Below are 46,732 nucleotides of genomic sequence, written 5' to 3'. Positions count from 1 at the left end.
TGGAATATTAATGTCCGAGAAAAAAGTGTGCTGAAAAAGGTTGACAATCCAACTTATTCATTCTGATAATAAAATATAAAGATCCTATAAAACTGTAGTTCAGAAGACAAAACTCTTCTAACTACAGCTTTTTATGTTTTGTAACAAAACTTAAATTTTGTGATTAATTTTATAAACCTGAAAATGAATTCCCATTATAAGTAAAGAACTTTTACTAAATTCAAAATAAATACTACTAAAAATAAATTAGTAATGATATAATATAATTAACGGAGAAACTAAACGAGGTGATGTTTTGGATGCATTAAATCAGCCACATGATAAGTATTTCAGGGCAACTTTTGGTGAAGTAAGCTTTACTACTGATTTTTTAAATAATTATCTACCTAAAGATTTATTAGATATTATGGATATGGATACATTACAACCACAAAAGGGAAGTTATTTAGATAAAGAACTAAAAGAGCAGTTTACGGATTTGCTTTTTAGGGTAAATATAAACAATAAGCAAGGGTATGTTTATTTCTTATTTGAGCATAAGTCCTATAAAGATAGAATGGTAATATTTCAAGTACTAAAATATATGGTAGAAATTTGGGAAGGTAAAATAAAAGAAGACAAGGAAAAGAGAAAAGAAGCTGGACTACCCGATACTGGAGAAATAGAAATACCTATAATACTACCATTAGTAGTTTATCACGATAAAGGAAAGTGGAGTATAAAAAGAACATTAGGAGAAATGATACATGACTATGATGATCTTCCAGATAGTTTGAAAAAACATATACCGAATTTTGAATATTTACTATTTGACTTATCCCAATGGCAGAAAAAAGATATAAGATTACAAGCGGAAAACATGATAGCTATTAAAGCATTAAGTAAATCAAGACACGCATCAAAAGAAGAGGCAATAGAAATACTAATAGAAGCAATCGAACTAATAAATAGAACTGAAGAAAAAGATATAGTAACATATTATGTGTCAGAATGCATAAAATATATGCTAAGTATAAGAGATGATATAAGTGAAAAAGAAATGGAGAAAATAGCAGAAAAAATATCAATAGAAGGTGGTGAGCTAGTTATGTCAGTAGCTGAAAGATTAAGAAAAGAAGGCGAAGAAAGAGGAATAGAGATTGGGGAAGAAAGAGGAGCTAAAAAAGAAAGGATAAAGCTTGCTAAAGATATGATTGAAAATAGTGAGCCCTTAGAAAAAATAATACAATATACAAAATTAGATATAAAAGAAATAGAAATAATAAAATTACAAATGGATAATTAAGGGTGCTTGTCACCTAACTTACTAAAAACCTGTAGCTAGAAGATTAAATTCTAACTGCAGGTTTTCTATGTTTTAAGCGTAGATCTGGTATGCTTTGTTAAAGATTATAAAAGTGATAAGTTTAATTTAATGGATTATATAAATGAAGATAGATATTTTATAAGTGAAAAGACATACAAGGGAAGAAAATTAAAAGCATTAGAACATCTTGTACTTTACTTTAGAATACCTTATTGGTGGAAGTTCCTATTTCTACATTTAACCCAGTTAAGACTGTGAATGATTTGAATTGACACAATATTTCACAATTTAATAATAAAATATGATATAATATGGATAATGTTGTTATATTTTATATTTTTATAAAGGAGTAGTTTGTTTATGGAAGTAGATTTTTTAAGTAATATATATAATTTTTTGAAGAATAATTCAGTAATATATGATAATAGCTTAATAGTTGCTATTATAGCTATTAATATGACGGTTATAGGTCTTACCTCTTTAGCAGAATCTAAAACTATAATAGGTATAGATTATGGAAAGTTTCTTGTAAAAAAATATAAGGTGTTTGGGATAATTAGAATGTATTATCTCTTAATAATATTTGCAATAATAAAGCTACGACAAAGCTACGGTGCCAGTCACTTAACTTATTAACTTATTCATCCTGATAATTAAACACGATTATACTATAAACCTGTAGCTAGAAGATTAAATTCTAACTACAGGTTTTATATTTATGGATTTGAAGTTTGTGAATTATAAATATTGAAAAAATTCATGCATTCTTTTAATATAAAATCAGGGGTGTTTTTAATTGAGTAGAAAGCCTAGATTTGAATATCCTGGAGGAGTTTATCATCTTATACAAAAAGGAAATAATAAAGAATTTATTTTCAGAGAAATGGAAGATAAGGAATATTTTTTAGATTAATCAAAGAATATAGAGAAATTATGGAATTTGAGTTATATGGATATGTAATAATGAAAAATCACAATTTTTTAACCCTGTAAATTTAATATATTTTGTTCAAGTTTTCAATTTTTATGCTTACCTTACAAGTATTTACGGAATGATATAAATATATTTTTAAAAATATATTTATATTGTTCCTTTAATATGATATTATATATTTCAAAGAAGGTGATAAATTTGAAATATATGAGTGTTAAGCAAGCGGCTAAACTTTGGAATATAAGTGATAGAAGGGTAAGGGTTTTATGCTCTGAAGGTAAAATTCCTGGAATAATAAAAGAAGGGCGTGCATATAAGATTCCAATAGGTGCATTAAAGCCTGTAGATGAGAGAACTTTTAAAGGAAAGAATATACCTGCTGAGTATGAGGATTTATTTAAACGTATAGATTCAAAAAAGGCAGAGTTAGAAAAAAGAAGACCGCTTACTAAAGGAGAACTAGAAAGATTAAGAGATGAGTTTTTAATTGAATTTACCTATAATTCAAATGCAATAGAGGGAAGTACATTAACACTTAGGGAAACTGCAATGGTTTTAGAAGGCTTAACAATTGATAAAAAACCTTTAAAGGAACATTTAGAAGCAGTTGGTCATAAAGATGCTTTTGAATATATTCAGGAATTAGTTTCTGAAAGAGTAGTTCTATCTGAAAAAATCATAAAAGATATTCATTCCTTGGTACTCATAGATAGACCACAAGATAGGGGAGTTTATAGAAGGTTACCTGTTAGAATAGTAGGTGCAAAAGTAGATCCTCCACAACCTTATTTAGTAGAATCTAAAATCGAAGAATTAGTAAAAAGATATAATAGCCTAGATAATAAAGCTCATATAATAGAAAAAGTGGCTAGATTTCATCTGGATTTTGAAGGAATACATACTTTTATAGATGGCAATGGAAGAACTGGAAGGCTAATATTAAATTTAGAAATAATGAAATATGGATACCCACCTATTAGTGTTAAGTTTACCGATAGAAAAAAATATTATGACTGTTTCCATGAGTACTCAGAAAAGTGTAATGCAAGTAAAATGATCTTAATGGTAGCTAAGTATATAGAAGAAGAAATAGATAGATATATGTTAATGTTATCATAAAAAAGGCACTCTAGTGGGTCCTTTTTTGTGCTAACATAGAATCTAAAGTTATGTTATAATGACATTTATGATCAAATAACAATTTATAATCTTAAAAAAGAAAGAGGAATAAAAATATATATGAATATAATAAATAAAATAGTGAATAACAGTTACTTGTCCAAAATGTAAAATGACTATGATTAAAAAGACATAAAATGAAGAATGTTATAATATAATAGATTATCTAGTGAAATTGAACCTTTTAATGGTTTAAGACTAATAATATAAAATTTAGCAGATGAGGAATATTTCTAACTTTTGCTAGATTTATTTTATGAAAAGAGGAATGAGTTACTATGAAAGAAAGCTACTTAAAAACAGAGTTATATAATTTGGTCAATAATGATACCAGTATTTTTGAATTTATACAATCAGGTTCTCTGGATGGAATTTGGTATTGGGATTTAGAAAATCCTGAGAATGAATGGATGAGTTCTAAGTTTTGGGAAATATTAGGCTATAATCCGGATAAAAAAAACACCTTGTAAGTGAATGGCAAGACATTATTTTTCAAAGAAATTTAAAAGTAGCTATGGAAAATTTTGAAAAACATTGTATAGATCCTAGTTATCCATATGATCAAATTGTAAGATATAGACATAAGGATGGTTCTACTGTGTGGATAAGATGTAGGGGCTTATCTATAAGAGATGAGAATGGAAAAGCAATACGTATGTTGGGAGCACATACTGATATAACGGATTTAAAGGAAACAGAAAAGGAAATTTTAAGGTTAACTAAAGAATATGAAAAAGTGTTTAATGGCACCCAAGATGCTATGTTTCTAATAAAAGTTTTAGAAACAAGTAAATTTCGTTATGTTCGAAATAATATTGCTCATCAGAATAAAACAGGAATTACTCTTGAAAAAATAATTAACAAATCTCCACAAGAATTGCTTGGCAAGGAAATGGGAGATTTTGTTACAGGAAACTATAGAAAATGTGTTATAGGCAAAAAAAGCATCACTTATGAAGAAAGATTAAGCTTGCCGGGTGGAAACTGTATTTGGTCAACAACATTAACACCTATTGTTGAAGGCGATTACGTATCTCATATTGTAGGTTCAGCAACAGATATTACTGAACGAAAAAAATTAGAGTTAGAATTAGAGAAGCATGCCAATCATGATAAGTTAACGGGATTACCTAATAGAAGATTGTTTTTTGAAGTATTAGATAGGATGATATTAGAAAATGAAAGAGATAAAACGAAATTCGCACTACTTTTTCTTGATTTAGATGGCTTTAAAGATATCAATGATAATTATGGTCATAAGGTTGGAGATGAAGTTTTAATTATAGTTGGAAGGCGATTGTTAAACTGTATTCGCAAGTCAGATACTGTTGCACGAATGGGTGGAGATGAATTCACGATTGTACTTCGTAATATTAAAGACGACACAGTTATAGATAATATTGTTAGAAAAATTCATACTGCTTTACAAGAAGTTATGTATATAGATTCTTATGAGGGCAGGGTTAATTCATCTATTGGTGTGGCCATATATCCTGACAATGGTAGAGATAGCGAAACACTATTAAAAAATGCAGATTCATCGATGTATGAAATAAAGAAAAATGGAAAAGGTGGATTTGCAAAAAGCTAAAGCTAAAAAAGCTAAAGCTACGGTGCCAGGCACTTAACTTATTAACTTATTCATTATAAATAGGAATCATTTACTAGATTCAAAATAAAAACAACTACTACTAAAAATAAATTAGTGATTATATAATTAAGTAATAGAGAAACTAAAAGAGGTGAACTAATGAACTCAGAAATAATCATGTATCAGACAGAAGATGGTCTGACAAAAATCGAAACTACATTTGACAATGATACCGTTTGGCTTTCAATAGACCAAATGGCAGAGTTGTTCCAACGAGATAGAAGTGTAATTGGTAAGCATATAAGGAATATTTTTAAAGAAGGTGAACTTGAGAAAGATTCAGTATGGGCAAAATTTGCCTACACTGCTTCAGATGGGAAAGACTATCAAGTGGACTATTATAACCTTGATGTAATTATTTCGGTAGGATATCGAGTGAAATCATTGAGAGGTACACAATTTAGGATTTGGGCAAATAGTGTTTTGAAAGAGTATCTTAAAAAAGGCTTTGCAATGAATGATGATTTACTTAAAAATGCAGGTGGTGGCAACTATTTTAAAGAGCTTCTTGAGCGTATAAGAGATATTCGTTCAAGTGAGAAAGTTTTTTACAGGCAAATACTTGATATTTATGCAACAAGCATTGATTATGACCCAAAAGCATCTGAGTCCAATAAGTTTTTTAAGATAATACAGAATAAAATGTGCTGAAAAAGGTTGACAATCCAAAAAGAAGAGGCAATAGAAATACTAATAGAAGCAATTGAACTAATAAATAGAACTGAAGAAAAAGATATAGTAACATATTATGTGTCAGAATGCATAAAATATATGCTAAGTATAAGAGATGATATAAGTGAAAAAGAAATGGAGAAAATAGCAGAAAAAATATCAATAGAAGGTGGTGAGCTAGTTATGTCAGTAGCTGAAAGATTAAGAAAAGAAGGCGAAGAAAGAGGAATAGAACAAGAAAAAAGAAAGTCAGCAAAAATAGATATAATAAAAGGTTACAGCACAGAAATAATAATGGAGATGACAGGCTTAACAGAGAAAGAAATAGAAGAATTAAGAAAAGAAATGCTTAAAAATTAAATTATAAAGGTAGTGTAAAATAATCTGTGCTTAAGTGAAATTAAAAGCTCTTTTCTGGCAAGAATTTAAGATAAGAATTCAAACCAGAAAGGAGTTCTTTATCTCAAAAGATAGAAGAATAGAGACGTTACTAAATTTGTCTTGTGTGAAGTAAATTCAAGTTATCAAAAAGATACTATGAGTAAATTAAAATAGTAATTTATCCTTTAATTTTCTATATAAGTATTAAAAGGAAAATTAGAGGATTTTTTTATTTAAAATAATAATTTTAAATAAAAAGGTATCAAATGGTACGAAAACCATTGAAAAAAATGTTTTAATAAGATATAATAGGGTTATACTATAGATAAGGAGTGTATTATTTGAGTGAAAATAACCCAACATCTCAAAAACTTTTAAATTATACACCAGATGATATTAAATCATATTTAAATAAATTTAGAAAATGTATAATTGAAAAACGATATTCAATTGCTAAAAAGGTAAATAGAAAAGAGAATATGGATTTTATTGAAGATTATAAAATTGATACTAAAAAAGAGCAAGAAATCTTATTAGCATTACAATTTGATGATTTTTGTTATGCTGTAAAAAATAATAATAGGGATTTTCCTCATGAGGTTCTTTATATATTTTGTAAACAGCATGAACTAGACTTTTGGGGAACCTTAGAGAACGTTGATATATATTAAAGTAAACATGATTGAAACTAAAAGTGGAGACTTACATTCAATTGTTGTTTCTTTTCACAAAAAAAATTATGATATAAATTATTTATTTAGATAATGTATAACCATTAAGCTGACAAAGAAAGGGAGGAGACCTTTATGAAAGGTTTTTGTGAGAAATGCCGTGACATGGTAGATTTCAGCATAAAAATGGAAAATAAAAATAAAATTATTAAAGGAAAAAAGATTGAATATATTGCTAAAGTAGCTTACTGTTGTGAGTGTAACGAAGAAATATTTGTACATGATATTAGAGATTATAATTTAAAGGAAATTGATAATGAATACAGAAGATCTGAGCATTTAATTACAGTTTATGAGATTGAGCAGATTCTTAATAAGTATAACATTGGAAAAAGGCCTATTTCAATGTTACTTGGATGGGGAGAAGGGACAGTGACTAGGTATGTTGATGGAGACATACCATCTAAGACCTATTCAGATATATTAAAAAGAATATTAGAAGATAAACAACATTATAAAGACATACTAGAGGAGAATAAAGAAAACATATCTGATTTAGCTTATAGAAAAAGTATTGCTTCTATTGAATCTAAAAAAAATTCTGAAAGTGTTAAAACTGATAAATTTGAATCAGCCATTAAATATATATTAATGCATTCATCTGAAATCACACCGCTTGCTCTCCAGAAATTGCTTTATTTTGCTCAGGGCTTTAAAAAAGCTTTTACTAATGAATATATGTTTGATGAAGATTGTGAGGCTTGGGTTCATGGACCGGTTTATAGAAATATCTATGAGAGGTATAGCAGCTATGGCTGTAAACCAATTGAAGAAGATTTATGTTTTAATAACTCTAATCTTGAAAAAAATGAGAAAGAGCTTCTTGATTATATTATTCATTATTTTGGTTGTTACAGTGGCAAAGTACTTGAAAATATGACTCATGCAGAAGAACCTTGGAGAGTCACTAGAAGGGGGTTAAAAAACTCAGAAAGTTCGGATAGAGCAATAGATAAGAAAATAATAGAAGAATATTTTAATGATGTTAAAGAAAAATATAAAATGCTTAATTTCACAGATATTAAAGATTATTCAACAGATTTATTTAATAAGCTGTGTTTGTAGTAGGATTTTAGAATTGGTCACTTAGTAAATTAGTTTTAATTTATTAAGTGACCTTTTTATTTAATTTACATGAAGGTATTTTTACTATTTAGGGGATAAAATTTAGGAGGTACAATAAAAAATAGTTTAACGCAAAAAAATTAGTAAAAGGAGCTGATTTTATGCCTAATCTAAGATCTATAATAGATCTTATATATACAACTGAAATTTCAAAGTTATGTCATGAAACAAATGAACCCATCTTTATTACTAAAAATGGTTATGGAGATATGGTTGTTATGAGTATAGATACTTATGAAAAAACTTTAGGTAAATTAGAATTATATTCTAAACTTATTGAAGCTGAAGAACAAATTAAAAATTGGGAAGAGATTTTAGATGGAGAATCAGTTTTTGAAAAGCTCAGAAATAAATATGGAGACAAATAAATATAATATAAAAATTACTTCTGAAAACCTTAGTAATAATGAAACGGTTGCAAGGTTAATGGATAAAATTGAAAATAGTATTATGAGATTAAAAGAATTTCCTTCTTCTTGTAGTTTATTAGAAGATGAACTTCTTAGAAAGAAAGGTTATAGGAAATTAATTATTAATAATTATATCGCCTACTATTTATTAGCTAATAATAAAAAACAAGTTATTATTATGCGTGTATTATATAATAAGCAAGATTACCAAAATTTAACATAAAGAAATTAAATATCCTGACAATTAAACACAATTAAACTATAAAGCTGTAGCTAGAAGATTAAATTCTAACCACAGCTTTTTTATTTACCTTAATTCCCACTCTCCCTATAATACTTTCTAAACTTCAAAGGGATTATAGATTCTTTCTTTTTAAAAAGGCGGATGAAATTACTTTGACTATTAAAGCCAGAATTTAATGGAATATTAGTAATATGATTATCAGTACAATAAAGTTCATCTTTTGCACATGTAATTCTCTTTAAAAATATATATTGTTTTTAATCCTTTAGTCTATGAAACTAGAAGTATAAGATCTGTAGTTGATATTGTAGGTGCAGAAAAGGTTTTATTTGTTTCAGATTTTCCTTTGTTAATATATCCTAGGAAGTGTAGAAAAAAAGAATTTGAATTATTTATCACAGATATTCGTCAAAATGCTGGTTTAAATGAAGAAGAATGGACTAAGGTTATGTATGATAATGCGAATAAGTTACTTTCTCAAGCAAAAAGGAAATGATGTTAACATAGAATTATAAGTTGTGTTATAATAAAACTCATGATGAAATAACAACTTATAATTTTAGAAAAGAAAGAGGAATAAAAACATATATGAATATAATAAACAAGATAGCTGGTAAAACTTTATATGGAATTGCTAGATTAATCTCTATAGTACTTGATACAATCATAGCTCTTGTTGAAACCATGGTTATGATTATATCCAGTATTGCAAGGGGATTTGTTGTACTTATAGGAATGGGAGGTTGTTTGTTCCTTTTACTATTTGCAGGTCCTCTTGGAGTTGCATTACTTTTAAACCCTACTGTACTTTTGACAATAGCATTTTTCATCATAGCTCCAATACTTGGGACTAAATTTATATCCTATCTAAAATATATAAGATATGTCACAACTGAATATCTATTTGATCGTGCAAGTTACCTTATAGATGGTAAAAGTTATCAATTTGAAACCTTTGATGAATACAAGAAAAAATATAAAAGGATGCAAGATGAAAAAAGAAGGAAAAGACAAGAAGAAAATAGGGCTAGGCAAGAAAGGAAATGGGAAGAAAGGTTCAGGCAATGGAATACCCATCAAAATTCCCAAAGAAGTAATTGGGGTTATGGAAGCGAGCAAGCTTATGTAAATCCAACAAATGAGTTTAAGACAAAATATGAAAAGAGTTGTAATCTCTTGGAAGTTGGATATAGTGAAGATCAATATCAAATAAAGTTAGCATATAGGAAAAAGGCAAAGCGATATCATCCAGACATAAATAAATCTCCAGATGCTACAGAGAAGTTTCAGCAGGTTAATGAGGCATACGAATTTTTAAGTGATGGAAATATAGAGAGATATAAGAGTATCGTATAGTAAGGATATCAATACTAGAAGGAGATGAAGTCGGTATGAATTGGATTAAGAAGTTTATGATAGGAAGGTATGGACCAGACCAACTATCTACAGCCTTACTAGTACTTTATATAATTTTTTCTGGAATCTTTCACAGCACTTTGTTAAACATATTAAGTATGGTTTTATTAATTATTATTTTCTATAGGATGTTTTCTAAAGACATAGGCAAAAGGTATGAAGAAAACAATAAGTTTTTGAAATACTGGCATCCTATAAAAAACAAGGCAAGGAAAAAGATGAATAGAATGAAAAGCAGAAAAGATTATAGGTACTATGAATGTCTAAATTGTAAACAGAAACTTCGAGTACCCAGAGGAAAAGGTAAGATAACAGTTACCTGTCCAAAGTGTAAAATAACTATGATTAAAAAGACATGATAAGACACCTGTGCCAGTCACTTAACTTATTAACTTATTTATTAAGTACAGAAATATGATGCTACTTACCTATCTTTTTTGACTTATATCTGTTAACCCATTTATTAACTAGGCCTTGACTTTTCTGTTTAATATCTTCTATATCTTCATTAAATAACAAATCTAAAATATGATAGGAAGATTTTCCACCTTTTCTCATAGAATATACACATTCCTGGCAGTAACTTATGATATCTTGGGTATTAGCTTCTCCAGCTCTTCTCCTTATATGTCTATCAGCAATATCTTTTTGAGCCATTGAAACCATCGCTCCTGCACCACAACAAAGAGTTTTCTCCTTATTATAGGTCATCTCTTCTGTAACAAGACCTAAATCATCTATTATTTTTCTTGCTGATGCATGAATATTTTTTTCATTTCTAGTAGGGCAAGGATCATGTATGGTGAACTTTCTATCTAAATTTAAATACTTGACTTTCTTAGCATCTGGAATTCCGGCACTTGCTATCTCCTCCCATAGGGAAGTTACTTCTAAATCGCTACTATTTTCCCTAATAGTCATAAAGCAATTTTGGCATCCTGTAATTACTTTTTTTACTCCCTTTAATCTAAATTCTTTTTCAAGGATTGAATAATATTCATTGAATTTATCTTCCTTTCCAGTGTATTTAGTTGGCTTTCCACAACACTTTGTATATATTCCTATCCCTTCTATATTCTCCCTAAGATAATAATATGTATTTTCCACTATTTTAGGGCTATATGAAAGAAGTGCACAACCTGGAAAGAAGACAGTGTCAGACTGTAAGTTTTGGATATCAGAAGTAAATATATTAGAAAAACTAAGATTTTGATGTAAATCAATGCCGCTAGTATTTAAATCTTTTGGTAAGCTACCATCATAGTTTTTTACAGTATCTCTTCTTAGCTCCAAAAATATTCCTTTTAAATCTACTGATTTTGGGCAAAGCTCATTACAATATCCACATTGCATACAGGAAAAAGGCAGGGAATATTGAAATTCTTTGGTATCTTTTAGATCCTTTAATAAAGTTTTAGGGGAATTACAATATTTATCTAGCATAGGACAGCCCTTCATACACTGCTTACATCCTATACATTCTTCTTCTGATTTGATTATCTTTTCTATATTACTTTCAGTTATTTTCATTCTTTACCCTTCTATTGTTTTGATTTTTTAGCTTTTTTATTTTTATCCATCCAAATCATTCTAACGGTATATACGAGTGCACTTAGTCCAAATAAGAGTAATAAGCCAGTTACAAATGTTGATGGATTAGAGAATTTTGCTGCAGCATAGGAATAAACTAGAGTAGCAGGTATTTGACCTAATCCAGTAGCTACAAAAATTGTATTCTTACCATATTTTTCAAAGAAAATCTCTATTTCTTCAAGAGATAATTTGCTTGCAAACTTTTCAGCTACACCTCTGCCATAAACTCTAGAAATACCAAAACATATGGCTGCACCAATCATAGCACCACTCCATGAAATCATAGCACCTTGCCACCATCCCCAAATCCCAGCATTTGCAAAGGTAATAAAAAATGCTGGGATAGGTGCTACTATAGATTGAACTATCATCATAGAAATAGAGATTGCAATTGCCCATCCACCGAATGATCTAATATATTGCCTTACAGATTCAACATCCCTAAATGAATCAATCATATTTCTTAGTCCTTGGTTTAATGGTTCAACAAAAATAAATAACAATACTGTTACCAATAAAACTATAGCTTTTATTATTGTTGTTTTTTTAATCATCTTCATCTACATTCTCCCACCTCCCACCTATTATTCTACTTCATTATGAAAGCACCATGTGTTATATGATCCATCATAATTTTTAGCTACCTCATAATCTAATATTTCCATTACAAGCTGGGTATAAGCAGATCTGATTCCAGATGTACAATAAGCAACAATCTTATCATCTTTACTTATATTAGCTTCTTCAAACATAGAATCAATTTCTTCATTTGATTTTAAGTAACCATCTTCATCAAATAAATCTAAAAATTTCATTTGAATAGCTCCCGGTATGTGTCCACCTTTTTCCTCTCCATAATAAGTTCCACCTTCATATTCTCTATCCTCACGAACATCAAGAATTACATACTCATCAAATGATTCTTCTAGTTCTTTTGTATTTATAACACGTTCATAATCCATAGAATCTATCTCTACTTCTACAGGATTTAACTTTTTAATTTCTTTTGATTCTTCCAATCCCGAAGCTATAAGAGCTTTTAATCCTCCATCTACCATTTTTATATTTTCATATCCAGCACTTTTTAAGGTCCATAGAATCCTAGCATCTTCTCCCCATCCTTCAGGTCCTTCAGCAAATAAAATTATTTCCTTATCCTTGGATAGACCTAAATCACCCAGCCTTTGAGATAATACTTCTGGCTCTAGAATTAATCCCCAATCATAATCTCCTTTTTCTATTTCAACATTTGATAAATTTTGCCATGAAGTTGAAACTGCACCTTTTATAGTACCTTTTTTCGCCAATTTTTCTCCTCTTGCATCTAGTAATATAGCATTATCATTTTCTAATTGTTCTTTCGCATAGTTGGCATCTACAATATATTCGCCTTTAAATGCAGATTCTTTTAAGTCCGATTCATCATTATTACTACAAGCAGCTCCTACTATTGAAATCATTAATATCAAAGCTATAAATAATACTTTCCTCATTTTCATTTAAATCTACCCCTTTTTATTAATTTTAACACATTATATTCTACTAAAGTACAATATAAGTTATTAAAAGCTATTTTACAATTTAAATAGATAAAATCAATACTTCCTCACTTTAAGGCTCAATAAAATCAATTATGTATTTATTTCTTTTTATAGTCTAATAGAATTTTCTATAGCTTATAAACGATTATAAGAAATATTTATACAAAAGATTCTACTATTATTAAAGAGATATTTATTAAGGCTATAATTAAGAAATAAGTATTAATAATATCAATTGGAGTTATGATAATTGTTATGTTACACTTGTTTATGAAGAAATTATATGTGTCGAGAGTACCTATTTATACGTTTGCAAATGAAATGCTAAAGATGCAATATATCTGGCATTTTAAAATATTTTTATATTAAGTAATAACTTGTTATAATTATTTATCTAAACTTTAACAACGTTAGGAGGGCTAAAATGTATCAATTTGTAGATTATAAATGCAAACCAGGAGCTGATTTAGGTGGCTTAGAAAATGAAGTAGTAAAGATGGTAAATCTGGATTTCCCTGAGGGATACACTACGTCCCATGGATTGTTTAAAATATCTAAAGCTAGTAAGGAATATAAAGAAATGACAATGTGTTTATTACCTTTTTGTCATACAGTGGAAGCAGAAAATTATGGTGGAGATATAAATCTTGGCACAGCAAAAATCGGACCAAGATGTAAAGGATATGTATATGAAAATATTCAAGACCTATTAAGTCTTCCTGATTTAGACTTCAAAAAAGGTAGATTAAAAGAAGTAATTAAAGCAATAAAGAATCTAAAATCAGCTGGAGAAAATGTAGTTGTAAATATAACTGGACCGATCACAATTTTAAATAACCTAATAGATCCAAGTAAGATTTTTAAAACTTGGAGGAAGGATCCTGATGTCATTACAACCGTTATTGAAAAATTAAGGGTGCAAATTCTTCTGTATATGGAAAAAGCAATAGAATCAGGAGCAGATGTTTTAGCTTTTGAAGACCCTGTTGGAGCATTAAATATTCTTGGTCCAAATTATTTTGAAATGCAGGGTAGAAATTTTTCTTATCCTTTTGTGATTGATGCCATTAAAATGATTGGCAATAGAGCTGTATTACATATATGTCCTAAAACTACACTCCAATTAATATCTTTGGAGTTTGCCTACTGGGATGAAATTCAGATTGATGAAGTTATGACTTATGAAGAAGCATATATAAAGTTAAAAGATAAGATATCAGCAACTGGGAATATCTGTATTCACAATAGAGATATTCCATTAAAAAATAAGAAACTCAAAATTCTAAAGTTAAATTAGGAGGTTAAACACATGCATAAGGAGGATCAAATGACGCCAAATGAAAGGTTACAGGCTTTTATGACTGGGGAAGAAATGGATAGGATATTAGCCATGCCTATACTAGTATCTGTAGCCCATAGAGTATATGGAATCACTCATAAAAAAAGAGGAATTCTGCACTCTATCAAGCAGAAGCACAAATTGCATGTTATGAAAGATTTGGCAATGATATGATGATTATAGAATATGGGTTACATGGATTGGGTACTGCACTTGGCACTGAAATGACGGATCCGGAGGATAGTGTACCAGCCATTAGTAATCACATACTTAAAGATTTGTCTGATATAAATTCATTAGATTTTTCTAAGGCAAGTAAAGAAAATGATCCATGGCTTAAATCCAACTTAGAAGCTGTTAATATTTGTATAGATAGAATTGGTAATGAAGTTCCAACTGGTGTCCTAATATCTGGTCCATTTACTGCAGCTGCTAGTATATATCCAGTAGAATTAATCTTGAGGGCCACTAAGAAAAACCCTGAAGGGGTACATAAACTCTTAAAATTATGTACGGACAAATTGAAAGAAATATACACAGAATTTATTAAAACAGGTGCTATAATCATCCAATGTGATCCAATTGCATCTGGAACTCTACTTCGACAAAAGCAATATCAGGAATTTGTGAAGCCTTATGCTACAGAATTAAATGAAGCTATTCAAGAGGCAGGAGGTATAAATACTTACCATATTTGTGGAAATAGTACAAAAATAACAGTAGATATGGTAGATACTGGATGCAATATGCTGAGTGTAGACAATATTGTGGATTTGGAAGAAGTGAAGAATACTGTAGGACATAGGGTGCCTATACTTGGGAATATTGACCCCGTAGGAGTATTGCTTCATGGAAATAGAGAAAAAATACATCGAGCAGTAAAGATAGCAATTAAAAAGACCTATGATAGCCCAAAGGGGTATATCCTGGCATCAGGTTGTGATATGACACAGAATGTTCCACTAGAAAACATAGAATATTTAATGGAAGCTGCTAGAAAATATGGCAAGTATCCATTAGATAAAAACTTACTAGAAATTAAATAGGAGGTATTAAAATGGCAAGAATAAAAGAAGAATTGTTAAAATTATTATCAGATTATGTATATGAAATGGAAGATGAAGAAATAGGAGAAATTGCAGAGGAATATATAGAGGCAGGCTATGATCCTCTTCAAGGTATTTTAGAAGGACTAGTAGATGGTATGAATAGAGCTGGGAAAATGTATGAAGAGGAAGAATACTTCGTAACTGACTTATTAATCTGCTCAGATGCTATGTACAATGGATTGGAAATTTTGAGACCCCATTTACCTAAAAAATCAGCTAACAGTGAAAAGGTTAATAAATGTGTTATAGGTGTTGTAGAAGGAGATACTCATGATATAGGAAAAAACCTTGTTAGAATAATGCTAGAAACAGCTGGTTTTGAAATGTATGATTTAGGACGAGATGTACCTCTTAGAAATTTCATAGATAAAGCTAAGGAAGTAGATGCAGATATTATTTGTCTTTCTACACTGATGACAACTACTATGCCTGGCATGAAAGATGTAGTAGATATGTTAAAGGAAGAGAATCTTAGCACGAAGGTAAATGTAATGATGGGAGGAGGGCCTATATCTCAAATATATTGTGATAAAATAGGTGCCGACGGGTATTCAGCGAATGCTATAGGTGCAGTAAAGCTAGCAAAGACCCTAGTAGAACTGTCAGTTTAGAGGAGGTATTAACATTGAATACTAGAGAAAGATTGTTAGGGGCATTAAAGGGCATCCAATTAGATAGGGTACCTTGTATATGTCCTGGTGGAATGATGAATATGATTGTTACTGAATTGATGCACAAGACTAATGTTATGTGGCCTGATGCTCACACTGATGCAAATAAAATGAGTAAATTAGCAGCAGCGGTACATGAATATGGTATGTTTGAAAACTATGGGGTACCATTTTGCATGACTATAGAAGCTGAGGGCATGGGTGCAGAAGTAAACTTAGGAAATACTAAGTTTGAGCCTCGTATTGTAAGCTATATATTGGAGACTGTATCTGATTATAATAAATTAAAAAAACTTGATGTAAAAGCAGGTAGAGCTAAGGTGAGCACAGATGTAATAGTAAGATTAAAGTTTAGTAATGAAGGAGTGCCTATAATAAGTAATCTTTCAGGTCCAATTAGCGTAGCTTCTTCTCTTATGGAGCCTGTTGTATTTTATAAGGAGCTTAGAAGAAAAAATGAAGATGCTCATAAACTTATGGACTATGTCACAAATCAGATTTTAGCTTTTGGAAAAGCACAAATAGAAGCAGGAGCTGATGTTATCACTATATCTGATCCAAGCGGTACAGGGGAAATATTAGGACCAAAATATTTTGATGAATATGCAGTAAAGTATATAAATAAATTGATATACGGGTTACGTGAAGTAAATAAAGAAATACCTATAATAGTTCATATATGTGGACAGATGCATAGAGTTTACCACGAACTAAATAAGATTGAGGCAGATGCTCTTAGCTTTGACGCCCTAGTAAATATTAAAGAAGTAAAGGAACAAATACCAGATAGAATCATAATGGGCAATTTAAGCACGTATGCATTGGAATTTTCCAATAAAGAAAAAATAAGAACAATGACTAAAGGTGTCCTAAATAGTGGTGTAAATATAATATCACCTGCCTGTGGCTTAGGTACTCAATCATCCCTTGAAAATATCCAAGCAATGTTGGCCACTGTAAAGGAAGAAACTCATGATTAATATCAATATACCTAGAAAGAACAAAACAATAACTACTGAAACTGGAGATAAGCTCCTAAAAATATTAATAGATAATGGTGAATTTGTAGAAGGACCATGTGGAGGAAGAGGAAGCTGTGGTAGGTGTAAGATAAAACATATTTCAGGCTATTTGCCCTTAATTACAGAAGATGAGAAAAGATTTCTTTCTGAGAAAGAAATAAATAACGGAATTAGACTTGCATGCCATATAAGTCCTACATCAGATATCCAAATCGACATAATTAATCAGGAAAAAAATCATAAGGTTCTTACAGGTGGTTTCATACCAGAGTTTAATATAAACCCATCTATATGGAAAAAAACTATTAGTATAGATAAACCGACACTTGGAGTCTCAACTACCTATGAAGATATATTTACAAAAACATTGGATTTAGAAGAATTGGATTTTAATGTGCTCAAAAGCATAAAAATGCGATCAGGTCAATTCACAACAGTTTATGATGAGGACAAGCTCATAGATTTAGAATATGGCAATACTACTGATGAAATATATGGTGTAGCAGTAGATATAGGAACGACTACTGTAGTAGTTTCAGTAATAAATCTAAATACTGGTGAGGAAATTGACAGTGAAGCAGAAATAAATTCACAGAAAAACTTCGGTCAAGATGTATTGACTAGGATTACTTATGTAGTAGAAAACGGAGAACAAGGAACTCTAGAATTACAGAAATCAATAGTAGACTCATTAAATAAAATGTTGAATAGAATTTGTGAAAGACAAAATCTAAGTAAAGACAGAATATATGAAATGGCTATAGCTGCAAATAGTACTATGATACATATGTTATTAGGAATAGAATCCATATCCTTAGGAAAATCCCCTTATGCCCAAATATTTTCTAATGCCAAGAATATAAGGGCTCGAGAAATAGGTTTAGATTCTATTTCATCATTTGCGAGAATTAATACACTGCCATCCGTATCCTCATATATAGGTGCAGATATCGTAGCGGGTGCTTTTGTAGCAGGTTTGCACAAGACTGATAAAAGGGTATTGTTCATAGATATTGGGACAAATGGAGAGATTGTACTTTCTGATAGGGGGAAGCTAGCTGCCTGTTCATGTGCAGCTGGACCTGCATTAGAAGGCATGAATATTAGCTCAGGTATGAGAGCTTCAGATGGTGCTATTGAAGAAATGAAAATTAGTGAAAATGAAATCACTCTTGAAGTTATTGGAAACACAAAGCCGATAGGTCTTTGTGGCAGTGGTATTTTGGCAGCAGTAAGGGAAATGCTAGCCTGTGGTTTAGTAAATGAAAGAGGAAATATAGTTAAGCCTGACTCGTTGGAATCAGATGATTTCAGACAGAAGTATTTAATTGTAGAGAATAAAAAAAGGTCTATAAAAATTAATAAAGATATTAGAATTACTCAAGGGGATATAAGGCAAGTACAATTAGCTAAGAGTGCAATATTATCAGGATTTGTAGCATTAGTCAAGTATGTAGGACTTGAACTATCAGATTTAGATGAAGTAATAGTTGCAGGTCAATTTGGTGCACATTTACCCGTAGAAAGTCTTGTTGGTACAGGTATATTACCTAAAGATGTAGAGAAAAAAATACGATATATTGGGAACTCTTCTAAAACGGGAGCTTACTTATATTTAATGTCCTTAGATTCTAGAAAAGAAATGGACTCTTTGTCTAGACAAATTGATTATATGGAATTAAGTGTATCCAAAGGTTATGAGAAATTATTCGTAAAATCTTCTAGATTTAAAGTTTAGAGAATTCAGGTAGGGAAAGTTTATGAAAAAATATAATATTTATAAATGTAGTTTACAGCATATGTCTACCGAACTTCCTATGGCTATAGAAAAGTACAATATAGACTATAATATAGCTAATAGAAATGGTGTGAAAATGGGTGTGCTGGCAGAGAAGATATATTTTGAATCTAAATCTAAATCGGCTAATATTCCATTTTGTCATACTATGGAGGGTCAAGCTTTCGGGTCAAAGGTTGAATTGGATTATATTAATGGCAATAGGATTGTAGAGTTTCCCATAGAAAAATTAGTCGACATAGATAAAATGTCTGTTGGTGATTTACAAAATGATACGATTAATGTAGTCTTTGAAGCAATAGAATACTTAAAAAACAAGAGTATTCCAGTGACTGTGAATGTAGTAGGTCCAGTCACTCTAGCTACATCTATTTTACCTATAGAAGAAGTTTATAAGGGGATGGCAAAGTCAACAAATGATACAAAAAATCTATTTCAATTAATAGAAGACTTCTTGGTAGAATATATAAATAAGATAATAGATTTAGATGTAGATTTATTATCTTATGCAGACCCTACAGGTACTTTAGATATACTAGGTGCTAAGCTTTACAAGAAGGTTGCTGGGCCATCCTTTTTAAGAGTTTTAGAAAGAATAAATTTTAAGAGTGATATGAAGATTCACATTTGCCCAAAAACATCTACTTCATTATTGGCAGTAGATTTGATTGAAGAGGACGAAAATGGACGTTTTTTTGGTGGAAGCTGTATATCAAGTGATAGGAGTATTAGTGGAAGTAGGTATAGTGTGAAGTGGAAAGAAGATATTAAATGTTCATTCCATTAGAGTGGATCCATTCTTGTTCCCAGGACTTAGTAAAATATTGCCAGGCTGTGCTATAGCACTTAAATTTTCTTTTGTTATGCTAAGAGTTGCTGAGATGTTTGGTGCTACTTCTGGAATGGGCTATTTTGTACAGTATTACTCTGATTTTGCTAGATTTGATCTAGTAATTGTTGGATTTATATTTATAGCTATAGTTTTAGTTAATATAATGAATGTTTTTGATTTAATGAACCGTAAAGTACTTCATTGGACAATAAATGATTAATTATTAATTCTAAGAAAAAATAAGATTATGGGAGGCTACAGACATGTTGAAAACTGATCAAATGACCCCTGCTGAACGAGTAAATGCGATTAGCAAAGGCTTAGAAGTAGATAGATTACCTTGCAATCCTAACATTGCGAATGGTACTGCTAGAATTTATGGGTGTAAGGTTTCTGATTTCAATCACAATCCAAAGATAATTTCCGAAGCACAATTTGCTACATATAAAAAATTTGGTAGTGACAGTTTAAGAATTTTTACAGATTTATTTACTTGGGCAGAAGCAATGGGAGCAAGTGTAAAAAAACCACTCGATGATACTGTTGATTTGGAAAGTCCTGCAGTTTTTAAAATACAAGATATAGATACATTAACGCCTGCAAATCCATATAAAGATGGACGATTACCAATTCACTTAGAGGCAATGAAATATTTAAAGGAACTAGCTAAGGATGAAATTAATTGTTCTGCAGGAGTAGTTGGCCCTTTTACTAATGCATTTTTTCTATTTGGTGTAAACGAGACATTAAAATTTGTTCATAAAAATCCAGAAGCTATACACAAACTATGTAAAGTTTCACTTGAAACTTGCAAAGCTTATGTAAAGGCATCGATGGATATTGGTCTAGCTCCAACGATCTCAGAACCAATGTCGTCCTGTACAGTTATTAGCCCTAAGCAATTTAGAGAATTATCATTGCCTTACTTAAAGGAATTAATTGAATATATAAAACAAAATGGTCATAACCCTGTAGTTCATATCTGTGGACAAACAAATAAGATATGGAAGGATGTAGCGGATATAGGTATTGGTGGAATGAGTATAGACAATATTGCAAACTTAGAAGATTGTAAAAAAACAATTGGGCATAAGACAAAAATAATGGGTAATGTAGACCCCGGTGGAATAATGTATTCTGGAACACCAAATGATGTTAAAGTCAGTACTCTAAAAGGAATTTTAGAGGGATATGACTCTCCTAAAGGATATGTATGTCAGGATGTAGCTTACCAATAGATACTCCAATTGAGAACATAGAAGCGATGATGGATATAGTACGAGAAGTTGGTTATCCAGTCGACCCAGATAAAATAATTTACTTGATAAACTATTATAGTAAATGATTTTATTCAACTCAATTTAAAATAATGGATGAGTTCAGCAAAAAAATGAGGTATAGAAATTTGCGAAAATCTTTATAGTAATGAGGAGAAAGGGTTTTGCTATAGTCTACACGACCAGCTTGGTTGGTGTGACAATACGGACAGAAGTTTATAAGGAAATGTTAAAGTCCACAGAGGATATAAATTTGATAGATTTACTGAGAATATAAAATAGAAAGGTGATATATATTGACTACAAAAATTGATATAATCTCTGGCTTTCTTGGTGCGGGGAAAACTACTATGATAAACAAACTACTGGAAGAAGATGCCTTAGGGGAAGGCATTGCTATTATTGAAAATGAATATGGGGATATTAATATAGATTCAAAAAGAATTGGACAATCTGAAATAGAGATAAAATCTATTACATCAGGATGTATTTGCTGTTCTTTGCAAGGTGAGTTTCAGACAGCAATGAAGGAGCTCATAGATGGATTTAAACCTAATAGAATAATAATTGAACCTACAGGCATTGGTAAATTATCTGACATTATAAGCCTTGTAAATAAGCTTAAGAATGAAAGAGATGTAATTTTAAATATGGCAATAGCCATTGTAGATGCTGTAGATTTTGAGGATTTTATTGATGTTTTTGGGGAATTCTTTAAAGATCAAATTCAATACGCTACTACGGTTGCATTGAGCAAGACTCAATTAGTAAAAGAAAAAAAGGTTGATGAAATAATAAATTGTATTAGAAATCTTAATCCTAAGGGCAATATTATAGCAACATCTTGGGACAAATTATCTTCTCAAAATATTTTAGAATTAGCAGAGCAAAACAAAAGTCAAAGAGATGACTATTTAGAGAATAACCATCATCACCACACCGATCATCAAAATGATGAATTTCAGTATTGGACTATGGAAACTGCAAAGAAATATGATAACAATAGACTTAAAGAAATTCTAAATAGATTGAAAGAAAATAAATATGGAAAGATACTTCGGGCTAAGGGAGTATTGTCAGATGAAGAATCTAATTGGATGGACTTTGACTTCCTACCAAATAATATAGAGGTTAAATATATTAAGCCTCAAGCAATTGGGAAAATTGTTTTAATAGGAAAAGAACTAAATAAAGAAAATATAGATAAGCTATTTTGTACAAAACTTAGGTAATCAAGTATTAGATAGGTTACACTTAATTATACAATAAAAACTCGGACATGATATAATAAATAAAGGTAAATTGGATGTCTATCATGTCTAAAAGATATAATTATGAGTTTAAAAAGCAAATAGTAACTTTGGTTAATAATGGTAAAAGGCCTAATGAAATAGTAAAAGAATATAAGGAATTTTTATGGAAGAATTACAATCATTGATGAATAAAGAGAATATACAGTTAGAAAGCTTTGATATCCCTGAGAAATATAAGGAAGGTTACGGACAGGAAACGCTATATCAATTTAATGAATTTATTGAAAGCATAATGTTAGATAGGGATTAATATATCTCAATTGTTTACTCATCTATATTAAGGGTAAAAAATTATTAGATGAGAAATAATTGAGAAAGGGTGATGAAAATGGCTGTTATAAAAGTTGTAGAAATATTAGCAGATTCAGGAGAAAGTTGGGAGGATGCTACACAAGTTGCAGTTAGAGAAGCTTCAAAGACAATTGATCATATTCAAAGTGTTTTTGTTGAAAACTTTCAAGCTGTTGTAGAGGATAATAATATTGTAAAATATCGTGTTAATGTTAAGGTTTCCTTTATAGTTAAAGACTAAATAATATAAAAATTAAATTTGGACATCAAAAAAGGGGCTGTTTCATAACTAATTTAATTAGTTATGAAACGCCCTTTTTATATGTTCTAGTAAATAAGCATACTTCATCACTCTTAACAAAACTAAATATATTTTCATTAATATAATTTTAGACATGACAAATAGAACTTAAGTTTTTATAAGTTTTATTCAAATTAAATTATATATTATAGCTATATTGCTTCCTTATATCTAGTAAGGCCTACTTTATTAGATCTCACTTTATTGCTTAATTTCTTTATATTTATTGCAATAGATAAAAGCTTCATCTCTGCAACAATCTTATCCATAGATTTATGCCTAAATCTCGAATAATTCATTCCAGTTTTTATATACGAAAATATGCCTTCGGCTTGGATTGAACGATTCATTCTTTCAATAATTCCTTCCTTTGTAGTTATATTTTTTTCTGATTCTTTTCTTAAACTTTCAAATCTCTCTGAAATATAGATTCTTTTTAAACCAGTCTTATTGCTGTATTTAATACAATCATTAGAATATGAGCAATTTAAGCAATCTTTACATAGATAAACTTTTGATTCACTTTTAAATCCATATTTATTTTTTCTATATACAATTTTTTCAAATTCAAGTTTTTTATTATTATAGCAAAGATAGTAATCGTCAGATTCATGGTAAGTCATGTTTTCTCTTCTTGAAATATCTTTTTTATATTTACTTTTCTTTTTGATTTCATAATTTGAAGGTTTTATGAAAGCTTCTATTTGTTTTTCTTTTAAGTAAAGATAGTTTTCTTCACTTTCATAACCTGAATCTGCTACAACTCTATCTATTTTCATATCATACTTTCTCAATATATTATCCATAAAAGAAGGTAGTGTCCTCATATCTTCTGGGTTACTAAATCCTTCTATACCTACAACATAGTCACCATTTGTAGCACATTGAATATTGTAGGCAGGTTTTAATTGTCTATTTTTCATATGATCATCTTTTAATCTCATAAAAGTAGCATCGTTATCTGTTTTAGAATAACTGTTTCTTTCACCCATTATATCCAAATGTCTTTCATAAATTTCTAGCTTATCAAGCCATTCTTCAAAAAGTTCATATTTTCTTTGTTCCTCAGTTTTTCTTTTACCTTGACCATAAGCAAAAACTACATTTTGTGATTTGCAAATATTTCTTATATCATTAAAATTGGTTAGAACAATCTTTTTTAAATCTTCACTAGATAGTTCTTCTTCAATATCAAAGTATTTAGTTATCTTATCTAAAAGTCTTTCTTGATATTTTAGAATAGATTTTTTCCAAACAAAAGTATATCTATTAGCATTTGCTTCTATTTTTGTTCCATCAATGTATATGCTCTTTAAATCCACCTCTCCTTGTTCAATTAATAGTTCTACTAATTGAGTTAATATCTAATCTATGAAAGGGTAAATCAAATTTCTAAATCTATTGATAGTTACATAAGCTGGCGCTTTTTTATTATCTAAAAGCCATCTAAATCGAAGATCATATTTACAAGCATCTTCGATGTCTCTAGCTGAATATTTCCTATTTAAATATGCAAAAACTAATACTTTCAACATAGTTCTGGGTTCTACAATTGGCTTTCTACCCATATTAGAGTAGGCACTATTTAAAAAATCTAAATTCATCTCCTCAACAATATTGTGCACCAAGAAAACCTCATCATCCATCTCAAAATTATTAGTCAAATCAAAACTAAAAGATAGTTGCATTTTTTTGATTTTTGATTTAAAATTAACTTTAGTATGGTTTTTCATGGTAGATTAATTATACTAAAAAACAGGTCTTAGAGCTAGCGCTCTTTGACCTGTTTTTCTCTTATGGGCTTTTTATTTTGAAACAGCCCCTTTAAATTTCAATTATTTAGCAACTATATTTTCTGCTTGAAGTCCTTTTTGTCCTTCAACAACGTCAAATTCAACTTCTTGACCTTCTTCTAAAGATTTGAAACCGTCTTTTTGAATTTGTGAGAAATGAGCGAAAACATCCTTTCCGTCCTCTCCTGTAATAAATCCAAATCCTTTTTCTGCGTTAAACCATTTTACTGTACCATTCATAATGTGTACCTCCTAAATTTTATTTCTTAAATTGATTTTAATAATGTACCAATAAAATCTAGATGATACTATTTGAAGTAGCATGTGTAGAAATATATTGTGTTACTATTTACTCTTAATTTAAGTTCTAATACATCATACCATGGATAAAAAATTATAGCAAGCTTTTTATTAAAAATATTTATTTTATTTTTTAAAAGCCTATACTTATAGTATAATATATATAAGAATATAGAAGTGTAGGTGAGTTAAATGAAAAAGAATAAAAAAGTTATTATTCCTATTTTAATCCTAATTGTTGTGATGTTTTTTTATGATGGAGATGATTTAGGTGGTAGTGAAGTTGTATTTAATGAAGAATTATTTCAGGATCATACTTTGATAGAGGTAGATGGAGGAAATCAATCAGGACATAGGGAGGCGAATGTTGTAGTGGATATTGGTTTTGGTGATAGGGAGTACTATGCCTTTACCAATGACTATGGGCAATTAGTAAAAGTAGTAGCTGAAGAAATCATATTACAAGATGATAGGAAGGAGCCTGTTCTTGCATCTGGCAGATACTATCCTGATGAAGCTAAGGTTCCTGGCGTAGAAAGTAAGACTCTAGATGAGGGACACGTGATTGCTGATTCTTTAGGTGGAGTATCAAATGCTTACAATATTACACCTCAAAATAGTACATTAAATAGACATGGTGATCAGGCTTATATGGAAAAGGCAATTAGAGATGCTGGTGGGGCTAGAGATTTTACTGCTATAATGACCTATGAAGATACAAAGACACAGATTCCAGAGCATTATAGTATTAGCTATAATTTAAATGGAAAAATGATTAAAGATGATTTTCCCAATATTAATCCTGATGATGTGAATGAAAAATTGGGAATTTATGATATTATAGAAGATATAATAGATATTATTATAGAATAATTATAAGGGAGTGTTTTATTTGGCAAAAATAGCAATTAAAAATCATATATTAGAGATGATGCTTTATATGTGGGATTCAATAGCACAAAGAGAAAAGATTGGTGAAATATTTATACTTAAATTAGCAGATGAAGAGGACATGCAATATCTTTATGGGGAGGACTTTGATAAGGAATCAGTAAGGAAGGTATTATCAGCTATATCAAATAAAGAATTCTTAAACAATCAAACTAAAAAAGAAAGTAGGTTTTGGAGTAAAAACATGTGGATGATAGAGGATATGGATTTCACAAATAGTATGGTAGCTCCAGTAAAAACATTAAACTTAGATGATGTAAAAGATAAGTTAAAGGAATATGAATATGAAGTGATATTTATTCCAGGTCATATGGATGATTATTATATTGATGGTAATAAATTAATAATCAACTTCTTTAAAATTATGGTAAATCCATATAATGATGAACCGGCGAAAATAAATGATAAACCGCTTAAGGAATATATTGAGGAAAAATTATTAACTATGTAGGAAAAAATCACCTAGTAAATCATTTTTGATTTACTAGGTGATTTTCTATAAGCTATCTATTAGTTTTTCTGTACTTAATATGTTTTTTGGTATACCTGCTCTTATTTGCTTGTAAGTGTAACACTTGACATCCACATTCATATATTGTAATATACGAATATAGCGATATAACAATATAATGATATGGGAGAATTGAAATGAAGAAGAAAAGAAAATCACATATGAAGTGGTCATGGGTAATAATAGTTAGTTTTTTTGTGCTTTCTATAATAGACTTTAGATTTGGTATATTTGGATTTGTGTGTATGACAGCACCAATATATCATGCATTAAGAGGTAGGGGAAAGGTTCATTGTTCTCATTATTGTCCAAGGGGATCATTCCTTGGGAAATTCTTGCAAAATATAAGTATGGGTAATACTATGCCTAAATGGATGAAAACTAAAGGTGCTAAAAATACATTGCTAGGAATAATGATAACATTACTTACTGTATCTCTAATACATTCTGGGGGAGATTTCAATAAAATAGCCTTTTCTTTATTTAGATTTATGGGAGTTTCATTTATAGTAGGAATTATGATGGGAGTTATATTTAAACCAAGAAGCTGGTGTCAAGTCTGCCCTATGGGATATAGTACTGGACTTATAAAAAAATCTAAGGATAAAAGGATGATTAATGAAGGAAAAATGGTAAGTTAGGAAAATATAGTGGTTATAAGTGTAGAAATATATAAAAATGGGTATATGTATTAGTAGAAATTTTTATAAAACTTAAGAGGAGTGATTGTATGTCAACAGCACATAATAATGCGAAAAAGGGAGATATAGCTGAAACTATATTGCTTCCAGGTGATCCACTAAGGGCGAAATTTATAGCTGATAATTATCTTAAAGATGTAGTTCAGTTTAATGATGTAAGAAATATGTTTGGCTATACTGGAACATATAAGGGAAAAAAAGTGTCTGTAATGGGTACAGGAATGGGAATTCCTTCTATAGCTATATACACATATGAGCTAATTCATTTTTATGGGGTGAAAAACCTGATAAGAGTAGGCTCATGTGGTGCATATCAAGATGATATGAATTTATATGATTTAGTAATAGCAATGGGTGCAAGTACTGATTCAAACTATGCAAATCAATTTGATTTAGGTGGTACTTATTCAGCTACAGCTTCTTATAATTTACTTGAAAAAGCTAAAAAAGCAGCAGATGAAAAGGGAATCAAAACTCATGTAGGTAATGTATTAACTTCTGATACTTTCTATCAAAATGATCCTGATTCATGGAAGAAGTGGGCTAGTATGGGAGTACTTGCTGCAGAAATGGAAACATATGCACTTTATACTAATGCAGCTAAAGCAGGTGTAAATGCTCTTACTATTCTTACAGTTTCTGATTCATTAGTTAAAAATGAAGAAACTAGTCCAGAAGAAAGACAAGAAAGTTTTACTAATATGATGGAAATAGCACTAGAACTTGCTTAAAAAATAAATAAATTCAGCAGAGAGACTATATTGTTAGCTCATGCTGAATTTATTATATTATTGGTTTTATTTAATGAATATACATCTGTTTTTTATCAGTAGATAGGTTTAACTCTAGAGTATTTGTTATATGGTGGAGGATTGGGAAATTTTTAGCTTACATTTTAAGGAAATGTAGTATAATAGTGAAACAATAATCATAACGGGGAGTGTGGTCCCTATTGATAAATCCACATTTACAACTATCCTATATATAAATACACCTAAAATCCAAATCATAAGAGCGAGAATATCTGATTTAAATTGATTTTTAAGTATGTAGTAATCTGTAATTAATATGGCAAATAAAGGTACAAACATAGCACCTATCCAAAGAAGAAAGCTTTCGTAGGCTGTCATTGGAAATGTAAGTGCGATAACAACTGAAATTACTAGAACACCTGTACCTAAATGTTTTTCAGATAATGAAGGTATAAGATTTTTAATAGATAAACCTGCACTAAAGGCATCTAGATATGTGGTTGATATTGTGGATAGCATTATGATTGCTACTCCAAAAAATCCATAGCCTTGATTTAATAATATTGATCCAATATCTGTACTTTGAAAACCTAATGCTGCTATTAGACCAACAAAATACATAAGGGAGCTTCCTATAAAATATCCTACAAAGGTCCCTAAATTTCCTGCTAATTTACTCTTGCTATCTCTTGTATAATCTGCTACTAGAGGGACCCAAGATATTGGCATTACTATAGTCAATTCTAGTGCAAGACCAATAGACATAGTATGGAGATTAGGCATAGATGTAATATCTCCAGTAGTAAGTCCAAGGCGAATTAGAATCATAGTTATAATTAGCATTAATAATCCAACAACTATATTACCTGCTTTCCATAAACCCTTCCCTGCATATAGCCATATTCCTATAAATATACCTAATACTATAATCCACAGTGATGGATTTCCAAAGGAAAATATATTTTGAGTTAATATAGAGGTAGCAGCACCACCAGATATAAGCATAATTACTGTCCATCCTATCAGCTGAATTGCATTAAGAAATGAAAATAAGCTTTTGCCATATTTTCCAAAAGTAAGTTCAGTTGTTTCCATACTTGCAAGCTTTTTTTCATATCCAATATTCCCAGCAGCAACCATAATAAAACCACCAATAACATGGCCAATTATAATTATAAATAAACCTAACTTAAAACCTAAAGGAGCAAGCAAGCCTCCGGTCATTATTTCAGCAACTGAAATTGCAGCTCCAAACCATAATGCAGTAAGACTAAATCCACTAAATTTATTCATTTTCAAATCCCCTTTTATAATGATTCTTAAAAATATTTAATACTTCCATCATATTTTTTCACTCCTTTTTATGATTTCCTAATGACTTGACTATAAATAGGCCAATAACTGATCCCCCAATACTTGAAATAATAAATGGTGGGATAAAGAAGAATACACCTATTTCAGAGCCTAAAAGAAACTTTGACAGCGGGAATGCAGCTAGACTTCCAATTATACCTGTACCAATTACTTCACCAATACTTGCAGCATATGATTTTCCAAGATATGTATAGGCAATTCCAGCAAACATTGCACCAAATATACTTCCAGGAAATGCAAGTATTGAACCGACTCCCAACATGTTTCTTAATAATGAAATTAGAAAAGCATTGGCAACTGCATAACATGGACCCAGTAGGATAGCACTTATAACATTAATTGCATGCTGCAGTGGGTAGCACTTGGCGACTCCAGCAGGAATAACGACTATGTGGCTTGCAAGTGTACCGATTGATATCAGTAATCCACTTAAAACTATTTTCTTTGTGCGCATAAAAAACCTCCTTGTATTTTTGTACTAGGAGGGAATAAGCGTCTGCATTTTATGCATTATTTGACTTTCCTACGCTGGTATTATCCAGATCAGGTATAAGGGTAAGAAACTTACGGGTTTCACTTTCAGCTGTCCTATACAGCTCCCCTAGTACAATTGTATTATTAACTTGTGAACAATATATCAGATGCTAAACGGTTTGTCAAATTAATATGTATAAAAAATACCTATAATAAATAAAAAAACAAAATTATCAAATCTTCAATATTTAAAATATTCTTTAGTATGGCTTCTCTTATAGTTTTGGTTGGGTCTACTACTTGAGATGTAGCTTCATATTGGGACTATAGATGTATCCCCAATATAAAATGTATATTGGGGATTATTTATGTTTAAATTTTTTAGTATTGTGGATAATACTATATTATGATGATAAAAAAAGATATAGATAAATTCAAACCTTATTGGCCGGAGACTTTAATTTTTTGGGGTGCAGGAGCTACAGCAAGCTTGGGACTAAGTTCGACTTCTAAAATTGGAGAAATAATATATATTCTTTCAGATATAGATTCATGTGAAAGTTTAAAAATAAGAATAAATAGAGCATTTCCAAGTGTAGAAGAAAATATAAAGGATGAATTAGAAAGTTTAATTACAATATTAGATGAAGAAAAGTGTGATATAGAAGCTGAAAGAAATTTAGGATTTTCTAAGAAACGTATTTCTGAACTTAAGAAAATATATAATTTCTTTATTCTAAAAGAGATAATGAAAAGATGTCCAGGGATTAAAAATGGTGAGTTTAATCTAGTTGATTTATATAATTTAATAGATTTACATATACAAACAGGTCAGGGATTTAATACTGAAAAAACTTATGTAAGACCTGAACAATTAATTATAGCAAGGAATACTTTAAATATGATTATATCTATAATTCATGCTATAGAATATAGGCTAGCTTTAAGGGATAAAAGAAAAGAAATAAATGATTATTTTCAATTTGTATGTTTGCTAGAGGAAATCATGCAAAATGAAGGTAGGAGTAAAATAAATGAGGAAATTAATTTATATGATAGAGATTTTTATTTATTTAGCTATGCTATTATTAGTATGAATTGGGATCCAATATTTTTGTGGATATTATTTAATGCCCATAGAAAATTAAATAAGGATTCTTCTATAAAACTATTTACTGATCTAGCATATTTCATGGCAATTCGTGAAATAGAAGGACATAGCCCAAGTCACTTTTTTCCTATGAATGAAACTGCTGTGCAAAGATTAAATTATAATGAAAAATTAACTGGAGAAACATTTAGAATTGGTAAGTTTTATTTTCCCCATGGATGCCATGGTTTTAGAGAATGTCCCAATTGTGGTAAATTGACTTTTTATCTAGGTGATGAATGGAATATATTTTCAAAGACTCTTTTCCCTCCTCAAATTATTCCTTCTTTAGCTTATAATAGTTATAGGTCTTTTGAAGAAAAAGAAAAACATGATTATGGTAAGATAGATGCGCTTCAATGTACTCACTGCGGTCATATGACTGAGACCCACCATACTTTTTTAGAGATGCCTACTAATTTTAAGGCAAGACATCCTTCATTTATCCAGGAAATTGAAAGAGATATGAAAATAGCAATACAAAAAGCTAAACATATTATTTTCATGGGATATTCTTTGCCTAAAGATGATTTAATATATAGGAGCATACTTGCTGGAAGAAAAGAAATAGGTAAGGATTCTCCTAAATGTTCTATTGTAAATTTTGATAGAAGCCTACCTGATAAATGGATATATAAAGATGAGATATTATCTTATGATGTTAATAATAGGAAAAAAGAAATATTTGAAAATATATCTGAAATTTTTGGGGAAGATAATATAAGGTTTTTGGTAAAGGCATACCAAATGTATTTTTAGAAAATGATAAAGTAAGTATGAAAAGAATAAAAGGATTATTGAATTGGACATAATTAGTAAAGAAAAAAATATAAAAAATTAAGGAGATAAAATATGACTATAGAAGTTTCAAAGGCGACATCACATTTATTAGATGGAGTAAAGGTAGAATCAAGTGTTCGAGAATTTAAAATGATTTTAGATGAACCTGAAAAAACAGGAGGTACAAATAGTGCAATGCATCCTGTAGAGGCACTTCTTTGTGCGCTTGGATCTTGTCAATCTATAATAACTAGAGGGATTGCAGAAAAGATGGGTGTAGAAATTGAAGATTTAAAGATTGAACTTGAAGGAAAACTTGATACAAGAGGATTTGAAGGTGATACTAGCATAAGGCCTGGACTAGCAGATATTAAATCTAAATTCATCATAAAATCTAATGAATCGCAAGAAAAGATTAATGAGATGATGGAAAAGGTGAAAGAATTTTGTCCAGTAGGAGATACTGTATCTAATGGAACAAATTTAGAGGTTGATTATAGCATTAAAAAATAAGTTAAAACAATTACTCCCCAATATAAAATGTATATTGGGGATAATTTTTATTTATTTTAGGAAATTTGTGGGTAAGTATAAAAAATAAGTATTAAAAATAATATAAGAGGTGTTTAAGATTTTAAAAAAGAAAAGAAAGAAAAAAGTCAAACTAGAAAAGAGTTTAAGTCCTATTAATGTATTTTCACTCGCAGTTGGTAGTATCATAGGTTGGGGTACTTTTGTTATGCCGGGGAATTTATTTTTAAAAACTGCAGGGCCATTAGGTACAGCTATAGGTATGAGTATAGGTGCTATTATAATGTCTATAATTGCTATAAGTTATGGATATATGGTGCAAAAGTTTCCTGTTGCCGGTGGAGAATTTGCCTTTTCTTTTAAGGGATTTGGTAGAAATCATGCCTTTGTATGTGCTTGGCTTTTAGGATTATCTTATCTTTCTATTGTGCCTTTAAATGCTACAGCTCTTGCCATGATAGGAAGATATATGTTTCCTGGTTTATTACAAAGAGGACTCATGTACTCAGTTGCTGGCTGGGATGTATATTTAGGTGAGGTTTTATTTGCATCTATTGCTTTAATTATATTTGCTATAACAAGCATCAAAGGTATGAAAGTTTCTGGTGTTTTACAGACTATAATGAGCTTTATTTTAATTTTTGCTATTTTAATATTAACTATTGTAGGATTTTTAAGAACTGATAATCCAATTGAAAATTTAAAGCCATTCTTTGTTGAAGGTATTCCACCTTTATCAGGAATACTTGCTATAGTTGCTATTGCTCCTTGGGCGTATGTAGGTTTTGATTCTGTTCCTCAAGCAGCTGAAGAATTTGATTTTGAGCCTAAGAAAGCTTTGAAAATAATGATTTTTTCTATTACTTTTGGTGGAATCATGTATATATCTATGAATACAGTTACAGCTTTAGTGTTGCCATGGGAATCTGCTATGGAAAGTGAACCTTTTTGGATAACAGGTGATGCTATTGAATCCCTTTTAGGGAATGTAGGATTACTATTACTTGGACTTGCACTTATTTCTGCTATTATTGCTGGTATAATAGGCTTTTATATGGCTTCTAGTAGATTACTTTTATCCATGGCAAGGGCAAAGGCGCTTCCTAGCTGGTTTGGTAAGATTCATCCCAAGTATCACACTCCTGTAAATGCACTGAAGTTTGTACTTTTAATTGCTTTAATTACCCCTTGGTTTGGAAGGCAAGTTTTAACATGGGTTGTAGATATGGCATCTATTGGTGCAGCTACTGGATATTTTTACACTTCAACTTCAGCCTTTAAATTTCTTAGAAAGGAAAAGGGGCCTATTTTACTTAAGATAGCTACAGTTTTAGGTGCTATATTATCTGTAGGATTTATATTACTTCTTATAGTTCCAGGAATGCCAGCATACTTATCATTGCCATCTAGGATAGCACTCATTATTTGGGCAGCTCTTGGTATAGTATTTTACCTATCAATTAGAAAATCATATCAAGAATTATCTAGAAAAGAATTAAATAGATTAATAATTAAAGGACATATTGAAGATGAAGAAGTAAGTTAAAAGGAAAACCTCAGTAATTATATATATAATTACTGAGGTTTTTATCTTATACACAATGATTTAAAGGTCCACTAGCTGATCCTATATCAAGTCCTGCCTGTAATGTACGGGTTATATATTTCTTAGCATCTCTTACACTTTCTTCTATGTTTAAACCTTTGCCTAAATTACATGCAATTGCAGATGATAATGTACATCCAGTACCATGAGTATTTGGGTTATCAATTCTATTTTCATTAAACCACATTATATTTCCTTTAAAGAAAAGCAAATCATCAGCACTATCAGTAAGATGACCTCCTTTAATTAAAATATGTGCATCTAAAAACTTTGAAATGTCTTTGGCTGATTTTATCATGTCCTCTTTACCATAAATATTAAATCCACATAGACTTTCTGCTTCAAAAATATTTGGAGTAATTACATCAGCTAGGGGTAATAATTTAGTCTTTAAAGCATCCATTGCATCTTCACTCATTAATTTATGTCCACTTGTAGAAAACATCACAGGATCTACTACTATATTTTTTCCTTTATATTCTTTAAGCTTCTTAGAGATTGCTTCTATGATTTCTTTAGAAGATACCATACCAATCTTTATTGCATCAGGAAAAATATCTTCAAAAATACAGTCAAGTTGTTTAGATACAAATTCTGGACTTGTTTCATTTACACCATAAACTCCAGTGGTATTTTGGGCAGTTAGGGCTGTAATTGCACTCATAGCATACATTTTATGAGCTGTAATGGTCTTTATATCTGCTTGTATGCCTGCACCTCCACTACAATCTGAACCTGCAATACTTAAAATTTTTTTCAAAACAATTCCTCCATTTCTTTAAAAGAATTAATAAAATAATCACTTAATTCTTTAATTTCTTGTGAGTTTTCTTTTGATGATTCATCATAGATACTTACAAGATCAAATCCTTCATCTTTGGCTGTTTTTATAGCATGAAGTGAATCTTCAAATACAATAACATCTTCTTTTGAAACACCTAATTTTTGCATTGATTTTATAAAGATATCTGGTTTAGATTTGCTAACAGAAATTTCTCCTGATGTAATAATAAATTCAAAACAATCTAAAACACCTAATCTTTTGAGTGCTTTTTGTGAAAGAGTTTTATCTAATTCAGTTGCTACACACATTTTAATACCTTTTGATTTAAGATTATAAAGATATTCCTTGACATAAGGCTTTAGTTTTATTTCATATAGATATTTATTTTCTACTATTTTATTGATAGATTCAATTATTTGATCTACAGATAATTGAATAGCAAATGTATCTATAAAATAATTTGCAGACTCATTAAAACTCATTTCTTTTATAATTTCATTTAAATTATGTGGTGATGATACACCTTGATTTTCTAAAAATATTTTACCTACACTATCCCAACTATCCATTGAATCTAAAAGGGTTCCATCTAAATCAAATATAGCTGCTTTATACTTCATAGGAAACCATCTTGGAAGATAAATTATATAGCTTTTTACTAGCATCATAAATGTTTTCTTTTGAAAATATTGCAGATATTACGCAAATGCCATCAACACCGCTGCCTTTTAGTTTCAGGACATTTTCTTCATTTATACCCCCTATTGCGACGACTGGTATAGAAACTGCATGACAAATATCTTTTAAAGTATCCATTGAAACGACCTTTGCCTCTTCTTTAGTACTAGTGCTTACTATAGCTCCAACGCCTATATAATCTGCTCCATTTTCTTCTGCTGCTTTTGCCTCTTTAACTGTAGATGCAGATACACCAAGAATTTTATCTTCCCCTATAAGATTTCTAACATTCCTAGCATTCATATCTTCTTGTCCTACATGAACCCCATCTGCATTACATTTAATGGCAACTTCTACATTGTCATTGATAACAAATGGTAGCTTATATCTATCAGTTATAACTTTTATTTCCTTTGCTTCTTTTAAAAAGTCTTCAAAAGGCAAATCTTTTTCTCTTAATTGTATAAATGTTGCGCCTGCTTTTAATGTATCTTCTACTTGGTCTACAAGAGAATTTTCTCCTAGCCATGTTCTATCTGTTACAACATATAAAAGCATAGACTTTTTATCTATTTTCAATATTAATTCCTCCTTTTAATTTTTCATAATTCATTTTACTTATTTCATCAATTAAAAGCATTCTATAGGTAGAAGTACCACCGTCTATTTCTTGTAATTTTTTAAAAGCTAATTCGCCAGCTAAACCCATATGAGCTACAGCTAAAGTACTTGCATCAAGAATAGTATTTTTGTTTGCGCCACAGTAGGTAGCCGCTACATTAGTAAGCATACAACCAGTGCCTGTGATTTTGGACATTAGAGGATTGCCATTATAAATAACTTTTGCTTTTTCATGACTTGCTACGATATCAATAGCTCCTGTTAAAGCAATAACTGATCCAGTTTTTTTGCTTAAATTTTTACAAAGTGTAACCATTGCTTGTAAGTTTTCTTCTTCTATCTTATCCTCTGCATTTGCATCTACACCGCTTGTAGTTCCACTTCCTTCATAGATAGCTTTTATCTCAGAAGCATTGCCTCTAATAACAGAAAAATGTATTTCTTCTAATAGTTTAAAAGTGGTTTCATTTCTAAAGGTGGACGCCCCTACAGCTACAGGATCTAATATGACTGGATTTCCAATTTCGTTAGCTTTTTTACCAGCTGCTATCATTGCCTTTATTACTCTTTCATTTAAAGTTCCTATATTGATAACTAATGAATCACAAATAGAATTTATTTCTTCTACTTCTTCGATTCCATCTGCCATAATAGGGGAACCCCCAGCAGCTAGTACAATGTTTGCACAGTCATTTACTGTTACATAATTGGTAATAGAGTGAACTAATGGTGTTTTTTCTCCCACATTTTCATAAACTTCTTTAAACATATTTATCTCCTCCATTAAAGTAATTTTTATATATAAAAAAAGCATGTTCTAGAAATATAGAACATGCTTAAAAAATTTATAAAAACATATTCCTACGCTGGCATTATCCAGATCAGGTTTAAGGGTTTTCATCGCTTTAGATTTGTTCTCAGCCTGCTTGCACAAGCACCCCTATAGATATTCAATTAATTAAAATTATAGCATTTCTTATAATGTTAGTCAATTAATATAGAAGTTTATGGGTATCCTTGTGATATAATAAATACAAATGATACATATAATTTAAGGAAGGGAGATGTTTAATTTGGATGGTAAACTTTATAAGTCTACTAGTGATAAAATAATAGATGGGGTATGTGGTGGGGTTGCTGATTATTTTGATATTGACTCATCTATTGTACGATTAATTTGGGCAGCTTCTGTTTTGTTTGCAGGAACTGGTATCTTTCTATATATTATAGCTGCTATAATATTGCCACGTGATGTGGAGTTAAATAGAAGTGAAAACAATCAATATATTGAAGGTGGGGTCACAGATAAGAAAGATCACAATAATGATAATAATAGTAGGAGTATTGGATTTATATTTATTGGTCTAGGAGTGTTTTTATTTCTTAGAAGATTTTTCAATATATTTGATTTAAGGTTCTTTTGGCCTTTTGTGCTTGTAGCTGTTGGTTTATTTTTAATATTTAAAGGAAAGAGGGATTGATATGAAAAAAAGAAATGTTATCTTTGGGATTGTATTAATAGCTCTTGGTCTAATTTGGCTTCTTTCTAATATGGATATACTAAATTTTGATTTATTTATTTTGATAGATTCTTTATTTGATTTGTGGCCATTAATTCTCATTGTAATTGGTATTAATATCATATTTAAAAATAAGATATTAAATACTGCACTTTGGATAATATTTATAATTATTGTAATTGCTTATGGATTTTTTATAAATGATACTAATGATGTAAAAAATGATTACAGTGAAGATTTACTTGTGGAAATGAGTGAGGGTATTATAAAGGGTGAACTAGATATAGATTTGGGTGCAGCAAAATATAATATAAATTCATATAATAGTCAAACAAGTTTGGCAAAGATATCTTCAAATAATAGATTCAATCATAATTATGAATCAGGAACCAGCAATAATAGTCAAAGAGTAAATGTTTCAAATGACATGTCTAATAATATCTTTAATAATAAAAGTAATTTAGATATTGATATTAATAACAAGCTTATATGGAATATAGATGTAGATAGTGGTGCTAGTTCTGGAAAGTTAAATTTAAAGAATGTGAAGGTACAAAAGATAGATTTGGATTTAGGTGCTGGAAAGATGGATATTGATTTTGGAGATTTACATTCTACAAGCTATGTAAATATAGAATCAGGTGCCTCATCTATAGTATTAAATGTGCCAACTGATGCTGGACTTAAGATAGAGATGGATGGAGCATTAAATTCTACTAATATAGATGATTTAGGTCTAATAGAATCTGAAGAGGATGTTTTAATTTCTAAAGATTATGTTAAAAAAGATACTAATTTTGATATAAAGGTAGATATGGGAGTAGGCAGTTTTAAAATTAATAGATATTAGGTTTTAAACACTCATAAGTATATGAGTGTTTAACTCTGTCGAAATATGTCTAAAAATATCGTACTTTGTATTATAAAAAATATGTATATATTTGTATAAATTGTTGTTTATAATGTATATTTATTATAAAATGAAGATATAGTTGGTAAAATTACTATAACTATGGAAGAAGGGGTCATGTGGAGAAGAAAAAAAGAATAATTATGTTGCTTGCAATAGATATTTTTCTCATAAGTACAGCATTCTTAGTTTCATTTTACTTAAGGTTTGATATGAATATACCTTGGAATATTATGCAGCTTTATATTGATAATATTTTTGCTATAACTTTGATTAAAATATTAGTATTTGCATACTTTGGCATATATAATAGCCTTTGGAGATATGCAAGCATTGATGAACTAATGCAAGTAATAGTTGCTGTAATACTTGCTAATGCAGGAATGATTAGTTATTTATATGTAATGAATATTCATTTTCCAAGAAGCATTTATTTATTAGTTGCTATTTTAGATATTATGTACATAGGTGGGGTTAGATTTAGCTATAGATTTTTAAGAAAGATGAAAAATGAAAAGCTATTTAATAGTGAAAAAAGAAAGCGCATCATGGTAATAGGTGCGGGGGATGCTGGTGCTATGGTTATAAAGGAATTTAAAAACCATACAGAACTTATGAGTAATCCTGTGGTATTAATTGATGATGATGTTTCAAAAGAAGGTAGAAAGATACATGGTGTACCTGTAAAGGGGCAGAGATACGATATAAAAGGACAGGCTATAAAAAACAATATTGATGAAATAGTAATAGCTATGCCTTCATCTACTAAGGCTGAGATTAAAGAAATAATAGAAGAATGTAAAACTACTAAATGTAAGGTGAAGACACTTCCTGGCATGTTTGAACTTATTGATGGTAAGGTAAGTGTCAAACAACTTCGTGAGGTTGAAATTTCTGATTTGTTAGGCCGAGATGAAGTTACCCTTGATTGCATGAAAATCAATGATTATATAAATGGTAAAAAAATACTTATAACTGGTGGGGGAGGATCCATTGGATCAGAACTATGTAGGCAAATTGCAAAATTTAAACCAAAAGAACTTATAATACTTGATATATATGAAAATAATGTATATGATCTTCAAAATGAACTTAAAAGGCAATATGGTGATACCTTAAATTTAAAGGTACTAATAGCATCTGTTCGTGACAAGGAAAAGATAGATCATATAATAGGAGATTTAAAGCCAAATGTAATATTTCATGCAGCAGCTCACAAACATGTACCACTTATGGAAGCCAATCCCCATGAAGCTGTAAAGAACAATGTATTTGGTACATTTAATGTTGCACGTGCTGCAGATAAGTTTAATGTAGATAAGTTTGTTATGATTTCTACTGATAAGGCAGTAAATCCTACAAATATAATGGGAGCTACAAAAAGACTTTGTGAGATGATAGTGCAAGCTATTGATAAGAAGAGTAATACAGAATTTGTTGCGGTGAGATTTGGAAATGTACTTGGTAGTAATGGATCCGTTATACCATTATTTAAAAGACAAATTGCTGAAGGTGGACCTATCACTGTAACTCATAAAGATGTTATCAGATATTTCATGACAATACCTGAAGCTAGTCAATTGGTACTTCAAGCAGGAGCTATGGCTCGTGGTGGAGAAATATTTGTACTAGAGATGGGTGATCCTGTTAGGATAATAGATTTAGCAAAGGACCTTATAAGGCTTTCGGGTCTTGAGGTTGGAAAAGATATTGATATTGATGTAGTAGGGCTTCGTCCTGGTGAAAAGTTATTTGAGGAATTACTAATGGATGAAGAAGGACTTATTTCTACTGAGCATTCTAAAATACATATTGGCAAGCCTTTATTTCAAGACTATAATGTATTGGTCAAACAATTAGAAGCAATTGAAGATGTTATGAATAATGGAAGTAACTCTGATATAAAAAGTGCCATAGCAAAACTTGTACCAACTTATAAGAAAGCAGAAGAGATAAATAATGTACGAGAATTTAAGGGGATAAAAAAGATTGAATCATCTTCAAATTAAAATGAAGAAAATACAATCAGAGTAACTCCTATTATGACAGGAACTAAGATAATGGATGATAGCAAAATGAGATTCATTTTTTCTTCATTTGTAAGTATATCAGAAGCTTCATAATAACCATTTATCTTTTTTCTTTTATGTAGTTTTGTTGCTAACTTAGTTATTTTTGGCATGTTCTCCACCTCAAATAAAATATTATCAATGTTTCAACAAAAAATCAACAGTTAATTATAACTTTTTTAACAAAACAATTGAATATATAAAGATAACATTATATAATTAGCATGTGTTAAAAAAGGAACTAAATTTATGGGGGTAAACAAATGGAAGAAATTGAATTAAGAGAATTGTTTTTTATAGTGTGGAAGAAAAAGTGGCTTATTGTACTTATAACTCTTGTAAGTATTATAGCAAGTGCTCTTGTAAGTTTTTTTATATTGCCTAGTGAATATGAAACTTATACCACACTAATGGTTGGAAAGTCTAAGGAATATTCTGGCATGAATCAGTCAATTGAATATAATGATGTACTTTTAAACAAACAACTTGTATCTACTTATGGGGAGATAGCAAAGAGTAGAGCAGTAGGTCAGGAAGTTATAGATGAATTAGGTCTTGACATAAATCATGGTCAGTTTAGTGAAAAGCTAAATGTAAGTCTTGTAAATGAAACTGAAATAATAAAATTATCAGTAACACATGATGATCCAAAGGAAGCAGCTGTGATAGCAAATGAAACAGCAAAGATTTTCATGGAACAAGTAAAGCAAATAATGAATATAGATAATGTACAAGTTATAGATAGGGCCCTTGTACCTGAAAATGCAGTTAGTCCAAAGCCACTGTTAAATATAGCTATAGCTGGTGTGCTTGGAATCATGCTTTCTGTGTTTGTTATATTTATTTTAGAATATCTAGATAATACTATAAAGACAGCAAATGATATAGAAAAGCATCTGGATCTTCCTGTAATAGGAATGATACCAAAAACAGCAGATAAGTAGGGGGAAAATATGAGTAGATATAAGATAGTAACGCATTATGATCCAAAGAGCCCTATAGCAGAAGCATATAGGTCTCTTAGAACAAACATACAATTTTCAAATTTTGATAAGAAGCTTCAATCCATAGTTGTAACAAGCGCAGGACCAGGGGAAGGAAAGAGTACTACAGCTGTAAATTTAGCTGTATCTATGGCACAAGATAATAAGGCAGTACTTTTAATAGATTGTGACTTTAGAAAACCTCAAATGCATAAATATTTTGCTATATCTAATAGGATTGGAATTACAAATATAATAGCTGAAGGAATAGAGAAAGATCTAGCTGCAAGCACTATAAGTGAATTTAAATTAGATGTCTTACCATCTGGTCCAATCCCACCAAATCCATCAGAATTATTAGGATCTAATAGAATGAAGGAATTTATTCATTCTATGGAAAACATCTATGATATGGTAATAATAGATGCACCTCCTGTAGGAGTTGTAACAGATGCTTCTATAATTTCAACCTATGCAGGTGGAGTAATACTTGTATGTGGTTCAGGTCAGGCTCATATAGATGCAGTGCAATATTCAAAAGAGTTGATTGAAAAGGTTGGAGGAAATATATTAGGTGTGGTTCTTAATAAAATACCTATGAATGAAGGAAGTTATTATAAATATAATTATCAATCATATTATGGGGATGCAAAATGATAGATGTTCATAGTCATGTACTTCCCTTTATAGATGATGGTGCAAAGGATATGGAGACTTCTATAGAGATGTTGAAAATAGCAGAAGGTGAAGGCATAAAATATATTTTTGCAACTCCACACTATATAGAAAATGAAGGCTATAATGAAAAGCTTAAAAATAATGAAATATTAGAGCAAGTTAATATTGAATTAAAAAAAGAAAATATTGATATAGAAATTATTCTTGGAAATGAAGTATATATTAGTCCAAATATCATAGAATTAATTGAAAAAGAAGAGGTATCACTTTTAGGAGATAGTAATTATTTGCTTATAGAACTTCCCATGGCTCAGATTCCCATATATTTAGAAGATATAATATATGAATTAAAATTAAAAGGGATAATCCCTATAATTGCTCATCCTGAAAGATATAGAGAAGTTAAAAATGACCCTAATATACTTAAAAAATATATAGAATTAGGTGCATTTGCTCAACTTAATCTAGGTTCATTAATGGGAGATTATGGTGACGATATAGAAAGAACTGCGAAGATATTACTTGAACATAATATGATTCACTTTTTAGGAACGGATGCGCATTCAAGAACTAGAAGACCTCCTAGGGCAAAAGATGCAATAAAAGTTTTAGAGGCTATTATAAGTAAAGAAAAGATCAATGATTTAATAGAAATTAATCCTATGAGAATAATTAACAATGAAGAATTTGAAGCAGGCGATGTGACTCAATATAAAGAAAAAAAGGGAATTCTAAACTTTTTAAAAGAGAAATTTAAAAAATAATCGAGATAAAATATTTTAAGGAAGTGAAAATTTGAAAAAAACTACAATCTTAAATATTTTACTAATGATAATAGCTGTAGTTATAATATTTGCTGGGATAAGGATAAAAGATGCAAAAGCTAATGAAGTTTCAAAAATAAAAACTACAGAAAAAAAAGAAGAAAAGAAAGACAAGGAAGTAAATGAAATAAAAGATGATAATGATAATAAAAATGAGATAATAATGGATGACTTAGAAGACATTTTAGGTGAAAATTATATAGAATTAAAAAAAGAATACTTAGAAATATATCTTGAAAACAAAGAAAATCAAGAGGATGAAGAAGAGATAGAAGAGCTTGAAGATGAAGATAATGAAGAGATTCAAGATATTGAAGAAGAAAAAGAAGAAAATATTCAATATAAACCTACTAAACCAAAAAATCCATCTAAACCAAGCACAAACACGCCATCCAAGGATGAAGATGAAGACAAGGATCAAGATACTGATAAAGATAAGAATCCTGTAAAAGAAGAAGATGAGGATCAAGATACTGATAAAGATGATGATAAGGTTGAAAATCGACCTGAAACTGAATCAATAGAACCAGATCCATCACCAGCACCAGAAGAAACTACTCCACCTAAAGATGATGAGAAAGATCCATCCCCTCCAGAAGATACTGAACATACAAATAGTATGCAATAATTAATACTTGTATTTCATTCTATATTAATATAGAATGAAATTAGTAGCAAGTCTTAATATGGGGTGATAAAATGCTTGATATAAAAGAAATACAAAAAATTATACCGCATAGATATCCATTTCTTTTAGTTGATAAAATAACACAATTAGAAGAGGGAAAAAAAGCGGTTGGGATTAAAAATGTCACTATAAATGAACCTTTTTTTCAGGGGCATTTTCCAGATAATCCACTGATGCCTGGTGTACTCATAGTTGAAGCTATGGCTCAAGTTGGAGCTGTTGCTGTTATGACATTGGATGAAAACAAGGACAAATTAGCGGTATTTACTGGTATAGATAAGATTAGATTTAAAAAACAAGTTAGACCAGGAGATACTTTGATTATGGAAGTCGAACTTATAACTATGAAAAGAGGAATAGGAAAAGCAACTGCTATAGCAAAAGTAGATGGACTTGTAGCAGCTAAGGGAACACTTATGTTTGGAATAATAGATAATTAAAAAGACAGAATATCTGTCTTTTTTTAGTTGTAATTTATGATATATTCTATATGGGGAGAAATAAGAAAAGGGGGAGTATTTTGGGTGGTATTAGTTTCAAAGATGTGAAAAACATCATTAGAAAATGCTTGATAGCAATTATACCTATTACAATAATATTCATATTATTAATTAATCATACAGAAAGTAAAGCAATGCAGAAAATAAAAGGATATATAGTAAATAATTCTAATGCTTTAAAAGATAATATTATATTTGGAATGAATCAAAATCAAATGTTAACTCTTCTATTCATAAATATATTGCTTATATTTTTGACAATTATAAGATACATATATATTAAAAATAAATCAGAACTTGGTATAGCTGAAAATGTGGCAAAAAACACAAATGATGCTGTAATAATTACAGATAGATACAACAATATTACATATGTAAATGAATCTTATGAAAAGATAACAGGGTATAGTAAAGAAGAAGTGATGGGCCATACTCCAGGAAATTTTAAATCTGGAAAGCATAAAAAAGAATTTTACAAAGATATGTGGAAAAGTATAAATAAAAAAGGATATTTTAGAAGTGAATTGTGGGATAAGAGAAAGGATGGAGTGCTCTATCCTAAAGATTTGTCTATCTATAAAATTAATAATAAACTTGATAAAAAAGATTTTAAATATATAGGTATTTTTACTGATTTAACTGATATAAAGAGGGACCAAGAATTCATAGATAAATTAAAAGATTATAATATAGATACGGATTTACCAAATGAAAATTTATTGTTTAAATTAATCAACAATAGTATTTCAAAAAAACAAGAAAAATTTTTTGTGGTTTATCTATCTATAGAAAACTATAATACCATAGTCTTAAATTCAAATGAAAATTTAGAATATAATCTAAAGATTTTCATAAGGAGAATAAATACTATATTAGATGATAAGAATTTCATAGCTCATATATCTAAGAGTAAATTTGTAATAGGCCTATCTTCCTTTGATTCAAAAGATAAGGTTGAAAATTTCATGAAGAAACTTATTGATGTCAGTAAATTATCATATTTTATAAGGGATAATGAGTTATATTTTGATATAAAAGCAGGTGTTTGTAACTATCCAGATGATGGGAAATATGTAAATGAACTTTTGGTAAATTCAAATATTGCATTAGATAAGGCAATTGGTACAAAAGGAAAATATTATTTATATTTTGATGAATCATTTAAAGAAGACATACAAAAAGAGCAAGAAATAAAAATGATGTTAAATAAGGCTATAATATATGATGAATTTAGTATCAATTATCAACCACAAATAGATTCAAGAAACAATCAAATAGTAGGTGCTGAGGCTCTTTTAAGATGGAATACTAAAAAATATGGCTTTATATCTCCAGCAATTTTCATACCTATAGCTGAAAAAACAGGCCAAATAGTTGAGATAGGCTATTGGGTTATAGATAGGGTATTTAATGAATATATGATTTTCAAGGAAAATATAAATGAAAACTTTAGGATTTGTATAAATATTTCACCTATGCAATTTAATGATGAAAACTTCATAAAGAGGATAAAAGAATCTATCATTAAAAACAATATTGACACAAATTATTTTGAACTTGAAATCACAGAGAATTTACTATTAGATGATTTAACAAAAGTAAATAAAAAATTAAAGGAACTTAAAGATTTGGGATTTACTATAGCCATTGATGATTTTGGCACAGGATATTCTTCACTTTCCTATATAAAACAATTGCATATAGATAAATTAAAGATTGATAGGGCATTTATAAAGGATTATCCTGAAAAGGATAATGGTGAAATAGCAGATATAATTACAATAATGTCTCGCACTTTAAGATTAGAAGTAATAGCAGAAGGGGTAGAAACTAAAGAACAAGTAGATTATTTAAGGTCAAAAGGCTGCCATTTAATTCAAGGGTATTTTTATAGTAAACCTATACCACCTTCTGACTTTGTCAAATATTTAAAGGGTTAATATTGTTTGTTTTTTAGTATTATATGATATAATAAAAATAATATTAAACAAAGGAGCAAATGCCATGGATGATAAGGTCTTTACTTTACTAGAAAAAATGTATGTAGAAATGCAAGGTATGAAACAAAACATGACAACTATGGAAAGCAAGATGACTGCCATTGAAAGTAATATGACTACTATGGAAAGCAATATGGCTACCAAGCATGATATAGTAAGATTAGAAAATAAAATGGATACAAATTTCAAAGCACTATATGATGGATTGAAATTAAATACAGAAAAATTATATGATGTAGAGACAAGACTTGGAAGTTTAGAAGATAAAGTAGAAAAAAATGAACTTGAAATAAGAGTTATAAAGGGTGCAAACTAATAAAATAGTTTGCACTTGTTTGTTTTTTCTCCTTAAGGGTAAAATATCTATTAGAACATACTGTTTAAAGGAGAGGATATTGTGCCTAATTTAACTGAAAAT

Annotated in this window: 55 protein-coding genes, 4 pseudogenes and 2 riboswitches; of the genes and pseudogenes, 45 read left to right on the top strand and 14 right to left on the bottom strand. The window is 29.8% G+C overall.

Features of this window, described 5'->3' with window-relative positions; genetic code table 11:
* Positions 1-295: 295 nt before the first annotated feature.
* From ACTHUW_RS07005 to ACTHUW_RS06945, 13 genes and pseudogenes are all read left to right on the top strand, one after another.
* On the top strand, positions 296-1,285 hold the full coding sequence (locus ACTHUW_RS07005) for an Rpn family recombination-promoting nuclease/putative transposase (RefSeq protein ID WP_442212871.1): 990 nt from the start codon (positions 296-298) through the stop codon (positions 1,283-1,285).
* A 54-nt stretch (positions 1,286-1,339) separates the two neighbouring features.
* Positions 1,340-1,483 (top strand): annotated as a pseudogene (locus tag ACTHUW_RS07000) (DUF4301 family protein); the annotation flags it as partial.
* A gap of 29 nt (positions 1,484-1,512) precedes the next feature.
* Positions 1,513-1,578, top strand: a pseudogene (locus tag ACTHUW_RS06995) (DUF4301 family protein); the annotation flags it as partial.
* An 88-nt stretch (positions 1,579-1,666) separates the two neighbouring features.
* The gene (locus ACTHUW_RS06990) at positions 1,667-1,942 is read left to right on the top strand and encodes a hypothetical protein (RefSeq protein ID WP_442210979.1); all 276 of its coding nucleotides are present in this window, start codon (positions 1,667-1,669) and stop codon (positions 1,940-1,942) included.
* 505 nt (positions 1,943-2,447) lie between these two features.
* Positions 2,448-3,359 carry a Fic family protein gene (locus ACTHUW_RS06985; RefSeq protein WP_442199050.1) on the top strand — a complete coding sequence of 304 codons (912 nt, stop codon included), beginning with the start codon at positions 2,448-2,450 and terminating at the stop codon, positions 3,357-3,359.
* 338 nt (positions 3,360-3,697) lie between these two features.
* On the top strand, positions 3,698-3,889 hold the full coding sequence (locus ACTHUW_RS06980; RefSeq protein WP_442210981.1) for a hypothetical protein: 192 nt from the start codon (positions 3,698-3,700) through the stop codon (positions 3,887-3,889).
* A gap of 14 nt (positions 3,890-3,903) precedes the next feature.
* Positions 3,904-5,010, top strand: coding sequence for a diguanylate cyclase domain-containing protein (locus ACTHUW_RS06975; RefSeq protein ID WP_442212873.1), 1,107 nt, complete (start codon positions 3,904-3,906; stop codon positions 5,008-5,010).
* 159 nt (positions 5,011-5,169) lie between these two features.
* Positions 5,170-5,715, top strand: a pseudogene (gene rhuM, locus ACTHUW_RS06970) (RhuM family protein); the annotation flags it as partial.
* 12 nt (positions 5,716-5,727) lie between these two features.
* Positions 5,728-6,102 (top strand): hypothetical protein, encoded by a 375-nt coding sequence (locus ACTHUW_RS06965; protein ID WP_442212869.1) that lies wholly within the window; start codon positions 5,728-5,730, stop codon positions 6,100-6,102.
* Between the two features lie 362 nt (positions 6,103-6,464).
* Positions 6,465-6,794 (top strand): hypothetical protein, encoded by a 330-nt coding sequence (locus ACTHUW_RS06960; protein WP_442198109.1) that lies wholly within the window; start codon positions 6,465-6,467, stop codon positions 6,792-6,794.
* Between the two features lie 135 nt (positions 6,795-6,929).
* Entirely contained in the window at positions 6,930-7,919 is a 990-nt protein-coding gene (locus ACTHUW_RS06955; RefSeq protein WP_442198108.1) for a type II TA system antitoxin MqsA family protein, read from the top strand.
* Between the two features lie 161 nt (positions 7,920-8,080).
* The gene (locus ACTHUW_RS06950) at positions 8,081-8,347 is read left to right on the top strand and encodes a type II toxin-antitoxin system Phd/YefM family antitoxin (RefSeq protein WP_442198107.1); all 267 of its coding nucleotides are present in this window, start codon (positions 8,081-8,083) and stop codon (positions 8,345-8,347) included.
* Positions 8,313-8,612, top strand: coding sequence for a type II toxin-antitoxin system RelE/ParE family toxin (locus ACTHUW_RS06945; protein ID WP_442198106.1), 300 nt, complete (start codon positions 8,313-8,315; stop codon positions 8,610-8,612). The genes ACTHUW_RS06950 and ACTHUW_RS06945 overlap by 35 nt, the downstream gene beginning before the upstream one ends.
* An 89-nt stretch (positions 8,613-8,701) precedes the next feature.
* Here ACTHUW_RS06945 and ACTHUW_RS06940 read toward each other — a convergent pair whose 3' ends face one another.
* Positions 8,702-8,881 carry a helix-turn-helix domain-containing protein gene (locus ACTHUW_RS06940; protein WP_442198111.1) on the bottom strand — a complete coding sequence of 60 codons (180 nt, stop codon included), beginning with the start codon at positions 8,879-8,881 and terminating at the stop codon, positions 8,702-8,704.
* On the opposite strand from ACTHUW_RS06940, the gene ACTHUW_RS06935 reads away from it, so the two are divergent.
* From ACTHUW_RS06935 to ACTHUW_RS06925, 3 genes are read left to right on the top strand one after another with little or no spacing between them, the layout of a single operon-like run.
* A complete protein-coding gene (locus ACTHUW_RS06935; RefSeq protein ID WP_442198110.1) occupies positions 8,878-9,129 on the top strand; it encodes an amidohydrolase family protein in 252 nt (83 codons plus the stop codon). The two genes, ACTHUW_RS06940 and ACTHUW_RS06935, sit on opposite strands and share 4 nt — an antisense overlap.
* 20 nt (positions 9,130-9,149) lie before the next feature.
* Positions 9,150-9,989, top strand: coding sequence for a DnaJ domain-containing protein (locus ACTHUW_RS06930; protein WP_442198105.1), 840 nt, complete (start codon positions 9,150-9,152; stop codon positions 9,987-9,989).
* Positions 9,990-10,024: 35 nt separating this feature from the next.
* A complete protein-coding gene (locus ACTHUW_RS06925) occupies positions 10,025-10,408 on the top strand; it encodes a hypothetical protein (protein WP_442198104.1) in 384 nt (127 codons plus the stop codon).
* Positions 10,409-10,469: 61 nt separating this feature from the next.
* Here ACTHUW_RS06925 and ACTHUW_RS06920 read toward each other — a convergent pair whose 3' ends face one another.
* Genes ACTHUW_RS06920 through ACTHUW_RS06910 form a run of 3 tightly spaced genes read right to left on the bottom strand, consistent with a single transcriptional unit; the run spans position 10,470 to position 13,141 of the window.
* Positions 10,470-11,579, bottom strand: a complete 1,110-nt coding sequence (locus ACTHUW_RS06920; RefSeq protein WP_442212867.1) for a heterodisulfide reductase-related iron-sulfur binding cluster — start codon at positions 11,577-11,579, stop codon at positions 10,470-10,472.
* 11 nt (positions 11,580-11,590) lie between these two features.
* Positions 11,591-12,202 (bottom strand): TVP38/TMEM64 family protein, encoded by a 612-nt coding sequence (locus tag ACTHUW_RS06915; protein WP_442198102.1) that lies wholly within the window; start codon positions 12,200-12,202, stop codon positions 11,591-11,593.
* Positions 12,203-12,226: 24 nt separating this feature from the next.
* A complete protein-coding gene (locus ACTHUW_RS06910) occupies positions 12,227-13,141 on the bottom strand; it encodes a sulfurtransferase (protein WP_442198101.1) in 915 nt (304 codons plus the stop codon).
* A 466-nt stretch (positions 13,142-13,607) separates the two neighbouring features.
* Between ACTHUW_RS06910 and ACTHUW_RS06905 the strand changes: the two genes are divergently transcribed.
* The 12 genes and pseudogenes from ACTHUW_RS06905 to ACTHUW_RS06850 all read left to right on the top strand — a co-directional run bounded on the left by ACTHUW_RS06905 (position 13,608) and on the right by ACTHUW_RS06850 (position 23,076).
* The gene (locus ACTHUW_RS06905) at positions 13,608-14,480 is read left to right on the top strand and encodes a uroporphyrinogen decarboxylase family protein (protein ID WP_442198100.1); all 873 of its coding nucleotides are present in this window, start codon (positions 13,608-13,610) and stop codon (positions 14,478-14,480) included.
* Between the two features lie 12 nt (positions 14,481-14,492).
* Positions 14,493-15,568: pseudogene (locus ACTHUW_RS06900) on the top strand (uroporphyrinogen decarboxylase family protein).
* Positions 15,569-15,579: 11 nt separating this feature from the next.
* Positions 15,580-16,242 (top strand): corrinoid protein, encoded by a 663-nt coding sequence (locus ACTHUW_RS06895; protein ID WP_442198098.1) that lies wholly within the window; start codon positions 15,580-15,582, stop codon positions 16,240-16,242.
* A gap of 14 nt (positions 16,243-16,256) precedes the next feature.
* Positions 16,257-17,282, top strand: a complete 1,026-nt coding sequence (locus ACTHUW_RS06890; RefSeq protein WP_442198097.1) for a uroporphyrinogen decarboxylase family protein — start codon at positions 16,257-16,259, stop codon at positions 17,280-17,282.
* Positions 17,275-19,062 (top strand): ASKHA domain-containing protein, encoded by a 1,788-nt coding sequence (locus ACTHUW_RS06885; protein WP_442198096.1) that lies wholly within the window; start codon positions 17,275-17,277, stop codon positions 19,060-19,062. The genes ACTHUW_RS06890 and ACTHUW_RS06885 overlap by 8 nt, the downstream gene beginning before the upstream one ends.
* 22 nt (positions 19,063-19,084) lie before the next feature.
* A complete protein-coding gene (locus ACTHUW_RS06880) occupies positions 19,085-19,909 on the top strand; it encodes a uroporphyrinogen decarboxylase family protein (protein WP_442198095.1) in 825 nt (274 codons plus the stop codon).
* 13 nt (positions 19,910-19,922) lie between these two features.
* Positions 19,923-20,174, top strand: coding sequence for a hypothetical protein (locus ACTHUW_RS06875; protein WP_442199031.1), 252 nt, complete (start codon positions 19,923-19,925; stop codon positions 20,172-20,174).
* A gap of 43 nt (positions 20,175-20,217) precedes the next feature.
* Entirely contained in the window at positions 20,218-21,192 is a 975-nt protein-coding gene (locus ACTHUW_RS06870; RefSeq protein ID WP_442198093.1) for a uroporphyrinogen decarboxylase family protein, read from the top strand.
* A gap of 335 nt (positions 21,193-21,527) precedes the next feature.
* Positions 21,528-22,463, top strand: coding sequence for a CobW family GTP-binding protein (locus tag ACTHUW_RS06865; RefSeq protein ID WP_442198092.1), 936 nt, complete (start codon positions 21,528-21,530; stop codon positions 22,461-22,463).
* Between the two features lie 83 nt (positions 22,464-22,546).
* Positions 22,547-22,669, top strand: a complete 123-nt coding sequence (locus ACTHUW_RS06860; RefSeq protein ID WP_442198091.1) for a hypothetical protein — start codon at positions 22,547-22,549, stop codon at positions 22,667-22,669.
* Positions 22,648-22,794: a hypothetical protein gene (locus ACTHUW_RS06855; protein ID WP_442199033.1), complete on the top strand. Its 147-nt coding sequence runs from the start codon at positions 22,648-22,650 to the stop codon at positions 22,792-22,794. The genes ACTHUW_RS06860 and ACTHUW_RS06855 overlap by 22 nt, the downstream gene beginning before the upstream one ends.
* A gap of 78 nt (positions 22,795-22,872) precedes the next feature.
* Positions 22,873-23,076, top strand: coding sequence for a dodecin family protein (locus ACTHUW_RS06850; protein WP_442198090.1), 204 nt, complete (start codon positions 22,873-22,875; stop codon positions 23,074-23,076).
* Between the two features lie 212 nt (positions 23,077-23,288).
* On the opposite strand, the gene ACTHUW_RS06845 is transcribed toward ACTHUW_RS06850, so the two are convergent.
* The 3 genes from ACTHUW_RS06845 to ACTHUW_RS06835 form a co-directional block, all read right to left on the bottom strand.
* Positions 23,289-24,458, bottom strand: coding sequence for a transposase (locus ACTHUW_RS06845; RefSeq protein WP_442212865.1), 1,170 nt, complete (start codon positions 24,456-24,458; stop codon positions 23,289-23,291).
* 42 nt (positions 24,459-24,500) lie between these two features.
* Positions 24,501-24,761 carry a transposase gene (locus ACTHUW_RS06840; protein WP_442199035.1) on the bottom strand — a complete coding sequence of 87 codons (261 nt, stop codon included), beginning with the start codon at positions 24,759-24,761 and terminating at the stop codon, positions 24,501-24,503.
* Between the two features lie 210 nt (positions 24,762-24,971).
* The gene (locus ACTHUW_RS06835; protein ID WP_442199036.1) at positions 24,972-25,169 is read right to left on the bottom strand and encodes a cold-shock protein; all 198 of its coding nucleotides are present in this window, start codon (positions 25,167-25,169) and stop codon (positions 24,972-24,974) included.
* Positions 25,170-25,421: 252 nt separating this feature from the next.
* Here ACTHUW_RS06835 and ACTHUW_RS06830 point away from each other — a divergent pair, with 252 nt between their 5' ends.
* The 4 genes from ACTHUW_RS06830 (at position 25,422) to deoD (ending at position 28,123) form a co-directional block, all read left to right on the top strand.
* Complete coding sequence (locus ACTHUW_RS06830; RefSeq protein ID WP_442199037.1) at positions 25,422-26,102, top strand: DNA/RNA non-specific endonuclease; 681 nt, start codon at positions 25,422-25,424, stop codon at positions 26,100-26,102.
* Between the two features lie 19 nt (positions 26,103-26,121).
* The gene (locus ACTHUW_RS06825) at positions 26,122-26,631 is read left to right on the top strand and encodes a TDE2712 family protein (protein WP_442199038.1); all 510 of its coding nucleotides are present in this window, start codon (positions 26,122-26,124) and stop codon (positions 26,629-26,631) included.
* A gap of 197 nt (positions 26,632-26,828) precedes the next feature.
* Positions 26,829-27,332 (top strand): 4Fe-4S binding protein, encoded by a 504-nt coding sequence (locus ACTHUW_RS06820; RefSeq protein ID WP_442199039.1) that lies wholly within the window; start codon positions 26,829-26,831, stop codon positions 27,330-27,332.
* 89 nt (positions 27,333-27,421) lie between these two features.
* A complete protein-coding gene (deoD, locus tag ACTHUW_RS06815) occupies positions 27,422-28,123 on the top strand; it encodes a purine-nucleoside phosphorylase (protein ID WP_442199040.1) in 702 nt (233 codons plus the stop codon).
* A 126-nt stretch (positions 28,124-28,249) separates the two neighbouring features.
* On the opposite strand, the gene cytX is transcribed toward deoD, so the two are convergent.
* Both cytX and thiW read right to left on the bottom strand, forming a co-directional pair.
* Entirely contained in the window at positions 28,250-29,437 is a 1,188-nt protein-coding gene (cytX, locus tag ACTHUW_RS06810) for a putative hydroxymethylpyrimidine transporter CytX (protein ID WP_442198301.1), read from the bottom strand.
* A 58-nt stretch (positions 29,438-29,495) separates the two neighbouring features.
* The gene (gene thiW, locus ACTHUW_RS06805; protein WP_442210545.1) at positions 29,496-29,972 is read right to left on the bottom strand and encodes an energy coupling factor transporter S component ThiW; all 477 of its coding nucleotides are present in this window, start codon (positions 29,970-29,972) and stop codon (positions 29,496-29,498) included.
* A gap of 49 nt (positions 29,973-30,021) precedes the next feature.
* A riboswitch (TPP riboswitch) is annotated at positions 30,022-30,131 on the bottom strand.
* Between the two features lie 267 nt (positions 30,132-30,398).
* On the opposite strand from thiW, the gene ACTHUW_RS06800 reads away from it, so the two are divergent.
* The 3 genes from ACTHUW_RS06800 (at position 30,399) to ACTHUW_RS06790 (ending at position 33,999) form a co-directional block, all read left to right on the top strand.
* The gene (locus ACTHUW_RS06800; protein WP_442210542.1) at positions 30,399-31,901 is read left to right on the top strand and encodes a hypothetical protein; all 1,503 of its coding nucleotides are present in this window, start codon (positions 30,399-30,401) and stop codon (positions 31,899-31,901) included.
* 93 nt (positions 31,902-31,994) lie between these two features.
* Positions 31,995-32,435: an OsmC family protein gene (locus ACTHUW_RS06795; RefSeq protein WP_442210539.1), complete on the top strand. Its 441-nt coding sequence runs from the start codon at positions 31,995-31,997 to the stop codon at positions 32,433-32,435.
* A gap of 109 nt (positions 32,436-32,544) precedes the next feature.
* Positions 32,545-33,999 (top strand): APC family permease, encoded by a 1,455-nt coding sequence (locus tag ACTHUW_RS06790; RefSeq protein ID WP_442212863.1) that lies wholly within the window; start codon positions 32,545-32,547, stop codon positions 33,997-33,999.
* A gap of 46 nt (positions 34,000-34,045) precedes the next feature.
* On the opposite strand, the gene thiD is transcribed toward ACTHUW_RS06790, so the two are convergent.
* From thiD to thiM, 4 genes are read right to left on the bottom strand one after another with little or no spacing between them, the layout of a single operon-like run.
* Entirely contained in the window at positions 34,046-34,819 is a 774-nt protein-coding gene (gene thiD / locus ACTHUW_RS06785) for a bifunctional hydroxymethylpyrimidine kinase/phosphomethylpyrimidine kinase (protein ID WP_442210534.1), read from the bottom strand.
* Positions 34,816-35,463, bottom strand: a complete 648-nt coding sequence (locus tag ACTHUW_RS06780; RefSeq protein WP_442210531.1) for an HAD family hydrolase — start codon at positions 35,461-35,463, stop codon at positions 34,816-34,818. The genes thiD and ACTHUW_RS06780 overlap by 4 nt, the downstream gene beginning before the upstream one ends.
* Complete coding sequence (gene thiE, locus ACTHUW_RS06775; RefSeq protein WP_442199043.1) at positions 35,453-36,100, bottom strand: thiamine phosphate synthase; 648 nt, start codon at positions 36,098-36,100, stop codon at positions 35,453-35,455. The genes ACTHUW_RS06780 and thiE overlap by 11 nt, the downstream gene beginning before the upstream one ends.
* Positions 36,087-36,911 (bottom strand): hydroxyethylthiazole kinase, encoded by an 825-nt coding sequence (thiM, locus tag ACTHUW_RS06770; protein WP_442210529.1) that lies wholly within the window; start codon positions 36,909-36,911, stop codon positions 36,087-36,089. Before thiM ends, thiE begins: the two co-directional genes overlap by 14 nt.
* 71 nt (positions 36,912-36,982) lie before the next feature.
* Positions 36,983-37,094: riboswitch (TPP riboswitch) on the bottom strand.
* A 121-nt stretch (positions 37,095-37,215) separates the two neighbouring features.
* Between thiM and ACTHUW_RS06765 the strand changes: the two genes are divergently transcribed.
* The 3 genes from ACTHUW_RS06765 to ACTHUW_RS06755 all read left to right on the top strand — a co-directional run bounded on the left by ACTHUW_RS06765 (position 37,216) and on the right by ACTHUW_RS06755 (position 40,581).
* Positions 37,216-37,623 (top strand): PspC domain-containing protein, encoded by a 408-nt coding sequence (locus tag ACTHUW_RS06765; RefSeq protein WP_442198307.1) that lies wholly within the window; start codon positions 37,216-37,218, stop codon positions 37,621-37,623.
* 1 nt (position 37,624) lies between these two features.
* Positions 37,625-38,512, top strand: a complete 888-nt coding sequence (locus ACTHUW_RS06760; protein ID WP_442198308.1) for a LiaI-LiaF-like domain-containing protein — start codon at positions 37,625-37,627, stop codon at positions 38,510-38,512.
* 179 nt (positions 38,513-38,691) lie between these two features.
* Positions 38,692-40,581 (top strand): polysaccharide biosynthesis protein, encoded by a 1,890-nt coding sequence (locus tag ACTHUW_RS06755; RefSeq protein ID WP_442212861.1) that lies wholly within the window; start codon positions 38,692-38,694, stop codon positions 40,579-40,581.
* On the opposite strand, the gene ACTHUW_RS06750 is transcribed toward ACTHUW_RS06755, so the two are convergent.
* Entirely contained in the window at positions 40,578-40,754 is a 177-nt protein-coding gene (locus ACTHUW_RS06750; protein ID WP_442199047.1) for a hypothetical protein, read from the bottom strand. The genes ACTHUW_RS06755 and ACTHUW_RS06750 overlap by 4 nt on opposite strands.
* A gap of 150 nt (positions 40,755-40,904) precedes the next feature.
* Between ACTHUW_RS06750 and ACTHUW_RS06745 the strand changes: the two genes are divergently transcribed.
* From ACTHUW_RS06745 to ACTHUW_RS06715, 7 genes are all read left to right on the top strand, one after another.
* Positions 40,905-41,585, top strand: coding sequence for a YveK family protein (locus ACTHUW_RS06745; protein WP_442212859.1), 681 nt, complete (start codon positions 40,905-40,907; stop codon positions 41,583-41,585).
* Between the two features lie 9 nt (positions 41,586-41,594).
* A complete protein-coding gene (locus ACTHUW_RS06740) occupies positions 41,595-42,281 on the top strand; it encodes a CpsD/CapB family tyrosine-protein kinase (RefSeq protein WP_442212857.1) in 687 nt (228 codons plus the stop codon).
* The gene (locus tag ACTHUW_RS06735; protein ID WP_442198711.1) at positions 42,278-43,066 is read left to right on the top strand and encodes a tyrosine-protein phosphatase; all 789 of its coding nucleotides are present in this window, start codon (positions 42,278-42,280) and stop codon (positions 43,064-43,066) included. The genes ACTHUW_RS06740 and ACTHUW_RS06735 overlap by 4 nt, the downstream gene beginning before the upstream one ends.
* A gap of 31 nt (positions 43,067-43,097) precedes the next feature.
* On the top strand, positions 43,098-43,754 hold the full coding sequence (locus ACTHUW_RS06730) for a hypothetical protein (RefSeq protein ID WP_442212855.1): 657 nt from the start codon (positions 43,098-43,100) through the stop codon (positions 43,752-43,754).
* 71 nt (positions 43,755-43,825) lie between these two features.
* Positions 43,826-44,254: a 3-hydroxyacyl-ACP dehydratase FabZ gene (gene fabZ / locus ACTHUW_RS06725; protein ID WP_442212853.1), complete on the top strand. Its 429-nt coding sequence runs from the start codon at positions 43,826-43,828 to the stop codon at positions 44,252-44,254.
* Between the two features lie 80 nt (positions 44,255-44,334).
* Positions 44,335-46,254 (top strand): sensor domain-containing protein, encoded by a 1,920-nt coding sequence (locus tag ACTHUW_RS06720; RefSeq protein WP_442212850.1) that lies wholly within the window; start codon positions 44,335-44,337, stop codon positions 46,252-46,254.
* A 64-nt stretch (positions 46,255-46,318) separates the two neighbouring features.
* A complete protein-coding gene (locus ACTHUW_RS06715; RefSeq protein ID WP_442199362.1) occupies positions 46,319-46,630 on the top strand; it encodes a hypothetical protein in 312 nt (103 codons plus the stop codon).
* Positions 46,631-46,732: the final 102 nt, after the last annotated feature.

The sequence above is a fragment of the Senegalia sp. (in: firmicutes) genome, assembly GCF_052088025.1.
In the GTDB taxonomy this organism is placed as follows: Bacteria; Bacillota; Clostridia; order Tissierellales; family SIT17; genus Anaeromonas.
This window is presented reverse-complemented; position numbering and strand designations above follow the sequence as displayed.

Excerpts from the sequence above, each read along its gene's own strand:
- ACTHUW_RS06990 (WP_442210979.1), top strand. The coding sequence starts at position 1,667 with ATGGAAGTAGATTTTTTAAGTAATATATATAATTTTTTGAAGAATAAT.
- ACTHUW_RS06985 (WP_442199050.1), top strand. The coding sequence starts at position 2,448 with ATGAGTGTTAAGCAAGCGGCTAAACTTTGGAATATAAGTGATAGAAGG.
- ACTHUW_RS06980 (WP_442210981.1), top strand. The coding sequence starts at position 3,698 with ATGAAAGAAAGCTACTTAAAAACAGAGTTATATAATTTGGTCAATAAT.
- ACTHUW_RS06955 (WP_442198108.1), top strand. The coding sequence starts at position 6,930 with ATGAAAGGTTTTTGTGAGAAATGCCGTGACATGGTAGATTTCAGCATA.
- ACTHUW_RS06950 (WP_442198107.1), top strand. The coding sequence starts at position 8,081 with ATGCCTAATCTAAGATCTATAATAGATCTTATATATACAACTGAAATT.
- ACTHUW_RS06925 (WP_442198104.1), top strand. The coding sequence starts at position 10,025 with ATGAATTGGATTAAGAAGTTTATGATAGGAAGGTATGGACCAGACCAA.
- ACTHUW_RS06920 (WP_442212867.1), bottom strand. The coding sequence starts at position 11,579 with ATGAAAATAACTGAAAGTAATATAGAAAAGATAATCAAATCAGAAGAA.
- ACTHUW_RS06915 (WP_442198102.1), bottom strand. The coding sequence starts at position 12,202 with ATGAAGATGATTAAAAAAACAACAATAATAAAAGCTATAGTTTTATTG.
- ACTHUW_RS06910 (WP_442198101.1), bottom strand. The coding sequence starts at position 13,141 with ATGAAAATGAGGAAAGTATTATTTATAGCTTTGATATTAATGATTTCA.
- ACTHUW_RS06905 (WP_442198100.1), top strand. The coding sequence starts at position 13,608 with ATGTATCAATTTGTAGATTATAAATGCAAACCAGGAGCTGATTTAGGT.
- ACTHUW_RS06895 (WP_442198098.1), top strand. The coding sequence starts at position 15,580 with ATGGCAAGAATAAAAGAAGAATTGTTAAAATTATTATCAGATTATGTA.
- ACTHUW_RS06885 (WP_442198096.1), top strand. The coding sequence starts at position 17,275 with ATGATTAATATCAATATACCTAGAAAGAACAAAACAATAACTACTGAA.
- ACTHUW_RS06880 (WP_442198095.1), top strand. The coding sequence starts at position 19,085 with ATGAAAAAATATAATATTTATAAATGTAGTTTACAGCATATGTCTACC.
- ACTHUW_RS06870 (WP_442198093.1), top strand. The coding sequence starts at position 20,218 with ATGTTGAAAACTGATCAAATGACCCCTGCTGAACGAGTAAATGCGATT.
- ACTHUW_RS06860 (WP_442198091.1), top strand. The coding sequence starts at position 22,547 with ATGTCTAAAAGATATAATTATGAGTTTAAAAAGCAAATAGTAACTTTG.
- ACTHUW_RS06855 (WP_442199033.1), top strand. The coding sequence starts at position 22,648 with ATGGAAGAATTACAATCATTGATGAATAAAGAGAATATACAGTTAGAA.
- ACTHUW_RS06850 (WP_442198090.1), top strand. The coding sequence starts at position 22,873 with ATGGCTGTTATAAAAGTTGTAGAAATATTAGCAGATTCAGGAGAAAGT.
- ACTHUW_RS06835 (WP_442199036.1), bottom strand. The coding sequence starts at position 25,169 with ATGAATGGTACAGTAAAATGGTTTAACGCAGAAAAAGGATTTGGATTT.
- ACTHUW_RS06830 (WP_442199037.1), top strand. The coding sequence starts at position 25,422 with ATGAAAAAGAATAAAAAAGTTATTATTCCTATTTTAATCCTAATTGTT.
- ACTHUW_RS06820 (WP_442199039.1), top strand. The coding sequence starts at position 26,829 with ATGAAGAAGAAAAGAAAATCACATATGAAGTGGTCATGGGTAATAATA.
- deoD (WP_442199040.1), top strand. The coding sequence starts at position 27,422 with ATGTCAACAGCACATAATAATGCGAAAAAGGGAGATATAGCTGAAACT.
- cytX (WP_442198301.1), bottom strand. The coding sequence starts at position 29,437 with ATGAATAAATTTAGTGGATTTAGTCTTACTGCATTATGGTTTGGAGCT.
- thiW (WP_442210545.1), bottom strand. The coding sequence starts at position 29,972 with ATGCGCACAAAGAAAATAGTTTTAAGTGGATTACTGATATCAATCGGT.
- ACTHUW_RS06800 (WP_442210542.1), top strand. The coding sequence starts at position 30,399 with ATGATGATAAAAAAAGATATAGATAAATTCAAACCTTATTGGCCGGAG.
- ACTHUW_RS06795 (WP_442210539.1), top strand. The coding sequence starts at position 31,995 with ATGACTATAGAAGTTTCAAAGGCGACATCACATTTATTAGATGGAGTA.
- ACTHUW_RS06780 (WP_442210531.1), bottom strand. The coding sequence starts at position 35,463 with ATGAAGTATAAAGCAGCTATATTTGATTTAGATGGAACCCTTTTAGAT.
- thiM (WP_442210529.1), bottom strand. The coding sequence starts at position 36,911 with ATGTTTAAAGAAGTTTATGAAAATGTGGGAGAAAAAACACCATTAGTT.
- ACTHUW_RS06760 (WP_442198308.1), top strand. The coding sequence starts at position 37,625 with ATGAAAAAAAGAAATGTTATCTTTGGGATTGTATTAATAGCTCTTGGT.
- ACTHUW_RS06750 (WP_442199047.1), bottom strand. The coding sequence starts at position 40,754 with ATGCCAAAAATAACTAAGTTAGCAACAAAACTACATAAAAGAAAAAAG.
- ACTHUW_RS06745 (WP_442212859.1), top strand. The coding sequence starts at position 40,905 with ATGGAAGAAATTGAATTAAGAGAATTGTTTTTTATAGTGTGGAAGAAA.
- ACTHUW_RS06740 (WP_442212857.1), top strand. The coding sequence starts at position 41,595 with ATGAGTAGATATAAGATAGTAACGCATTATGATCCAAAGAGCCCTATA.
- ACTHUW_RS06735 (WP_442198711.1), top strand. The coding sequence starts at position 42,278 with ATGATAGATGTTCATAGTCATGTACTTCCCTTTATAGATGATGGTGCA.
- fabZ (WP_442212853.1), top strand. The coding sequence starts at position 43,826 with ATGCTTGATATAAAAGAAATACAAAAAATTATACCGCATAGATATCCA.
- ACTHUW_RS06715 (WP_442199362.1), top strand. The coding sequence starts at position 46,319 with ATGGATGATAAGGTCTTTACTTTACTAGAAAAAATGTATGTAGAAATG.